At 72.3% G+C, this 56,718-nt stretch carries 50 protein-coding genes and 2 tRNA genes (1 of these 52 only partly in view); 22 read left to right on the forward strand and 30 right to left on the reverse strand.

Translation table 11 applies throughout. The annotated features are described in order from the left end of the window. Positions 1–65 precede the first annotated feature (65 nt). From rsrA to I2501_RS05940, 3 genes are all read right to left on the reverse strand, one after another. Positions 66–368, reverse strand: coding sequence for a mycothiol system anti-sigma-R factor (rsrA, locus tag I2501_RS05930; RefSeq protein ID WP_196192742.1), 303 nt, complete (start codon positions 366–368; stop codon positions 66–68). Then, complete coding sequence (locus tag I2501_RS05935; protein ID WP_236045885.1) at positions 365–1,138, reverse strand: sigma-70 family RNA polymerase sigma factor; 774 nt, start codon at positions 1,136–1,138, stop codon at positions 365–367. The genes rsrA and I2501_RS05935 overlap by 4 nt, the downstream gene beginning before the upstream one ends. A gap of 78 nt (positions 1,139–1,216) precedes the next feature. Beyond that, entirely contained in the window at positions 1,217–1,981 is a 765-nt protein-coding gene (locus tag I2501_RS05940; protein WP_196192743.1) for an SOS response-associated peptidase, read from the reverse strand. 227 nt (positions 1,982–2,208) lie between these two features. Here I2501_RS05940 and I2501_RS05945 point away from each other — a divergent pair, with 227 nt between their 5' ends. From I2501_RS05945 to I2501_RS05975, 7 genes are all read left to right on the forward strand, one after another. Beyond that, the gene (locus tag I2501_RS05945; protein WP_196192744.1) at positions 2,209–2,925 is read left to right on the forward strand and encodes a M50 family metallopeptidase; all 717 of its coding nucleotides are present in this window, start codon (positions 2,209–2,211) and stop codon (positions 2,923–2,925) included. An 84-nt stretch (positions 2,926–3,009) separates the two neighbouring features. Further along, positions 3,010–4,329: a 3-phosphoshikimate 1-carboxyvinyltransferase gene (gene aroA / locus I2501_RS05950; RefSeq protein ID WP_196192745.1), complete on the forward strand. Its 1,320-nt coding sequence runs from the start codon at positions 3,010–3,012 to the stop codon at positions 4,327–4,329. Positions 4,330–4,339: 10 nt separating this feature from the next. Next, positions 4,340–5,371, forward strand: a complete 1,032-nt coding sequence (rsgA, locus tag I2501_RS05955; RefSeq protein ID WP_196192746.1) for a ribosome small subunit-dependent GTPase A — start codon at positions 4,340–4,342, stop codon at positions 5,369–5,371. Positions 5,372–5,493: 122 nt separating this feature from the next. Beyond that, positions 5,494–5,817 carry a DMT family transporter gene (locus I2501_RS05960; RefSeq protein WP_196192747.1) on the forward strand — a complete coding sequence of 108 codons (324 nt, stop codon included), beginning with the start codon at positions 5,494–5,496 and terminating at the stop codon, positions 5,815–5,817. A 65-nt stretch (positions 5,818–5,882) separates the two neighbouring features. After that, positions 5,883–6,677: a histidinol-phosphatase gene (hisN, locus tag I2501_RS05965; RefSeq protein ID WP_196192748.1), complete on the forward strand. Its 795-nt coding sequence runs from the start codon at positions 5,883–5,885 to the stop codon at positions 6,675–6,677. 112 nt (positions 6,678–6,789) lie between these two features. Further along, entirely contained in the window at positions 6,790–7,470 is a 681-nt protein-coding gene (locus I2501_RS05970) for a DedA family protein (RefSeq protein WP_215909289.1), read from the forward strand. 138 nt (positions 7,471–7,608) lie between these two features. Further along, the gene (locus tag I2501_RS05975) at positions 7,609–8,028 is read left to right on the forward strand and encodes a Fur family transcriptional regulator (protein WP_196192749.1); all 420 of its coding nucleotides are present in this window, start codon (positions 7,609–7,611) and stop codon (positions 8,026–8,028) included. 58 nt (positions 8,029–8,086) lie between these two features. Here the strand turns inward: I2501_RS05975 and I2501_RS05980 are convergent, their stop codons facing one another. The 4 genes from I2501_RS05980 to I2501_RS05995 form a co-directional block, all read right to left on the reverse strand. Then, positions 8,087–9,838 carry a tetratricopeptide repeat protein gene (locus I2501_RS05980; protein ID WP_236045988.1) on the reverse strand — a complete coding sequence of 584 codons (1,752 nt, stop codon included), beginning with the start codon at positions 9,836–9,838 and terminating at the stop codon, positions 8,087–8,089. 653 nt (positions 9,839–10,491) lie between these two features. After that, positions 10,492–10,568: transfer RNA gene (locus tag I2501_RS05985), tRNA-Met, on the reverse strand. Between the two features lie 153 nt (positions 10,569–10,721). After that, a tRNA-Met gene (locus I2501_RS05990) sits at positions 10,722–10,798 on the reverse strand. A gap of 51 nt (positions 10,799–10,849) precedes the next feature. Continuing rightward, positions 10,850–11,713, reverse strand: coding sequence for a UPF0182 family protein (locus I2501_RS05995; RefSeq protein WP_196192751.1), 864 nt, complete (start codon positions 11,711–11,713; stop codon positions 10,850–10,852). A gap of 113 nt (positions 11,714–11,826) precedes the next feature. Between I2501_RS05995 and I2501_RS06000 the strand changes: the two genes are divergently transcribed. Then, positions 11,827–12,366, forward strand: a complete 540-nt coding sequence (locus I2501_RS06000; RefSeq protein ID WP_196192752.1) for a PPA1309 family protein — start codon at positions 11,827–11,829, stop codon at positions 12,364–12,366. Positions 12,367–12,450: 84 nt separating this feature from the next. Here I2501_RS06000 and I2501_RS06005 read toward each other — a convergent pair whose 3' ends face one another. The 4 genes from I2501_RS06005 to I2501_RS06020 form a co-directional block, all read right to left on the reverse strand. Continuing rightward, on the reverse strand, positions 12,451–13,542 hold the full coding sequence (locus I2501_RS06005) for a YlbL family protein (protein ID WP_196192753.1): 1,092 nt from the start codon (positions 13,540–13,542) through the stop codon (positions 12,451–12,453). A gap of 42 nt (positions 13,543–13,584) precedes the next feature. After that, positions 13,585–13,752, reverse strand: coding sequence for a hypothetical protein (locus tag I2501_RS06010; RefSeq protein ID WP_196192754.1), 168 nt, complete (start codon positions 13,750–13,752; stop codon positions 13,585–13,587). Between the two features lie 168 nt (positions 13,753–13,920). Further along, complete coding sequence (locus I2501_RS06015; protein WP_236045886.1) at positions 13,921–14,355, reverse strand: molybdenum cofactor biosynthesis protein MoaE; 435 nt, start codon at positions 14,353–14,355, stop codon at positions 13,921–13,923. 100 nt (positions 14,356–14,455) lie between these two features. Further along, entirely contained in the window at positions 14,456–15,655 is a 1,200-nt protein-coding gene (locus tag I2501_RS06020; RefSeq protein ID WP_196192756.1) for an NAD-dependent epimerase/dehydratase family protein, read from the reverse strand. 194 nt (positions 15,656–15,849) lie between these two features. Between I2501_RS06020 and I2501_RS06025 the strand changes: the two genes are divergently transcribed. Further along, on the forward strand, positions 15,850–17,454 hold the full coding sequence (locus tag I2501_RS06025; RefSeq protein WP_196192757.1) for a zinc-dependent metalloprotease: 1,605 nt from the start codon (positions 15,850–15,852) through the stop codon (positions 17,452–17,454). After that, complete coding sequence (locus I2501_RS06030) at positions 17,451–18,038, forward strand: NUDIX hydrolase (RefSeq protein WP_328806229.1); 588 nt, start codon at positions 17,451–17,453, stop codon at positions 18,036–18,038. The genes I2501_RS06025 and I2501_RS06030 overlap by 4 nt, the downstream gene beginning before the upstream one ends. A 14-nt stretch (positions 18,039–18,052) precedes the next feature. Here the strand turns inward: I2501_RS06030 and I2501_RS06035 are convergent, their stop codons facing one another. Beyond that, positions 18,053–18,619, reverse strand: a complete 567-nt coding sequence (locus I2501_RS06035) for a M48 metallopeptidase family protein (protein ID WP_328806253.1) — start codon at positions 18,617–18,619, stop codon at positions 18,053–18,055. A gap of 220 nt (positions 18,620–18,839) precedes the next feature. On the opposite strand from I2501_RS06035, the gene I2501_RS06040 reads away from it, so the two are divergent. Beyond that, entirely contained in the window at positions 18,840–19,985 is a 1,146-nt protein-coding gene (locus I2501_RS06040; RefSeq protein WP_236045887.1) for a ThiF family adenylyltransferase, read from the forward strand. 61 nt (positions 19,986–20,046) lie between these two features. After that, the gene (locus I2501_RS06045; RefSeq protein WP_196192759.1) at positions 20,047–21,390 is read left to right on the forward strand and encodes an ABC1 kinase family protein; all 1,344 of its coding nucleotides are present in this window, start codon (positions 20,047–20,049) and stop codon (positions 21,388–21,390) included. A 113-nt stretch (positions 21,391–21,503) separates the two neighbouring features. On the opposite strand, the gene I2501_RS06050 is transcribed toward I2501_RS06045, so the two are convergent. The 4 genes from I2501_RS06050 to I2501_RS06065 all read right to left on the reverse strand — a co-directional run bounded on the left by I2501_RS06050 (position 21,504) and on the right by I2501_RS06065 (position 25,265). After that, positions 21,504–21,836, reverse strand: a complete 333-nt coding sequence (locus tag I2501_RS06050; protein ID WP_328806230.1) for a hypothetical protein — start codon at positions 21,834–21,836, stop codon at positions 21,504–21,506. After that, positions 21,833–22,183 (reverse strand): WhiB family transcriptional regulator, encoded by a 351-nt coding sequence (locus I2501_RS06055; RefSeq protein WP_370061066.1) that lies wholly within the window; start codon positions 22,181–22,183, stop codon positions 21,833–21,835. The genes I2501_RS06050 and I2501_RS06055 overlap by 4 nt, the downstream gene beginning before the upstream one ends. A 148-nt stretch (positions 22,184–22,331) precedes the next feature. Then, positions 22,332–22,763 (reverse strand): hypothetical protein, encoded by a 432-nt coding sequence (locus I2501_RS06060; protein WP_196192761.1) that lies wholly within the window; start codon positions 22,761–22,763, stop codon positions 22,332–22,334. Positions 22,764–22,973: 210 nt separating this feature from the next. Next, positions 22,974–25,265, reverse strand: a complete 2,292-nt coding sequence (locus I2501_RS06065; protein ID WP_196192762.1) for an ATP-dependent DNA helicase UvrD2 — start codon at positions 25,263–25,265, stop codon at positions 22,974–22,976. A gap of 137 nt (positions 25,266–25,402) precedes the next feature. On the opposite strand from I2501_RS06065, the gene I2501_RS06070 reads away from it, so the two are divergent. Continuing rightward, a complete protein-coding gene (locus I2501_RS06070; RefSeq protein ID WP_196192763.1) occupies positions 25,403–25,654 on the forward strand; it encodes a mycoredoxin in 252 nt (83 codons plus the stop codon). A gap of 70 nt (positions 25,655–25,724) precedes the next feature. Here the strand turns inward: I2501_RS06070 and I2501_RS06075 are convergent, their stop codons facing one another. After that, a complete protein-coding gene (locus tag I2501_RS06075; RefSeq protein WP_196192764.1) occupies positions 25,725–26,588 on the reverse strand; it encodes a GntR family transcriptional regulator in 864 nt (287 codons plus the stop codon). A 127-nt stretch (positions 26,589–26,715) separates the two neighbouring features. Between I2501_RS06075 and I2501_RS06080 the strand changes: the two genes are divergently transcribed. Further along, positions 26,716–27,177: an ATP-binding protein gene (locus tag I2501_RS06080; protein ID WP_196192765.1), complete on the forward strand. Its 462-nt coding sequence runs from the start codon at positions 26,716–26,718 to the stop codon at positions 27,175–27,177. Between the two features lie 89 nt (positions 27,178–27,266). Here the strand turns inward: I2501_RS06080 and nudC are convergent, their stop codons facing one another. Further along, positions 27,267–28,262 (reverse strand): NAD(+) diphosphatase, encoded by a 996-nt coding sequence (gene nudC / locus I2501_RS06085; protein WP_196192766.1) that lies wholly within the window; start codon positions 28,260–28,262, stop codon positions 27,267–27,269. A gap of 16 nt (positions 28,263–28,278) precedes the next feature. Further along, entirely contained in the window at positions 28,279–29,703 is a 1,425-nt protein-coding gene (locus tag I2501_RS06090) for a dipeptidase (RefSeq protein ID WP_196192767.1), read from the reverse strand. Between the two features lie 184 nt (positions 29,704–29,887). Here I2501_RS06090 and I2501_RS06095 point away from each other — a divergent pair, with 184 nt between their 5' ends. Next, the gene (locus I2501_RS06095; RefSeq protein ID WP_328806231.1) at positions 29,888–30,889 is read left to right on the forward strand and encodes an endonuclease/exonuclease/phosphatase family protein; all 1,002 of its coding nucleotides are present in this window, start codon (positions 29,888–29,890) and stop codon (positions 30,887–30,889) included. Here the strand turns inward: I2501_RS06095 and I2501_RS06100 are convergent. The 5 genes from I2501_RS06100 to I2501_RS39050 all read right to left on the reverse strand — a co-directional run bounded on the left by I2501_RS06100 (position 30,861) and on the right by I2501_RS39050 (position 40,241). After that, entirely contained in the window at positions 30,861–32,048 is a 1,188-nt protein-coding gene (locus I2501_RS06100) for a PP2C family protein-serine/threonine phosphatase (protein WP_196192768.1), read from the reverse strand. The genes I2501_RS06095 and I2501_RS06100 overlap by 29 nt on opposite strands. Before the next feature lie 163 nt (positions 32,049–32,211). After that, positions 32,212–35,586: an ATP-dependent helicase gene (locus tag I2501_RS06105; RefSeq protein ID WP_196192769.1), complete on the reverse strand. Its 3,375-nt coding sequence runs from the start codon at positions 35,584–35,586 to the stop codon at positions 32,212–32,214. A 110-nt stretch (positions 35,587–35,696) separates the two neighbouring features. After that, a complete protein-coding gene (locus I2501_RS06110) occupies positions 35,697–39,155 on the reverse strand; it encodes an ATP-dependent helicase (RefSeq protein ID WP_196192770.1) in 3,459 nt (1,152 codons plus the stop codon). 228 nt (positions 39,156–39,383) lie between these two features. Beyond that, positions 39,384–39,722 (reverse strand): MGMT family protein, encoded by a 339-nt coding sequence (locus I2501_RS06115; RefSeq protein ID WP_408022706.1) that lies wholly within the window; start codon positions 39,720–39,722, stop codon positions 39,384–39,386. Between the two features lie 297 nt (positions 39,723–40,019). After that, complete coding sequence (locus tag I2501_RS39050; protein ID WP_236046014.1) at positions 40,020–40,241, reverse strand: hypothetical protein; 222 nt, start codon at positions 40,239–40,241, stop codon at positions 40,020–40,022. Between the two features lie 61 nt (positions 40,242–40,302). Between I2501_RS39050 and I2501_RS06120 the strand changes: the two genes are divergently transcribed. Next, the gene (locus I2501_RS06120; RefSeq protein ID WP_328806232.1) at positions 40,303–42,801 is read left to right on the forward strand and encodes a lysylphosphatidylglycerol synthase transmembrane domain-containing protein; all 2,499 of its coding nucleotides are present in this window, start codon (positions 40,303–40,305) and stop codon (positions 42,799–42,801) included. A gap of 151 nt (positions 42,802–42,952) precedes the next feature. Here the strand turns inward: I2501_RS06120 and moeZ are convergent, their stop codons facing one another. The 5 genes from moeZ to I2501_RS06145 all read right to left on the reverse strand — a co-directional run bounded on the left by moeZ (position 42,953) and on the right by I2501_RS06145 (position 49,384). Next, positions 42,953–44,131, reverse strand: a complete 1,179-nt coding sequence (gene moeZ, locus I2501_RS06125; RefSeq protein WP_196192773.1) for an adenylyltransferase/sulfurtransferase MoeZ — start codon at positions 44,129–44,131, stop codon at positions 42,953–42,955. A gap of 120 nt (positions 44,132–44,251) precedes the next feature. Continuing rightward, on the reverse strand, positions 44,252–45,163 hold the full coding sequence (locus tag I2501_RS06130) for an NAD-dependent epimerase/dehydratase family protein (protein WP_196192774.1): 912 nt from the start codon (positions 45,161–45,163) through the stop codon (positions 44,252–44,254). A 178-nt stretch (positions 45,164–45,341) separates the two neighbouring features. Then, positions 45,342–46,328: a hypothetical protein gene (locus I2501_RS06135; protein ID WP_196192775.1), complete on the reverse strand. Its 987-nt coding sequence runs from the start codon at positions 46,326–46,328 to the stop codon at positions 45,342–45,344. 317 nt (positions 46,329–46,645) lie between these two features. Beyond that, positions 46,646–48,145 carry a glycosyltransferase gene (locus I2501_RS06140; protein WP_196192776.1) on the reverse strand — a complete coding sequence of 500 codons (1,500 nt, stop codon included), beginning with the start codon at positions 48,143–48,145 and terminating at the stop codon, positions 46,646–46,648. A gap of 276 nt (positions 48,146–48,421) precedes the next feature. Then, entirely contained in the window at positions 48,422–49,384 is a 963-nt protein-coding gene (locus tag I2501_RS06145; protein WP_196192777.1) for an alpha/beta fold hydrolase, read from the reverse strand. Positions 49,385–49,444: 60 nt separating this feature from the next. Here I2501_RS06145 and I2501_RS06150 point away from each other — a divergent pair, with 60 nt between their 5' ends. From I2501_RS06150 to I2501_RS06165, 4 genes are all read left to right on the forward strand, one after another. After that, the gene (locus tag I2501_RS06150) at positions 49,445–49,657 is read left to right on the forward strand and encodes a hypothetical protein (RefSeq protein WP_196192778.1); all 213 of its coding nucleotides are present in this window, start codon (positions 49,445–49,447) and stop codon (positions 49,655–49,657) included. 155 nt (positions 49,658–49,812) lie between these two features. Continuing rightward, on the forward strand, positions 49,813–50,454 hold the full coding sequence (locus tag I2501_RS06155; protein ID WP_196192779.1) for a TetR/AcrR family transcriptional regulator: 642 nt from the start codon (positions 49,813–49,815) through the stop codon (positions 50,452–50,454). Positions 50,455–50,607: 153 nt separating this feature from the next. Next, a complete protein-coding gene (locus I2501_RS06160; RefSeq protein ID WP_196192780.1) occupies positions 50,608–50,835 on the forward strand; it encodes a DUF3107 domain-containing protein in 228 nt (75 codons plus the stop codon). Between the two features lie 149 nt (positions 50,836–50,984). After that, the gene (locus tag I2501_RS06165; protein WP_196192781.1) at positions 50,985–51,257 is read left to right on the forward strand and encodes a hypothetical protein; all 273 of its coding nucleotides are present in this window, start codon (positions 50,985–50,987) and stop codon (positions 51,255–51,257) included. A gap of 169 nt (positions 51,258–51,426) precedes the next feature. Here I2501_RS06165 and I2501_RS06170 read toward each other — a convergent pair whose 3' ends face one another. Further along, complete coding sequence (locus I2501_RS06170; RefSeq protein WP_196192782.1) at positions 51,427–52,197, reverse strand: ferritin-like fold-containing protein; 771 nt, start codon at positions 52,195–52,197, stop codon at positions 51,427–51,429. Positions 52,198–52,719: 522 nt separating this feature from the next. Here I2501_RS06170 and I2501_RS06175 point away from each other — a divergent pair. Together I2501_RS06175 and I2501_RS06180 are read left to right on the forward strand one after the other, a co-directional pair. Continuing rightward, positions 52,720–55,818 carry a DEAD/DEAH box helicase gene (locus I2501_RS06175; RefSeq protein ID WP_196192783.1) on the forward strand — a complete coding sequence of 1,033 codons (3,099 nt, stop codon included), beginning with the start codon at positions 52,720–52,722 and terminating at the stop codon, positions 55,816–55,818. A 219-nt stretch (positions 55,819–56,037) separates the two neighbouring features. After that, positions 56,038–56,718, forward strand: the 5' portion of a protein-coding gene (locus I2501_RS06180; RefSeq protein ID WP_196192784.1) for an alpha/beta fold hydrolase. It continues 204 nt past the right edge of the window; 681 of the gene's 885 nt are visible here — the first part of the coding sequence; it begins with the start codon at positions 56,038–56,040; its stop codon lies off the right edge, out of view.

Raw genomic sequence — 56,718 nt, forward strand, 5'->3', positions numbered from 1 at the left:
TTGTCCAACCCGCCGCGCGGGGGCCCCCCCCCGGCGCCCCCCCCCCCCGCCCCTAGGTGTTGCACCTACTCCTGAACGGTCGGGCGGGCGAGGAGCTCGCCCTCCACCGGAAGGCCCGCGCGGATGCGTTCGATCCGGGCCAGGACCTTGCCCCGCAGGTCCGCCGGCGCGGTGTCGCAACCGCAGGACCGCTTCACCAGGGCCTTGATCGCCTGCTCCAGGCCGTACTTGTCGAGGCAGGGCGAGCACTCGTCCAGATGCTCGCGCAGCCTCGCACAGTCCCCCTCGCCCATCTCGTTGTCGAGGTACTCGTAGAGGTGGTCGAGCACGTCGTCACACGAAGTGTCGTGGTGGTTGCCGCAGCTCATGAGTCCGCGCCTTTCCGGTCATCCCCCGCACCGCTTCCGGCCGGGACCAACCCGCGGTCACGGGCGTAGTCCTCCAGCAGCGACCGCAGTTGGCGGCGTCCGCGGTGGAGGCGGGACATCACCGTACCGATGGGTGTCCCCATGATGTCGGCAATCTCCTTGTACGCGAAGCCCTCGACGTCCGCGAGATACACCGCGATCCGGAACTCCTCCGGGATCGCCTGGAGGGCTTCCTTCACGTCGCTGTCCGGGAGGTGGTCCAGCGCCTGCGTCTCCGCCGATCGCAGACCGGTCGACATGTGCGACTCGGCCCGTGCCAGCTGCCAGTCCTCGATCTCGTCCGCACCGGTGCGCTGCGGCTCGCGCTGCTTCTTCCGGTAGGAGTTGATGAACGTGTTGGTCAGGATGCGGTACAGCCAGGCCTTGAGGTTGGTTCCCTCACGGAACTGGTGGAACGAGGCGAACGCCTTCGCGAACGTCTCCTGCAGCAGGTCCTCCGCGTCCGCGGGGTTGCGGGTCATCCGCAACGCAGCGGAGTACAGCTGGTCCAGGTAGGCCAAGGCGTCCCGTTCGAAGCGCTGCACGCGCTCCGACTCGGTCTCCTCGGTGTCCTTCGCGGCGACCGGACCCACCTCCTCGGCACTGAATGGCTTGCTCGCCAAGGAGACTATCGGGCTCGGAGAGGAATCGCCCGCGACGGGCCACTCAGCCCAGCCCAGGAACGACTCCGTCGCGTCCTCCGGGCGGGCCGGGCATGCGGCTGCAACCATGAGCTGCCTTCCACTGACGTGTTCGATCCTGACAGTGGCCACAACCAGGGAGCACAGCGGTTCATTCCCGTCACGCCCTCAGAAGAGCATCCCGGCGTCCTCCGGCTCGGGTTCGACCCGGTCCAGCAGCTCCGGTGCGTTGTTGCGGAAGTTGCCGACCGCCGGGCCGATCGGACGGAGCTCCATCAGCCCGGGAGCCGGCGGCGCCAGCAGCGCGGTGAGTTCGTCCTCCTCGGTGAGCGAACGGTCCAGCCAGTCGTCCCACCGGTCGCGCGGCAGGATCAGCGGCATCCGCGGATGGACGTGCGCCAGCTCCTCCTCCGCGGCGAGGGTGATGATCGTGCAGGTGGTGATCCAGGCCGCGGGGTCGTCCTCGGGGATGTTCCGGTCCCGCCAGAACTCGTACAGCCCGGCGAAGGCGGCCTGCGAGCCGTCCTTCGGTGTCACGAAGTACGGCTGCTTCTTCGGCGCCTTCTCCCCCGGGCGCTTCTCGGGGGTGTGCCACTCGAAGTAACCGTCGGCGGGGATCAGGCAGCGACGGGTGCTGAAGGCGCGGCGGTAGGCGGGCTTCTCGTGGACGGTCTCGCTGCGCGCGTTGAACATCTTCACGCCGACGCTCGGGTCCTTGGCCCAGGACGGCACCAGACCCCAGCGCAGCACCCGCAACTGCCGGACCGGGTCCGGCCCCTGCTCGCGTATCGGCCGCTCCAGGACCGCGAAGACGTCCTTGGTCGGCGCGACGTTGTAGTCCGCCGCGAGGGTCTCCTTCGGGTCCCACGAGGCGACGTCGAAGAGCTCGACCAGGTCCTCGGGCTTACGACTCGACGCGTACCGTCCGCACATGTGTCCCACCTTGCCAGGTCGGCACTACCCGTCGGCACTACGCGTCGGCACTTCCGGTCGGCACCGGGCCCGGCCACCGGACTGCCACAAGCCGGACACCTCACCGCAGCCGCCCGAAACCGGGAACTGGTCGCGCGGCGTCCCCGTGTGCGAGGCTGCACGCTTCGCACGGAGCTGCGAAGCCCGCCCCGCCGCCCCCGTTCCCGTGTCCCCGGAGTGCAGTCCGCATGCAGCCCCACAGCATCAGCCAGGTCTGGGACCAGCTGACCGGCACCCAGGCCATGCCCAACTCCACTGTGATCTGGGCCACGGCCGTCCTCGCCCTGCTCGCCGTCGGGTGGCGGACGGTGTGGCAGCTGACCCGCAACGTGGTCACCATCGCCCACGAGGGCGGCCACGCCCTGGTCGCGCTGCTGATGCGGCGTCGCCTGCACGGCATCCGGCTGCACTCCGACACCAGCGGTCTGACCGTCTCCTCCGGCAAGCCGCACGGTCCGGGCATGGTGCTGACCGCCGCCGCCGGATACGTCGCGCCCTCGCTGCTGGGCCTGGGCGGGGCGTGGATGCTCGCGGCGGGACACACCACGGGCCTGCTCTGGGCGGTCGTGGCGCTGCTGCTCTGCGTGCTGATCGAGGTGCGCAACGCCTACGGCGTCCTGACGGTGCTGCTGACCGGCGGGCTCTGCTTCGCCGTCTCCTGGTTCGGCAACGCGCAGCTGCAAGGCGCGTTCGCCTACCTCTGCGTCTGGTTCCTGCTGCTGGCGGGCGTGCGGCCGGTGCTGGAGCTGCAGACCAAACGCGCCCGCGGCCAGGCCCGTGACTCCGACGCGGACCAGCTGGCACGGCTCACCCGGCTGCCGGGCCTGTTCTGGGTCGGCGTCTTCCTCGTCGTCTCCCTCGGCTCGCTGCTCGTCGGCGCCCGCTGGCTGATCCCCTGGACCTGAACGGGCCGCCGAACCCCGCCGATCGGTCCAGCCCGCCGTTCCGAATCCGAACCGAACACTGACCGGCCCGTAAGCTTTGTGACCATGACCGAGCTGCACTGGCCCGCCCCGACCGCGACCGATCCCGTGGACGCGGTGGTGACCGTGCCCGGGTCCAAGTCCGCGACCAACCGTGCGCTGGTGCTCGCCGCCCTCGCCGCCCAGCCCGGCTACGTGCGGCGTCCGCTGCGCAGCCGCGACAGCCTGCTGATGGCCGACGGCCTGCGCGCCCTCGGCGTCGGCGTCGAGGACACGCTCAACTCCTCAAGCGGCGTCAGCGGCGGCGGCGACGCCTGGCGGGTGCTGCCCGGGCCGCTCGGCGGCCCGGCCCGGATCGACGTCGGCAACGCCGGCACGGTGATGCGCTTCCTGCCCCCGGTCGCCGCCCTCGCCGACGGCGACATCGCCTTCGACGGCGACCCGCGCTCGCACGAGCGCCCGCTCGGCGGCGTGATCGACGCACTGCGCGCCCTCGGCGCCCGCATCGAGGACGGCGGACGCGGCGCGCTGCCGCTGACCGTCCACGGCACCGGCGGCCTGGTCGGCGGCACGGTCACCGTGGACGCGTCCAGCTCCTCGCAGTTCGTCAGCGCGCTGCTGCTGTCCGGCCCCCGGTTCCAGCACGGCGTCGAGGTCCGCCACGTCGGCCAGCCGGTGCCGTCGCTGCCGCACATCCGGATGACGGTCGAGATGCTGCGCGCCGCCGGCGCCCAGGTCGACGCCCCCGAGGACGGCGGCGAGCCGGACGTCTGGCGGGTCACCCCGGGCGCGCTGCTCGGCCGGGACGTGGTCGTCGAGCCCGACCTCTCCAACGCCGCGCCGTTCCTGGCCGCCGCCCTGATCACCGGCGGCACCGTCACCGTCCGCGACTGGCCCGAGCGGACCAGCCAGCCGGGTGACCAGCTCCGTGACCTCTTCACCCGCATGGGCGGCTCCTGCGAGCTGACCGAGGAGGGCCTGCGCTTCACCGGCACCGGCCGCGTCCACGGCATCGACGCCGACCTGCACGCGGTCGGCGAGCTCACCCCGGTCGTCGCGGCCGTCGCCGCGCTGGCCGACTCGCCGTCCACCCTGAGCGGCATCGCCCACCTGCGGATGCACGAGACCGACCGCCTGGCCGCCCTGGCCCGCGAGCTGAACGCGCTCGGCGGCGACGTCACCGAGACCGAGGACGGCCTGCGAATCCGGCCCCGCCCGCTGCACGGCGGCGTCTTCCACACCTACGAGGACCACCGCCTGGCCACGGCCGCAGCCGTGCTCGGCCTGGTCGTGCCGGGCGTGGAGGTCGAGAACGTGGCGACGACGGCGAAGACCCTCCCCGACTTCCCCGATCTCTGGGCAGGCCTGCTCGGAGCGAAGGGCTAGGGGCCCCGCCATGCGCCGCTACGGCAAGGACGCCGACGAGGACGACATCCGCAACCGCCCCTCCCGGCGCGGCTCCCGTCCCCGCACCCGGATCCGCCCGACCCACGAGGACGCCGCCGAGGGCATGGTCCTCACCGTCGACCGGGGCCGGTTCTCCTGCCTCATCGACCAGGGCACCAAGCGTGAACGCGAGATCACCGCGATGAAGGCCCGCGAACTGGGCCGCAAGGGCGTCGTCGTGGGCGACCAGGTCGCCCTCGTCGGCGACCTCTCCGGCGAGGCGGGCGCGCTGGCCCGGATCGTCCGCGTCGAGGAACGCACCTCCGTGCTGCGCCGCACTGCGGACGACGACGACCCGTACGAGCGGATCGTCGTCGCCAACGCGAACCAGCTGGCCATCGTCACCGCCCTCGCCGACCCGGAACCGCGCCCACGCCTGATCGACCGCTGCCTGGTCGCCGCCTACGACGCGGGCATGGAACCGCTGCTGGTACTGACCAAGGCGGACCTGGCCTCGGCGGAACCCCTGCTGGAGACATATGCCCCGCTGGGTGTCCGCCACGTGGTGACCAGCCGGGACGAGCTCGCCGGGGAGGGTGCGGAGGCCGTCCGCGAGCTGCTGCGCGGGCTGGTCACCGTCTTCATCGGCCACAGCGGCGTCGGCAAGACGACCCTGGTCAACGCGCTGGTCCCGGACCACCAGCGCAGCACCGGCCACGTCAACGCGGTCACCGGCCGCGGCCGGCACACCACCACGTCGGCGCTGGCGCTGCGGCTGCCCGCGAAGAAGGGCGAGGAGACGGGGTGGGTCGTCGACACCCCCGGCTTCCGCAGCTTCGGTCTCTCCCACATCGAGCCGTCCCGCGTGATCCACGCCTTCCCGGACCTCGAACCGGGCACCGAGGGCTGCCCGCGTGCGTGCTCGCACGACGAACCCGACTGCGCGCTCGACGCGTGGGTCGCCGAAGGCCACGCCGACCCGGCCCGTCTCTACTCCCTCCGCCGCTTGCTCTCCTCCCGCGACGCCCACGAAGGCGACTAGCTCAGCTTTTGACTGCCGCAGGTAGTTGCACCTCCGGGGGCGCAACCGCCCCGGATGCCAAATGTGCCGCTCGCACTGATCATGGAATGGCAGTGATCGTTCCGTCAGGAAGGGCACACCGCGTGGCCTGGCTGTTCGTCGTCATCGCCGGGATCCTGGAGACCGGTTTCGCCGTCTGCCTCAAGCTCAGTGACGGGTTCTCCAAGGTCTGGCCCACCCTCGGCTTCGCCTGCTTCGCACTCGGCAGCTTCGGTCTGCTGACCCTCTCGCTGAAGACCCTCGACGTCGGTCCCGCCTACGCCGTCTGGACGGGGATCGGCGCCGCCGGGACCGCCGTCGTCGGAATGATCTGGCTCGGTGACCTGGTCTCCGCGCTCAAGCTGGTGTCCATCGCGCTCGTCCTGATCGGCGTCGTCGGACTCCAACTCAGCGGCTCCGGCCACTGACCGAGCCGTGGACGCGCGGTGGCGGCGCTGGCCCCGCACCCCTGACGATCGTTACTGTTCGGGGCATGGCCGACTACTCCGACGATCTGCGCCTCGCCCACGTCCTGGCTGACCACGCCGACTCGGTGACCCTCGAGCGCTTCCGTGCGCTCGACCTCACCGTGGAGACCAAGCCGGACCTCACCCCGGTGAGCGACGCGGACAAGGCGGTCGAAGACCTCATCCGCGGCGACCTGCACCGGGCCCGTCCACGCGACTCGGTCCTCGGCGAGGAGTACGGCACCACCACCGGCCAGGGCCCGCGTCGTTGGGTGATCGACCCGATCGACGGGACCAAGAACTTCATCCGCGGCGTCCCCGTCTGGGCCACCCTGATCTCGCTGATGGAGCTGGGCCCCGGGGGCGAGCAGCCCGTCGTCGGCCTGGTGTCGGCGCCCGCGCTGAGTCGCCGTTGGTGGGCCGCGCGCGGGACCGGCGCGTTCACCGGACGGAGCATCACCCGGGCGACCAGGATCCGCGTCTCCGAGGTGTCCCGTCTGGAGGACGCCTCCTTCTCCTACTCCTCGCTCAGCGGCTGGGAGGAGCGCGGCAAGCTCGACGACTTCCTCGACCTGACCCGTGCCTGCTGGCGCACCCGCGCCTACGGCGACTTCTGGTCCTACATGATGGTCGCCGAGGGCGCGGTCGACATCGCCGCCGAGCCCGAGCTCAGCCTCTGGGACATGGCCGCCAACTGCGTCATCGTCGAGGAGGCGGGCGGCCGCTTCACCGGCCTGGACGGGATTCCGGGCGTCCGCAGCGGCAACGCCGTCGCGACCAACGGCCTGCTCCACGGCGAGGCACTGAGCCGCCTGGGCTGACACACCGTCGGTTCCGGTGCGGGACAGCTGACGAGACAGCTGATCCGCCCTTTATCCACTGGGACGGTACGGTACGAACGTCCGTTCCCGCCCTCCTTCCTGAGGACTGCCTGTGTCCTGGATCAGCGACCACCTGATGGGGCTCAACGCCACGCTGGTGCTGATCGCCGTGTTCCTGCTGCCCGCGCTGGAGTCGAGCGTCTTCCTCGGCTTCGTCATCCCGGGTGAGACCGCCGTCGTGATCGGCGGCGTGACCGCCTTCAACGGCCGGACAGCGCTGTGGGAGGTGCTGGTCGCGGCGATCCTCGGCGCGGTGATCGGCGACAGCATCGGCTACGCCGTCGGCAAGCGCTGGGGCGACACCCTGCTGGGACGCCTGCCCGCCAAGGTGATCAAGCCGTCCAGCGTCCGGCAGAGCAAGGAGCTGATCCAGCGTCTGGGCGGCAAGGCCGTCTTCGCCGGTCGGTTCGCCGCGGCGCTGCGGGCCCTGGTCCCGGGGCTGTGCGGGGTGTCCGAGATGCCGTACCGGACGTTCCTCACCTGGAACATGCTCGGCGGCGCGTTCTGGGCGACCGGCTTCACGCTGCTCGGCTACTTCGCGGGCGCGGGCTGGCACCAGGTGGAGCACTACGCCTCGGTGGCGAGCTGGATCTTCGTCGGCGTGATCGCCGTCGCCCTGGCCGGGCTGATCCTGCTCAAGCGCCGCGCGGAGAAAAAGGCGGAGGAGTGGCTGGACACGCCGAAGTCCGCCCCGTCGGCGGCACGCGAGGCGTCCGAGGAGTCCGCGGTCTGAGCGTCCGAGCGGACGGGACGAGCCGCCGGACGGCAGCCTGAGCGGCTCAGCGGGCCGCTCCGACCCGGCCTGGACCTGGTCCATTTCACGATTCGAGCCACATCCGTACAGCTTCCGGCCACTTGATACCCTCATCGCATGAGTGACCTGCTGGAACGTCTTCGTACCCGCGGCTGGCGCCTGACCGCGCAGCGGCGGGTCGTCGCGCAGGTCCTGGACGGCGACCACGTCCACTTCACCGCCGACGAGGTGCACGCGCGCGCCGTCGAGCTGCTGCCGGAGATCAGCCGGGCCACGGTCTACAACACGCTGGGCGAGATGGTCGGCCTCGGCGAGATCCTCGAAGTCAGCACGGACGGCCGAGCCAAGCGCTACGACCCGAACGCGCACCACGCCCACCAGCACCTGGTCTGCCAGTCCTGCGGCCTCATCCGTGACGTCCACCCCTCGGACGACCCGCTCGGCGCGCTGCCGGCGAACGAGCGCTTCGGCTTCGCGATCTCCGGCGTCGAGGTCACCTACCGCGGCCTCTGCCCGGACTGCGCCGCCAAGGCCTGAGACACGGGCCCCAGGCACAGGCTCCAGGCGCGAGGTGACAGGCGTGACGCGCGGCGGGTTATGCCGACAGCTCCGCGCGGAGCGCCTCCAACAGCCGCTCGGCGCGCTCCGTCACCGCCTCCGGGCCCAGCTCCGCCGCGCGCACGCACCAGCCGCGTGCCTCCCGCAGCTCGCCCCGGCGTGCCGCGATCAGCGCCAGCCGGAGCGCCGCACGCCCGTGTCCGGCCTCGGCGGCCGCCGCGTACCAGCGCATGGCCTCGGACTCGCCGCCCTCGCGGGCCAGCAGCAGGCCGAGATTGAACGCACCGCTGCGGCTGCCGCCCTCGGCCGCCCGCCGGTACCAGTGCTCGGCCTCGCGGACCTCGCCGCGCTCCGCCGCGCGCACGCCGATCCGGACGGCCGCCCGGCCGTGACCCGCCTCCGCCGCGCGCCGGTACCACTGCTCGACGTCCTCGCCGCGCAGCCCGGTCTCGTCCTCACGTCGCTCCAGCAGCACCGCCAGCCGGAACGCGCCCTCCGGCGACCCTCCGTCAGCAGCCTGCCGGTAGCGGACGATCGCGGTGCCGAAGTCGCCACGCCGCTCCTTGGCGACGCCCAGTTGCAGCGCCGCCGCCGCATGCCCCTCGCCCGCAGCGCGGGCGTACCACGCCTGGGCCGAGTGCAGCTCGCCGCGCTCCGAGTGGAGGATGCCGAGGTTGTAGGCCGCGTCGACCGATCCCGCCTCGGCGGCCTTGGAGAACCACGGCTCGGCGCCCGGGGTGTCGCCGCGCTGGAGCAGCATCACCGCCAGCGCGTTGCTGGCCTCCCGGTGCCCGGCGTAGGCGGCCCGGCGGTACCACTGCTCGGCGGTGGCCTCCTTGCCCTGCGCGGCGGCCATCAGTCCGAGGTTGAACGCGCCGTTGTGGTCCCCGGCCTCCAGCGCGGAGCGGTACCACTGCTCGGCCATCTCGGTCTCGCCCCACTCGTCGTGGAGCGCGCCCAGCGCGTTGGCGGCGTTGCCGTCACCCGCCTCCGCGGCCTCGCGCCACCAGTCGGCAGCGCCGACGGCATCGCCCTGGTCCCGGAGCAGGAAGCCCATGGCGCAGGCTGCCCGGGTCTCCCCCGCCTGCGCGGCCTGGCGGTACCAACGGGCGGCCTCGTCCCGATCGCCACGCGCCTCCAGCACACTGCCCAGGCGCAGCGCGGCCGCGGCATGGCTGCGAGCCGCCGCCTGCCGGTACCAGGGCTCCGCCCCTGCGGGGTCCTTCGCCGTCTCGCGCAGTCGGCCCAGCCGGTAGGCCGCCTCACGGTGGCCGACCTCGGCCGCCACGCGGAACCACTTCTCGGCCCGAAGCGAGTCGCGGCGGTGTTCGAGCAGGTCACCCAGGGCGTAGGCACCGCCGGTGTGGCCCTGCTCGGCGGCCTGGAGCAGCCAGTACTCCGCGCCGGGCTCGTCACCGTGGTCGCGCAGGTGCAGGCCGAGCGCATGCGCTGCCGGAGCACTCCCGGCGACCGCGGCGGCGCGCCACCACTGCCCGGCCTCCTCGCGGTGGCCGCGCTGGTGCAGCAGCACCCCGAGGTTGTTGGCGCCCGCCCTCAGCCCGGCCGCCGCCGCACGACGGAGATAGGCCTCGGCAGCGTCCAGATCCCCGCGGCGCAGCAGCAGCGCGCCCAGCAGGCTGGCGGCAGCGGCGTCACCCGCGTCGGCGGCCTCGCGGTAGCGGGCCTCCAGCGCGTTCTCCTCCTGCGCGGCGAGGACGGACTCGAAGCTGCCCACGGCCGTCGGCGGCTCACACGCGGGCTGGTCGTCGTACCGGCCGGCCGCGTGCATCGGGTCGAGCGCCGGGGCGGAGGCGTCAGTGACGTCGGCGACCTCGGTGGGCTCGGATGGAGCGGCGAGGTCGGCGGGATCGGCGGAGTCCGCCGCCCGGGCTGGGCCGGAAGGGTCGGTCAGTGCGGAGAGACGAAGCCTCACGGAGGACCACACGGAGGACGTCGACTGCGCGACGACGGGCGCGGCGAGGTCGGCGACCGACGGCTCGTCCTTGTCCGGCTGGGCTTCGTCCGCTCGCTGCGACGGCAGCTGCCCCGCCTGCTCGGCCCCTGCCGGGCCTCCCGCCTTTACCGACATGTCGACTCCCGCGTCCGCCGGGGCTGCGGGCGCCCCCGGTACGCAATCTCCCCCATCGAGCTCATCGTGGCACCATCCGCAACCCGCGTACACCCTGGTATACCGCAGCTTGTGAGGGTACTTCAGCGCTTTGTCGATTTCGCGACACGTCTACTGTGAAACATTCGCGCGAGCCCCTGACACACTCGGCCCCATGACGTCCCACGATGCCCGGTGAGCCCCCACCTTCCCCGCCCCGGAGGGCATAAGACTGTGCGTCAGATTCCGTACCCGTTCGGACGAGCAGACCGGTCCGGCCTCGCCCGGACGGGCGCACGACGAAGGCCCGGTGCCGAGGCACCGGGCCTTCTCTTTGGTAGCGGGGACAGGATTTGAACCTGCGACCTCTGGGTTATGAGCCCAGCGAGCTACCGAGCTGCTCCACCCCGCGTCGTTGTGTCTTAAGCGTACGTCATCCAGGGTGATCAGAGCAAATCGATATAACCCGCAGGTGAACAGCCGGATCCACGCGAGCCGGACCGTCGCGCGCGCGGCACGGCCGCATGCGAAAAGACCCGGTGCCATGGGCACCGGGTCTTTTCTTTGGTAGCGGGGACAGGATTTGAACCTGCGACCTCTGGGTTATGAGCCCAGCGAGCTACCGAGCTGCTCCACCCCGCGTCGTTGTGTCTCAACCATAGCATGGGCGCTGAGGCACCCCTGACCAGCCCTTCACCCGAGATAGCCGACCAGCAGCGGATACAGCCCGTCGACCAGCACCTCGCACAGCCCCAGCAGCAACAACCCGGTCACCGCCGGCAGCCAGCGTCGACGCACCGGCACGGCCAGGAACAGCGCCGCGCAGATCAGCGCCACGACGCAGAGCAGCGACTTGGCCTGCAGCCAGGCGGTCAGCTCACGCGGACCGAGCTCCGCGGCACGCCCGACCACGTCGAAGCGGTCCAGCCAGTACGCGGCGGCCTTCAGTGCGAGCAGCATCGCCAGCAGGACCGACATCTGCACACGCGCCGCGTCCGTACTCCGTCTTCGCCGGTCCTGGAGCTGCAACCCGCCGTAGAGGTAGTGCACCGCGCCCGACGCCACCAACGAGGCGAAGGCCGCGGCGAAGCCGAAGTCCACCAGGAACCGGTACCAAGGAACGGTCGTCAGGTAGAAGCTGTAGTCCAGGTGGAACTGCGGATCCCGCGCCCCCCAAGGGACCTGGTGCACCGTCTCCTGCCACAACTCCGCGTGCGTCGCCGCCGCCGCGCCCGCCAGCACGCCGGGCACCCCGGCGACCGTGGCCAGCAGCAACGGCTTGCGCCCGGCGACGAGCTGCCGGCACGGGTCCAGGCTCACCTGCTCGGGCGACATCACACTGAGCGGCTGCCGCAGCCGGTGCGCCAGCCAGCAGTTCACCCCGACCATCAGCGCCATCACCGCACCGAAGACCAGGAACAGGAACAGCTGTCCCCAGGTCGGGGCCAGCAGCACGACCAGCGCCGCAAGCATCACGCCGCCCGAGATCGCCGAAGCCAGCGGCAGCACCCGGGGTCGACGCCGGGTCGGGCCTGGCGTCGGCATCTGGAAAACCACGGCGGATCCTCGGGCTCGTCGTCGTTCGGTGCGGGCGGAGTGGTAGGGCGGTCGGTATGTCCAACTCCGGCGACGATTATTTGAGTTCCCGGCGACGTGTGAGGATAGGTTCCATGTCCGACGCCACTCCCCCCGCCGCCCGCCCGCTGACCCGCGCCGCGCTCGAGATCGACGAGTACGTCGCAGGCCTGGGCTGGGACCAGCCCGCCCGCCTCTTCGCGCTGGTGGACACCTCCGACCTGCTGGCCAACGAGCCGGCCCTGGCCCGCCAGCTCGGCCTGGAGCCGGGGGCGGAGGGCGAACTCACTCCGATCGAGCAGGACGAGCTGCCGCGCGGCGCGAAGCTGGACGAGTTCCTCGGCACGATCGCCTGGCCGGACGCGGTCGCGGGCTGCGCGCTGGTCGTCGAGCGCCTGATCCTGCCGCCGTCGGCGGAGACGAGCATGCCCAAGGGCAAGAGCGAGAAGGAGCTGGCGGCGTTCGTCGCCCAGCACCCGGAGCGGCAGGAGGTCCGCATGACCGTCGCGGTCCTCCGCGACGGCAGCCGCGAGACGGCACTCCGCCTCCGCGAGAAGGACTCCCCCCGCGAGGTCCTCACCGGCCCCGCCCTCGTCCCCGGCCTCGCCGACGCCCTGCTGACAACGTTCAGCTAGCCCTCGGCAGACGAGGTAGTTGCACTCACCTCAGGGGCGCGGGGCTCTGCTGACATGCGGCTCCGCCGCGCCCCTGAAGTGCAACTACTTGCTGGTGCAACTCGGCAGCGCCGAGACGTCCCCGGAGCGGATGTCCGCGAGCGCGGCGAGCGCGCCGTTGAGGTTCGTCTCCTTGACGAGCGTCAGGCCCGACGGTGTCGCCGACGCCGCCTCCGCGCAGTTGTCCGCCGGAGTCATGAAGTACTGCGCACCGGCGTTGCGCGCAGCGATCATCTTCATGCTGATGCCGCCGATCGGCCCGACATTGCCCTGGTCGTCGATCGTCCCGGTCCCGGCGACGAACTTCCCGCCGGTGAGGTTGGTCGGCTGGAGCTTGTCGATGATGCCCAGGGCGAACATGAGCCCGGCGCTCGGGCCGCCGACGTCGCCCAGGTTGATCTGCACGTCGAACGGGAAGGTGTGCTCGACGTCCGGCTGGATGCCGACCATGGCCTTCTTCGTGCTCGTGTTCTCCACCGTGGTGACGGTGACCTTCTGCTCCGCCGCCGCACGCTGCGCCGCCGTCAGGGTGACGTCCGAGCTCTTCTGCGCCGGGATCACCGTGAAGACCACGTTCTGCCCGGGCTGGTGCTTGGTGACCAGCGCGCCGACCTGGTTCGGGTCGGTGACCGGTGTGCCGTCCACCGCGACGATCACGTCACCCGCGTGCAGCTTGCCGACGGAGGGGCTGCCCTCGACCACGGCCGCGACCACGACCTCCGCCTCGACCTTGTAGCCGAGCTGGGTCAGCGCAGCGGTCCGCGCGCTGTCCTGCGAGGAGGAGAACTCCTCGGCGTTCTGCTGCTGGGCCTGCTGCTCGGTCTGGCCCTGGGGGTAGAGGGTGTCGTGCGGGACTATCGCCATGCTGCTGTCGAACCAGCCGGCCAGCGCCGAGATCAGGTTCGGCTGGTAGTCCGCGCTGCTGACCTCGACCGTGGTCATGTTGAGGTTGCCCGTCGTCGGATAGGTCTTCTGACCGTTGATCACGATGACCGCCTTGCCGTTCTGGTCGCCGAGCGTGTTGTACGTCGGCCCAGGACTCATCTCCGCGTACGGCGCGGGAACCAGCAGGGCGACGCAGAACAGCGCTATCAGCAGCAGCGTGGAGGCGAGCATCGTCGCGGAACGGCGTGGCATGGCACGACAGTACGGGAAGCGATCGTCGTCGCGCCCGCCGGACTACGCTTCCGGCCCGTCCGCCTTGCGTTCCATCGCCTCGCGGAAGCGCTCGTAGCCTTGCAGCGAGTCGTAGTCGCCCGTGGTGCGGGTCCGGGACGACCAGGTCACCCAGAGCGCGGCCAGGACCCCGCCCACCAACGGAATGATCCACCAGGCGAGCACACTCATGTCGTTCTCCCAGCTCATCGTGGTATCAGCAGACTAGCCGTTGATACGCACAACGATCGGCGAACCGCCCCGGTCACGCACGACGACTTCGTCCGACCCGGCACGTTCGCGTCGCGTTCTCACCCGGCTCGGCCCACATGATCGCGCCTGCGGGCACCGCCCCGCGAATCAGCAGGCCGCGACCCACTCGTCGGTGCCGTCCGCGAAGCGCTGGTGCTTCCAGATCGGCACCTCGTGCTTGAGGGTGTCGATCAGCTTGCGGCAGGCCTCGAAGGCCTCACCCCGATGGGCGCAGGAGACGGCGACGATCACGGCGACGTCGTTGATCTCCAGCAGTCCGACCCGGTGCACGGCGGCGAGCGCGAGCACGTCGTGGTCGGCGCAGATCTTCTCGGCGATCCGGCGCAGCTCGTCCGCCGCGGTGGGGTGAGCGCTGTACTCCAGGGCGGTGACGCCCTTGCCCCCGTCGTGGTCGCGCACGGTGCCGACGAAGATGTCGGTGCCACCCGCCGCGTCGTGCTCGACCGCCGCGTAGACCTCGTCGAGCGAGAGCGGGGTGTCGCGCAGCGCGAGCAGACGGATCGGGTCGTCGTGGGTGCTCATGTCGTCCATGATGGCGGATCGGCTGTCGGGTTCAACCCTTGATTCCGCATCGTGACACTGGGCTTCCGAAACTGGTCAGAGGCCGCGGCTGGGGACACGGTCAGCCGCGCCGCCGCTTCCGGGCCCGACGGACCAGCGCCGCCGTGCCGACCAGCGCCACCGTCGCGCCCGCCGCGCCCAGGCTGGTCGCCGCGTCCTTGCCACTGAGCCGGCGCCCGGCCACCGCATGGTTGCCGGAGACCTGGGTGAGCAGCTCGGCCAGCACCTGGTCGTTGCCGTAGCGCGGACGCCAGCCCGCCTCGTGCAGCCGACTGCCGGAGACCACCCACGGGTACATCGTGTAGGCCAGGTCCCCGGCGGGGGCCGGAGTCAGACCGAGGCGGTGCAGCCGGGCGGCCGTGCCGAGGGCGAGAGTGGCGGGCAGCTCCATCCGTCGGATGCCGGTGATCTGCTCCACCTCCTCCTGCTCCAGCCAGCCGTCGCAGCCGACCGTGACCTCGCCCTCCACCAGGCCGAGCACCGCGTACTCCAGCGCCGCGGTGAGGTCGTCGACATGGCAGAACTGCCAGCACGGCCGCGATCCCGCCACCACCAGCAGCCGAGGCGCCTCGAAGTGCCGGGTCAGCACGGTGTCCACGCCGGGACCGACCACCACGGCCGGACGCAGCACGGTGACCGAGAGGCCGGGGTGGACGTGGGGTGCGCGGGCGGCCAGTCGCTCGATCTCCAGCAGATCCCCGACCAGCGTGGCCTCCTCGGTGGCGCGCAACGGCGCGTCCTCCGCGAGCGGGACCTCGTTGTCGGCGAGCGCGCCGTAGACCATCGCCGAGGTGCAGAGCACCACCCGGTGCACGCCCGCCGCAGCGGCGGCGGTGATCACCGTCTGGGTGCCGCGCACGTTGTAGGCCGACCGGGCCTTAGGGTCCGACTCCATGCCGAGATCCAGGGCAAGGTGGACCACCACGTCGACGCCCGCCAGCCGCTCGGCCACGGCCGGGTCGCGCACGTCGAGCACCCGCCACTGGACGCCCTTGGTCTCACCGCGGCGCTCGTCGATCGCCAGCACCCGACGGACACCCTGTGACTCGGCCAGGCGACGGACCAGGCGCTCGCCCATGCCCGAGGCCGCGCCGGTCACGGCGACGACCAAGGGGGGACCGTCGTAGGCAGGGCTCTCGATCTCCGGCTCGGGACGCGGGGCCACCACGACGGCCGACGCGCCCGCGAGCGGGGCGGAGACAGCGTCCTCGGCACCCTCCTGCTCGGCGTCCCCCGCGTCCTGCGGAGGGTCCTCCACCATGTCCGGGCCGCCCCGGTCGCCGGTCAGCCCAGAGCGAAAGTGCGAAGCTGGGGAACTCACCGGCTATCCTCCACGGTTAGTTTTGATGCGTACGTAAGTGTCACGTACCGGTCCATCCTGCCCGAGCCCAGGGCATGGCGGTGCACCAGGCACCCGCTGTGTTTCCGGCGCGGCCTATCAGATCGAGGCGACTCGTGAGCGACATCCCCTTCGGCTTCGGCCTTCCCCCCGAGGAGCCCGAGGAGGGCAAGGAGGGGAAGCAGGGCGGCTCCGGCGGCTCTGGCGACACTGGTGGCTCCCAGGAGTCCGGCAAGGGCGACAAGCCCGGCGACGACACCCCCGGCGGCAACGGTCCCGGCGGTGACAACCCGTTCGGCTTCGGCTTTCCCGGGTTCCCGGGCATGCCCGGCCTGCCCGGTGGTCCCGGCGGCGCGGGCGGATCCGGCGACAATCCCTTCGCGGCGCTGTTCGGTGGCATGAACCCCGGCGACATCGGCGCTGCCTTCCAGCAGCTCGGCCAGATGCTCTCCTTCGACGGCGGCCCCGTCAACTGGGAGCTGGCCAAGAACATCGCCCGCCAGGCGGTCGTCCAGGGCACCGGCGAGGAGGGGTCCAAGGACCGCTCCGTCTCGCAGTCCGAGCAGACCGCCGTCGCCGAGGCGATGCGTCTCGCCGAGCTGTGGCTCGACTCCGCCACGGCGTTCCCGACCGGCGCCACCTCTGCCGCGGCCTGGAGCCGCGCCGAGTGGATCGAGGCCACCCAGCCCGTCTGGCAGGAGCTGGTCGACCCCGTCGCCGAGCGCGTCGGCGCGGCCATGGGCGGCGTCGTGCCCGAGGAGATGCAGGCCATGGCCGGCCCGCTGCTCGGCGTGATGCGTTCCATGGGCGGCGCCATGTTCGGCACCCAGATCGGCCAGGCGCTCGGTGCGCTCGCCGCCGAGGTGCTGAGCTCCACCGACATCGGCCTGCCGCTGGCCCCGGTCGGCAAGGCGGCGCTGCTGCCGCAGAACATCGAGACCTTCGGCGACGGCCTCTCCGTCCCGGCCGACGAGGTGCGGCTGTACCTGGCCCTGCGCGAGGCCGCGCACCAGCGCCTCTTCACGCACGTGCCGTGGCTGCGCCAGCACCTGTTCGGCGCGGTCGAGGCGTACGCGCGCGGCATCAAGGTCGACACCTCCCGCCTTGAGGACCTGGTCGGCCAGATCGACCCGACGAACCCCGAGGCACTGCAGGAGGCCATGAGCGGCGGCCTCTTCCAGCCCGAGGACACCCCCGAGCAGAAGGCCGCGCTGGCCCGCCTGGAGACGGCGCTGGCGCTGGTCGAGGGCTGGGTCGACGCGGTCGTCCACGCCGCCGCCTCGCCGCACCTGCCGCACGCCGCCGCGCTGCGCGAGACGCTGCGCCGTCGTCGCGCCACCGGTGGCCCGGCGGAGCAGACCTTCGCCACACTGGTCGGCCTGGAGCTGCGTCCGCGCCGGCTCCGCGACGCCTCCCGCCTCTGGGCCTCGCTGGCCGACGCCCGCGGTACGGACGGTCGCGACGGTCTCTGGGAGCACCCGGACATGCTGCCGACCGCTGCCGACCTGGACGACCCGGACGGCTTCGTGCACAGCGGCGACGCCCCGGAGCTGACCGAGGGCGGCATCGACTTCACCAAGCTGGACGAGCTGCTGAACGAGGCCGCGGGCGGCCGTCCGAAGCAGCAGCCGGAGGACGCCGGCGACGGCGAAGCCGGCAAGGACAGCAAGACGGACGACGTGGACGGCGACGACGACAAGAAGTCGGACGGGGACAAGTGAGTTCCTCCCTTCACGTGGCGCTCGGCGACTCGACTCTTCACACGGACGCGGTGCGCGTCCTGACCGAATGGGACGCGCCCGACGCGGAGCAGGACCTGCTCCGCCACGACTACCTGGACCACCTGGCCGCCCGGGCGGACGGCGTCTGGCGCAGCTGCCGACCGGCTCACATCACGGCCAGCGCGCTGGTCGTCGACGCCGACCGCGGCCGGGCCCTGCTCACCCTGCACCCCAAGGTCGGCCGCTGGCTCCAACTCGGGGGCCACTGCGAGCCGGAGGACGACACCCTCGCGGAGGCGGCGCTCCGCGAGGCCCGCGAGGAGTCGGGCATCGACACCGGCCTGACCCTCCTCGGCGACGGTCCGGTCAAGCTCGACCGGCACGCGGTGCGGTGTGCGGGCAAGGACGCCCCGGAGAACACCCACCTCGACGTCCAGTACCTGGTCCTGGCCCCGGCGGGAGCCGTCGCCGAGATCAGCGACGAATCCCTGGACCTGCGCTGGTTCGACCTCTCCGCGCTCCCGGACCCGACGGACGACTCGGTACGCGAGCTCGCCCGCAGGGCCCAGCTGGCCCTGGCCTGAACCCACCCAGGGGCTTAGTGGTCGCAGCCTTCCCGCGGAGCGGGGAGGCGGGCGGCGACGACACCCTCGAGGTACCCGCGGGCCCGTTCGGTCCGCGGGTAGGCGTCCAGCAGGGCCCAGAAGCGGCGCCCGTGGTCGGGCACCAGCAGGTGGGCCAGCTCGTGCAGCAGCACGTAGTCGACGACGTACTCCGGCATCCCCTGCAGGCGGTGCGAGAGTCGTATCGTGCCGTCGGAGGGGGTGCAGGAACCCCAGCGCGTGTTCTGGTTCGTCACCCAGCGGACGCTGCGCGGTCTGGCGCGGCCACCGAGGTACTTCTGGGACAGCTCACCGGCGCGCTCGGCCAGCTCGTCGTCACCGCGCAGCTGCTGCTTGCTCTCTCTGGCGTCCAGGCGGTCCAGCATCTGGGCCACCCAACGCTTCTCCTCCGCCTCCGACATCCGTGCCGGGATGAGGATGACGGTGCGTCCGTCCTCGCGGTAGGCGGACACCGTACGGCTTCGTCGGGTGCTCCTGCGCACCTCGACGGCCTGCGCCGCGGACCGGCTCTTGGCTGCTGCCAGAACAGACCTGCGCGGCACAGCAGGACGTTCTTCCGAACCCGCAGCCACGTCGGAGACGCTACCTGCCGACGCTGACAAATGTCCCGACCTGCTGGCCGAAAATCTCCTATCGGGTGGTCATCACCACATCGGGAATATGCCCAACTCCGAGCAAAACCGGACCAAGTGGCGCGGTGCAACGCCCCATGATCGTCGATCATCGGACAATACCCACAGCCCTGTGGATAACTTTTCGCGCTTGTCCTGGCCCCGCGCGACGATGCTGCTCCCACCTCCCGGCGGCCCTGCGCCGGAGACCTCACGCGAGGGAACGGAGCCGACGATGCGCCCCTGCCTCAAGCCCGCCCTGCGCCGAGCCTGGCGCGACCGCGAGACGCTTCAGTTCGGCGTCGGCCCGGGGCACGGCGGCGTGCTCGCCGCCTGTCCCGAGGAGGCCGAGTTCCTCGACCTCCTCGACGGCACCCGCGAGTTCCCCGCGCTCGCGGCCGAGGCGGCGCGGATCGGGATCAGCCCGGAGCGGGTGGACGAACTGCTGACCGGGCTTCGCGCGTGCGACGCCCTGGACGACAGCACGGCGCACCGACCACTGCTCGCGCTGCCGCCCGGCGAGCGGGCCAGGCTCGCACCGGATCTGGCCGCCCTGTCGCTCGCCAGACCGGGCCCCGGCGCGGCCCCTGCGGCGCTGCTGGCGCGACGACGGGCGCGGGTCGAGGTCCGCGGTGCCGGCCGCGTCGGAGCGGCCGTGGCCTCGCTGCTCGCGGCGGCCGGGGTGGGCCGGGTCCGGGTCAGGGACAGCGGCCGGGCGCTGCCGGAGGACGCCTCCCCCGCCGGGCTGCGTCCCGACGACGCCGGGCGGCTCCGCATCGACGCGGCCCGGGCCGCCGTGCGCCGGGCCGCGCCCGGCCAGCCCGACGAGACGGCCGGAGCCCAGCGCGCGCCGGACCTGGTCGTGGTCGCGCCCCGGGGCCTGCCCGATCCCGAGCTCGGCCAGGCCCTGCAGCAGGCTGCGCTGCCGCACCTCTACGCCGGTGTGGTGGAGACGGTCGGTTCGGTGGGCCCGCTGGTGCTCCCCGGGGTGACGCCCTGCGGGCGGTGCCGGTCCTGCCACCGCTCGGACGCCGATCCGAGCTGGCCGCTGCTGCTGGCCCAGCACTGCAGCAGTCGCAACGGGCTGGGCAGCAGTCCGGGTGCCGCCTGCGACGCCACCCTGGCCGCCACGGTCGCGGCCACCGCCGCCCTGCACGCGCTGATCTTCCTGGACGGTGGCACACCGCCTAGCCTTGGCGGGTGGGTCGACATCTCGATGGTCGACGGATCAATGCGCCGTCGCCCGCTCGACCCCCACCCCGATTGCGGCTGTTGTTGGCAGGCGGGGGCAGAATGACGAGGACCAGGCGTGGCGCCCGCAGGGCGTCGGCAACCGCCCTTGAGGCTGGGAGGCATCCGTGAGCGATCTTCCGCGGAAGGCAGTGACCCGCACGGCCAAGCTCGCTGCCCTGCCGCTGGGGATAGCCGGACGCGCAACGCTCGGGCTCGGCAAGCGGATCGGCGGGCGTCCCGCCGACGTCGTCGCCGCCGAGCTCCAACAGCGCACCGCCGACCAGCTGTTCAAGGTCCTGGGCGAGCTGAAGGGCGGGGCCATGAAGTTCGGTCAGGCCCTGTCCGTCTTCGAGGCCGCCCTCCCGGAGGAGGTCGCCAGCCCCTACCGGGCCGCCCTGACGAAGCTTCAGGAGGCCGCTCCACCGATGCCCGCTGCCTCCGTGCACGCCGCCCTGGCCGAGCGGATAGGGCCCGACTGGCGGGAGTTGTTCTCCTCGTTCGAGGACAAGCCCGCCGCCGCGGCTTCCATCGGCCAGGTGCACCGGGCCGTCTGGCACGACGGCCGCGAGGTCGCGGTCAAGGTGCAGTACCCGGGCGCGGGCGAGGCGCTCCTCTCCGACCTGACCCAACTCGGCCGGGTCGCGCGGCTGATCGGTCCGCTGATCCCCGGTCTGGACGTCAAGCCGCTGATCGCCGAGCTGCGCAACCGGATCACCGAGGAGCTGGACTACGCCCTGGAGGCCGAGTCCCAGCAGGTCCACGCCGAGGAGTTCGCCGACGACCCTGAGATCCGGGTCCCGGCGGTGGTCCACCATGCCGACCAGGTGCTCGTCACCGAGTGGCTCGAAGGCATCCCGCTGTCGGAGATCATCGCCTCCGGCACCCAGGAGCAGCGCGACCGCGCGGGCCAGCTGCTGGCCCGGTTCCTCTTCGCCGGTCCGGCGCGCACCGGACTGCTGCACGCCGACCCGCACCCGGGGAACTTCCGGTTGGTCGTCGACGACGGCCCGGCCGAGGGCTGGCAGCTCGGCGTCCTCGACTTCGGCACGGTCGACCGGCTGCCGGAGGGCCTGCCGGTGCCGATAGGGACCGCGTTGCGGCTGGCGCTGGCCGGCGACGCCGCCGGCGTCCTGGAGATGCTCCGCCAGGAGGGCTTCGTCAAGCCCACCATCGACCTGGACCCGGACGCCGTGCTCGACTACGTACTGCCGATCATCGAGCCGGCCGCGGTGCCGGAGTTCCGCTTCACCCGAAGCTGGATGCGCGCCCAAGCCGCCCGGGTCGGCGATCCGCGCTCGCCTGCCTACGCGCTGGGTCGGCAGCTCAACCTGCCGCCGTCCTACCTGCTCATCCACCGGGTCACCCTCAGCACCATCGGCGTGCTGTGCCAGCTGGACGCGACGGCGCCGTTCCGCGACGAGCTCCTCGACTGGCTGCCCGGCTTCGCCGGTGATCCGGACATCGACTGAGACCGGCTCTGGCTCTGGGAAGCCCTCGGGCCCGCCCCCCGTGAGGAGGAGCGGGCCCGATCAGTGTCTTCGGTTGTCTTCAGTCGTCTTGTGTTGCGTTACTGAGCCTGGGCTCAGAGAAGTGCGCCGGCCAGAGCGCGCCGCGCACGGAGCGTGGCGCGCTCGGCCCTTCGCTTGAGTCGGAGCGCGCGGACCATTCGTTCCCGGTCCGCGACCTCCAGGCGTTCTTGGTGTTGGACTCGCGCCAGGGCTTCGGGCATGAGTTGCATTGCGAGGGTCCTGTTCTGGGTGTTCTGGGCGTGGCTGGTGCGGCGGGGGCGCTGATCGGCGGGACGGTTCATCGGAGGGACCTGCTTGTCGATGGTCGGGACGGGGTGGTTGCGAAGATCTCCGGACGGATCGGCGATCTCGCGGATGGAGTCGCGCAGCGCGCTTGCCGCGGTCACACCAGGGCCTCGTTCTTGCGCGGACGGCCACGCGGCCGCTTCCGGGCCACCACCACACCCTGGACGAAGAGCTCCCCGCCCCAGACGCCCCACGGCTCACGCCGCTCGAGGGCACCGGCGAGGCACGCAGCCTTCACCGGGCAGGCGCCGCAGAGGGTCTTGGCGTACTCGACGTCGGCCGGGGTCTCGGCGAAGAAGACCTCGGGGTCGAGGGTCCGGCAGGGGATCGGAACGCCGAGGGTCTCGGCCTCCTCGAAAGCGGTGAGCTGCATCAGGGATACCTCCGGGGGGTGGGAGTCGTCGAAGTGGTCGGCAGGAGCTGCGGACGGGGCGTGTGGGCTGGTCACCGTTGACACGTTCGCGTCGTCTTCCTCGTGTGAGTCGTTGTGCTCTGACTGGCTGTTGCGTTCGGACTGGTCTGCCCGGAGCAAACAGAAGGGCCGCGGATCCCGATTCGGGATTCCGCGGCCCTGGAAGTGCCGACCTGATGCAGGTTCAGGTTCGCTCTATCCAGGGACGTGGGCCGCGGAAGGCCCGCATCGTGATCGCCTGTGCGGCGATCTGCTGCTGCAGGTGCTGCGTGTGCTTCTGGCTGGCAAAGGAGTGCTGGTGCTTGATCGAGCCGGCTCCGGCACCCGCGACGTCGCCATAACCGCCGGGGAAGGCGGTCAGGAGTGCTACGGGTGCCTCGGTCGGTCGCTCGTCACGGCGCGCATTCCAGGCTCCGGAGCCATTGCCGACAAGGGCGGCAGCGGCCAGGCGCACACGGGTGGCGTCGACACCGGCACCGACGGAGGACAGACCCAGGCCCGCAAGGCCGAGGGCCTTGGAACCACGAGCATCGACAGCGGTGGCGTCGAAGCAGGGCATGCCGAGGGCTTCGGCGGCCAAGGTCCGTCCAGTCAGTTTGGTGATCATGGTCTTCACAATGTCCGCCTCCCTTCGGCGTGCTCGGGGTCTGCTGGCGTCGCAGACCCGCTGGTGGTCAACTTCCTTCGTCCTGCTGTGCGCAGTCAGTCGTGCTGCCACGACTGCTGGTGCAGCAGAGATGCCCGCTACAGGTGGGACCTGAGTGGGCCAGGTCTCGTTTCCTCGACCTTGCTGGCACGCTAGTAGCCTCCGCACTGCGCGCGCAAACTATTTTTCGGGCGAGTCTTCAGGTGATCCCTCAGAGGCGCCGTTCTCGTCCCACAGGTCCGAGATGTCCCCCTGTTCGGGCCGCTCGGACGGTGTGGCCGTCGGGCCGACTCCCCCGCACAACGACAGCACGGCGTCGCCGTACTTGTCCAGCTTCGCGCGACCGACTCCGGAGATCTGACCGAGCTCCGCGGCCGAGCCGGGCGGCTGCTCGGCGATCGCGATCAGCGTGGCGTCGGTGAAGACGCAGTACGCGGGCAGGCCCTGATCGCGCGCCTCGCGGCTGCGCCAGTCGCGCAAGCGCTCGTAGAGGCCCTCGTCCAGGCTCGACGGGCATTCCTCACAGCGCCTCAGCTTTCGCTCGACCGCCTCGGTCAGCACCCGTCCGCAGACCCGGCACTTGATCGGCGACCTGGACCGGGACGCACGCCCCTCGCGTCCGGCCCCCGCGGCGCCTGCCGCACCCGCACGGCCCGCGCCCCGAGCGCCGCCGCGCGCGGCCGAGCCCGGACGCAGGCCGTCCAGGAACCGGGACGGATTGCGCGAGGCGCGCCCGCCGGGTGAACGGGCCAGTGCCCAGGAGAGCCCGAGGTGCTCCCGGGCCCGGGTGACGCCGACGTAGAGGAGCCGACGCTCCTCCTCGACCTGCTCGTCGGTCTTGGCGTAGGTGATGGGCATCATGCCCTCGGTCAGACCGACCAGGAAGACCGCGTCCCACTCCAGGCCCTTGGCCGAGTGCAGCGAGGCGAGGGTGACGCCCTCCACCGCCGGGGCGTGCTGGGCCGCCGCACGGGCGTCCAGCTCGGCGACGTACTCGGCGAGGTTGGCCGGCTGCTCCGCCGCGTGGCGGGCGGTCTCGAAGTCCTCGGCCAGCCGGACCAGTGCGGCAAGCGACTCCCAGCGCTCGCGCACCGCACCCGACCCCGACGGCGGCTGCGGGCTGAAGCCGCGGGTGGAGAGCACGGCGCGCACCTGGTCGGCCAGCCGCTCCGGCGCCTCGTCCAGCAGCGGGTCGACCGCTCCGCCCCCGGCCCGGGCCGCGCCGCGCAGCAGCATGCCCGCCTCGCGCACCTCGGGCCGTTCGAAGAACCGCTCGGCGCCGCGCAGTTGGTAGGCGATGCCCTGGTCGGCCAGCGCCTGCTCGTAGACCTCGGACTGGGCGTTGACCCGGAACAGCACCGCGACCTCGCTCGCCCGCACGCCCGAATCCAACAGGGCGCGGATGCGCTTGGCCGTGCCCTCGGCCTCGGCGGGCTCGTCCGGGTACTCGACGTAGGCCGGCTCGGGCCCGGGGTCGCGCTGGGAGACCAGCTCCAGCCGGTGCTGGGCGGCCTGGCCGCGCGCCTGGGAGAGCAGCCCGTTGGCGAGATTCACCACCTGGGGGCTGGACCGGTAGTCACGGACCAGCTTGATGACCTCGGCGTCGGGATGCCGGGACCGGAAGCCCAGCAGGTAGTCCGGGGTGGCGCCGGTGAAGGAGTAGATCGTCTGGCTGGCGTCGCCGACGACGCACACGCTGGAGCGCGAACCGAGCCAGAGGTCGAGCAGCCGCTGCTGGAGCGGCGAGACGTCCTGGTACTCGTCCACGACGAAGTGCTGGTACTGCGACCGGACCTGCTCGGCGACCTCCGGCCGCTCGTCCAGCACGCCCACCGCGAGCAGCAGCACGTCCTCGAAGTCGATCACCCCGCGGTCGCGCTTGAGCTCCTCGTAGACCTTGTAGACCTGCCGGATCTCGGCCGGGTCGCGCGGGGTCTCCCGACCGGCCTTCACCGCGGCGGCCGGGTAGTCCTCCGGAACCGTCTGGGTGACCTTGGCCCACTCGATCTCGCCGGTGAGGTCGCGCAGCTCGGTGCGCTCCAGCCGGAGCCGGCAGCGCCCGGCGGCCTCGGCGACCAACTGGACCTTGCGTTCGATCAGCCGGGGCACGTCGCCGCCGATCACGCGGGGCCAGAAGTACTGGAGCTGGCGCAGGGCGGCGGCGTGGAAGGTACGCGCCTGGACGCCCTCGACGCCGAGCTGCCGGAGCCGCCCGCGCATCTCCCCCGCCGCACGGGCGGTGAAGGTGACCGCGAGCACCCGCTGCGGCTGCATCACCCCGCTGCGGACGCCGTAGGCGATCCGGTGGGTGATGGCCCGGGTCTTGCCCGTGCCCGCGCCCGCGAGCACACAGACGGGCCCCTGGAGCGCCGTGGCGACGGCCCGCTGCTCGGGATCGAGGCCGTCGAGGACGGCCTCGGCGTCGCGCGGCGCGGTGGGGAAGGGCGATGCACCCGGGAGCTCTACCTGCATGCCGCCCATCCTCTCAAGCCGCAGCGACAAACCGGGCCACGTTGTCCACAGGCCCGGTGTGCTGATACGACCGGGAATCCGGAGCGGTCGCACGACGTTGGATCCTGCGGCAGCCACAAACCGAAGGAGCGAAAGCGATGTCCGCGACAGTCACCATGTACAGCACCACCTGGTGCGGCTACTGCCAGCGTCTCAAGTCGCAGCTGAACCGCGAGGGCATCACCTTCAACGAGATCAACATCGAGCAGGACCCGGAGTCCGCGGCCTTCGTCGAGAAGGTCAACAACGGCAACCAGACGGTCCCGACCGTGCTGGCGATCTCCTCCACGGGCGAGCAGACGGTGATGACCAACCCGTCCCTCGCGCAGGTCAAGGCCGCCCTGGCCTGAGGCCGTCCCGGCACGCGCAGAGCACTGCCGAAGGGCCCTCGGTCGCGCACACCGCGCGCCCGAGGGCCCTTCAGATTTCCGCGGGCGCGCCCAGGTCCCCGATCTCGCTGAACACTTCCGCCGACCGGACCGAGGGCGCATCCAGGCCGCCGAGCGAGCCGAGCGAATAGATCAGCCGGTTGCGGTCCGCCGAGTAGCGCGTCTCGGTCACCCGGACCGGGCCGGACTCGGTGTAGCCGGTGCGGAGTTGGACCAGCAGCGGCACGCCAGGGCCGGCCTGGAACCACTGCGCCTCCTCCGGATTGGGCATCCGCGCGCACAACTCGTCGACGCAGCCGGTCTCCAGGTACCCCGCGTCCGCGAGCGCCATCTCGTCGCCGCCGACCACCGGGTCGGGTGCCATCAGCGCCGTGCTGGCGGCGAGTCCGACCGGATAGTGACTCTCCTCGACGGACCACGGCTCGCCGTCCATGTAGCGCAGCATCCGACGCAGCACCACGGCCTCGCCCGGTTCGATCCGTAGGCGATCGGTGATGTCAGTGGTAGCACGTACGATCAGCATCTGAAAGTCGGAGGTCAATTTCCGACCGGCTGCGGCGGCTTCTTCGGCATAGGCTGCAAAGGCGGACCGAAGGGAGGTTCCAGGGCTTCCGAGTTCGGGATCGCTCGGTGCACGATAGGCATGATGATCCAGCACAGGGTGGTCCTTGAGATAGGTGCCTTTTCCCTGCACCCGAACCAGCAGGCCCTCATTGACCAGAACATCAACAGCAAGTCGGACAGTATTACGAGCAACCCCGTACTGGTTCTCCAACTCGCTTTCCACCGGGAGCGGCGTGCCGCCCTGCCACTCCCCACCCATGATCCGCCGCCGCAGATCGGCGGCGAGTCGCTGATATTTGGGGGCCTGCCCTGGCCCTCGGGAAATGTTCACCCCGAGAATGTAGCCATTCCCCTTGCGCGGTCTCGGGGAAACGAGCCAACATCGGTCAAGGCTGGCTCGATCCGGATAATCCCAACTACTTGCGCCGCGCCACGATCCTGCCCCGGAGGCACGAACGATGAACGACCGGAGAGCCTGGGCGGCTATCGCCTCCTTCCCACCGCACCCGCGGAACGTGCGGCACGCCCGCCGGATCACCAGAACGGCATTGGCGGCCTGGGGCGCGAGCGAACTGGTCGACAGCGCCGAGATGGTGGTCTCCGAGCTGGTCACCAACGCCCTGCGGTACGGCAGCGGCCCGGTCGATCTGACGCTCGCCCTGACGGAGGCGGGCCTCCGGATCTCCGTCACCGACGAGGGCACGTCGCTTCCCGCGACCCGCGACGCCGATCCGGACGCGCAGGGCGGGCGCGGCCTGCAGATCGTCGAACTGCTGGCGAAGAGCTGGGAGGTGATCGTCCGTCTGACCGGCAAGACGGTCACCTGTGTGCTGGAGCTCGACCAGTGCGACCCGCACCAGCGTGTGGCGCGGGCGGAACCCGTGACGGCTTTCCACCCTTCGAGTGAAGCCAGCGCGTGAAGCGAAGCGGGGGCGCGGGGGCGGAAGTTGCACTGCCCAGGGGCGCGAGGTGCAACTTCCCTTCGTCTTGAGGTGCTCGGCCGATGGCCCTACCAGCTCACGTCCGGGAGCTGGTCGCCGTACCAGAGTTCGACCAGGCGGCGGGCGATGGAGATGCCCGAGGGCGGGAACGTCGTCCCGTTCAGCATGCCGGTGCGGAGCTCCTCGCGGGTGAACCAGCGGGCCTCGTCCAACTCCTCGCCGTCGACGCGGATGTCCGCGCCGCCGTCGCGCATGTCCGCGCGGGCCATGAAGCCGAGCATCAAGCTGGACGGAAAGGGCCAGGGCTGCGAGGCCACGTACTCGACGGAGTCGAGGTCCACGCGGACGCCCGCCTCCTCGGCGACCTCGCGGGCCACCGCCTGCTCCAGGGACTCACCCGGCTCCACGAACCCGGCCAGGGTCGAGTACCGGCCCTCGGGCCAGAGCGCCTGACGTCCCAGCAGCGCGCGGTCCTGGTCGTCGGTGACCAGCATGATCACCGCCGGGTCGGTGCGCGGGTAGTGCTCACGGGCGCAGGACGTGCAGCGGCGCACGTGGCCCGCCGCGGCGACGTCTGTCGCGTGCCCGCACCGCGCGCAGAAGCGGTTGGCCTGGTGCCAGTGCTCCAACGCCACCGCGTGCACCAGCAAGCCGGAGTCGCGGTCGCCGAGCACGCCGCCTACCTCGCGCAGGCCGGCCGGGCGCGCGGGCCCGTCCAGGCGGCCGGGCAACTGAGCGCAGGCGACGGCGAAGTACGCCGCGCCGTCGTCGTCACAGCCCAGGAAGTAGCGGTCGCCCTCGTCCGGTGCGTCGAAGGTCGACAGCAGCACCAGCTCGGTGCCCAGCTCCGTGTCGACGACGAACGCCTTGCCCTCGCTTATCGCCAGCACGCGCGTGCTGGGGTGGCTCCAGGCGGCGGCGAGCCACGGCTCGTCGAGCCGGTGCTCGCCGGCACGGTCCACGCCGGCGTGCGAGAGCGGGAGCGGGCGGTCGAGGTGAGGCTGCTGGTGCGGGTCCTGCTGCGGTGACTTCTCCTGCTGCGACTTCTGCTGCTGAACCGTCACGGTTCGTCCCCCCTGGTCAGTTGGCGGCGTTGCTGGTGTTCCAGTGCGCGGCGAGGTCGGCCCACAGATAGGCGGCGGCCTCCACGCCCTTGTCGAGCAGGGCGAGTTCGACCTTCTCGTTGATGGAGTGCCATCCGTCGGACGGGATGGAGATGCCCAGGAAGAGCACCGGCGCACCGAGCACGTCCTGCAGCTCGGCCGCAGGTCCGGATCCACCCTCACGGGTGAAGCCGATCTTCTGCTCGAATGCGCGACCCATCGAACGGGCCAGCGACTGCAGGGCGGGGTGGTCCAGCGGCGTCAGGCACGGGCGAGTGCTGCCGCGGAACTCGATCTCGTGCCGGATGCCCGGTGTGACCTGCGTGGCGACCCAGTCGGCGACCGCCTGACGGACTTTGTCCGCGTCCTGGCCGGCGACCATCCGGAAGGAGAGCTTGAGGTGGGCCTCGGCGGGGACGATGGTCTTGCCGCCGGGGCCGGTGTAGCCGCCCCAGATGCCGTTGACCTCGGCGGTCGGGCGGGCCCAGATCCGCTCCAGCGTGGAGAAGCCCGCCTCCCCCTGGGTGGCACGGGACTTGGCGACGCCGAGCCAGGTGTCCTCGTCAAAGGGCAGCTCGGCGAAGAGCTCCCGCTCGCGCTCGGTCAGCTCGATCACGCCGTCGTAGAAGCCGGGGATGGCGACCCTGCGGTCCGCGTCGTGCAGCGCGGCCACCAGGCGCGCGGCCTCGTCGGCGGGGTTGGGCACCGCGCCCCCGAAGGAGCCGGAGTGGATGTCGGTGTCCGGGCCGTAGAAGCTGATCTCCGCGTCGGCGAGGCCGCGCATGCCGGTGCAGACGGTCGGGGTGTCGGCGGCCCACATCCCGGTGTCCGAGATCACGACGACGTCCGCTGCCAGGCGGTCCGCGTGACGGCGGATCAGGTCGCTGAAGTTGGGCGAGCCCGACTCCTCCTCGCCCTCGATCAGCAGCTTGAGGTTGACGGCGGGGGCGGTCCGGCCGGTCGCGGCCAGATGGGCCCGGACGCCGAGGGTGTGGAAGAAGACCTGGCCCTTGTCGTCCGCCGCGCCGCGCGCGTACATCCGGCCGTCGACGACGGTCGGCTCGAACGGGTCGGTGTCCCAGCCGTCCTCACGGGCGGCGGGCTGGACGTCGTGGTGGCCGTAGACGAGCACGGTCGGCGCGCCCGCGTCCCCGGACGGCCACTCCGCGAAGACGGCGGGGAGGCCGCCGTCGGCCGTCTCCCACACCTCGGCGACCGGGAAGCCGGTCTCCTTGAGCTTGGCCGTGAGCCAGTCCGCCGAGCGACGCACCTCGCCCTCGCGGTCGGGGTCGGCCGAGACCGAGGGGATGCGCAGCCAGTCCGCGAGATTGTCGAGGAAGGCGGCGCGGTGCTGGGCGATGTACGCGCGGACGACGCTGTCCGGTGTTTCGGTGGTGCTCATGGCCCCCACCCTAGTTCGAAGCCCGCACCCTCCGGGAACCGCCCGAAGGCTGAGACCTGCCCGTCCACCGGTCCGTCCATCGCTCCGCCCGACCGTCCGAGCGGGCCCGCAGCGGCTCGGGCGGACCCGGACCGGCTCGACGAGGTGAGCGCGGCGCGGTGCCCCGCTGGCGTAGGTTCGTGCCGTGAGCCAGTTGCGCGTCGCGACCTTCAATCTGCTGCACGGCCAAGCCATGACCCCGGACGGCAGGCCGCTCCCCGACCTCGACTCCGGGGCCGACCCCGGCGCCCCGCTCGCGGAGGCCGTCGCGGGGCTCGACGCGGACGTGCTCGCACTGCAGGAGGTCGACCGCTACCAGCCCCGCTCGGGCCTGGTGGACCAGGCCGCCGTCGCGGCGAAGGCGATGGCCGCGTCGGACTACCGCTTCGCCGCAGCGGTGGTGGGCCGTCCGGCACCGGTCGCCGGCTGGGTCCACGCCCCGGGCGGGACATCGCTGCGCGTCTACGGCCCCGACGACACCGCGCGGGACAGCGACCAGCCCACCTACGGCACCGCGCTGGTGACCCGGCTCCCGGTGCTGCACTGGCGTGCCCGGCGGTTTCCGGCCGCGCCCTTCGGGCTGCCGCTGCGGGTGGCCGGGCGACGCGGGCTGACACCTGTCCCGGACGAGCCACGTGCCGCGCTGGCGGCGGTGCTGGACGGGCCGAACGGGCCGTTCACCGTGCTGGCGGCGCACCTGTCCTTCGTGCCCGGCTGGAACATGGGCCAGCTGGCAGGCATGCGGCGCTGGATCTCCGACCTGCCCGCGCCCTACCTGCTGCTCGGCGACTTCAACCTGATCGGACCGGTGCCGCGCACGGTGCTGGGCGGCGCGTCGGTGGTCGACGGCAGCCGACTCCGAGTGCGGCGGCGGACTCCCCGAGCGACGAGCAGCCCGCGCCGCAGGCTCCAGGGCTGGCGTGATCTGGCCCGGACGCCCACCTACCCGGCTCACCGACCAGCGGTGCAGTTCGACCATGTGCTCGCGGTGGGCGTGCCGCGCAGTGCGGTGGCGTCGGTGTCGACCCCGGCGACCGGGGTGTCGGACCACCGGCCGCTGGTGGTGGACCTCCAGCTCGGCGGTCTCGCCGGCTCCCCGGACCCCACCTCGCGGGGCTTCACCCCTGCGGCGTCGCCTGGTCGTTGACCACGCGCGGGTGAACCACCGAGCGGGACGCGACCGGGGCGCCAGCCATGGGGACGGGCGCGTACTGGAGCAGCAGCATCGCCGCGTCGTCGCCGAGTTGGTGGCCGACGTGCCTGCGGACGTCCTCGTGGATACGGTCCAGCACCTCGGACGGAACGTCCGAACTGGCGCAGTCCGGAACCCGCTCCGCCAGCGGGTAGAAGACGCCCCAGCTGTTGCGCGCCTCGATCACACCGTCGGTGTAGAGCAGCAGCCGGTCCTCGGCCTGCAACGGAAGCTGAAGGATCGGCGGGGCGACGTCCTCGGGCTCCAGGACGCCCAGTGGCGGGACGTTGGCGGGCGGGTCGAGGAAGCGCACCGGGGCGCCCCGGCGGAGCAGCAGCGGCGCGGGGTGGCCGCAGTTGACGATCTCCACCACCGAGTCGGCGCGGACGCCGATCAGCACCAGGGTGACGAACTCCTCCTCGCTGCCCTCGTGTTCGTCGCCGTTCTCGTGCAGCGCGCGACCGAGGCTGTCGGCGAGCCAGGAGGCGACCCGGTCCAAGGCCTGCTCCTGGTGCGCGGCTTCGCGGAACGCGCCCAGGATGGCCGCCGCCGTCTCCACCGCCGCCAGACCCTTGCCGCGGACGTCACCGATGACCGCGCGTACCCCGTAGCGGGTCTGCACCACCTCGTAGAGGTCCCCGCCGATCCGGGCGTGGGCGGCGGCCGCGGCGTAGTGGACCGCGGCACGGACCGGGCCGATCCGCTCGGGGATGGAACGGAGCAGGATCCGCTGGGCGACCTCGGAGACCAGCCGGGCGTCGGCGAGGGCGCGCTCCTGGCGGTTCCGCAGCAGCACGCTGGTCGCGCCGATCGCGCTGATCAGGATGATCGCCAGCACGGACGCGGTGTGGACCGACTGCGACAGCGTCCGGTCCTCCGCGGCGATGCCGAAGGCCTCGCCCACCGTGACCGCGCCGACGGCCAGCGGGAACCAGAGGCTGTTGCTGACCACGGCCGCGAGCGCCGGGCCTGCGGTGAGCGCGGGCTCGAAGGTGACGTCGGGGTTGTTGCTGGCGCGGTCGAGGATGAAGACCAGGATCACCCCGACGAACGGCAGCAGCAGAATCGCGCGACCCCAGCGGCTGTGGAGGCGGAACCTTCCGGCGACAGTCAACGTCGTCTCTCCTGCGGGCGCTGTGCAACGAAGGATGGGTGTCGAGTCGGGCAGCCCGAGGACGGGTGCCCCCTCCCGCGGCCGAATTAGTTCAAAGTTGGATCGAAGTTGACTGGTTAATGACCCCACATTAGGCGCGAATTGGACAGACTGCACTGTCCTTTCATGAATCCTTGGTGAGGTCTTCAGCGGCTCCGTCCCCGGTCGGGGCGACGCCGCCGATCAACGCGGCCAAGGCCTCGCGGTCCGGAAACGAATCAGGACGCACCACAGTGCCGCTTCGAACATACAGAAACGCGGCGCCGACACGATCAAGAGGCACGCCCTGCTGCTCGGCCCAGGCCAGCCGGTAGACGGCGAGCTGGAGCGGATCGGCCGTCTCGCGCTGGTTGGTCTTCCAGTCGACCACCTCGAAACCACCGTCGTCAGTCGCGTAGACCGCATCGATACGTCCACGGATCACCCGCCCCGCCAGCATCAACTGGAACGGCGCCTCGACCGTGACCGGGGTGCGCGAGGCGTACTCGCTGCGCAGGAACGCGTCCTTGAGTCGGGCGAGATCGCGTTCGTCGGCGATCTCCGCGTCGTCCGCGCCCGGCAGTTCGTCCTCGCCCAGGAGCAGCAGCGGCTCGACCGCGAGCCGGGCCTCCACCCAGGCGTGGAACCGCGTGCCGCGCCGCGCGGCGGGCTGCGGCGGACGCGGCACCGGGCGGGCCAGCTCGCGCGCGAAACCCGCCGGGTCGGCGGCGACGCGCAGCAGCTGGGAGGCGGACAGCGAGCGCGGCAGCGGCACATCGCGCACCCGGCCGCGGGAGCGGCGCAGCTCACCGGCGAGCAACTCCAGGTCCCGGTCCCAGGAGGCGACGAGACGTCGCTCCTCCGGGGTCTCCAGCGGGGGCTCCGGCGGCAGTTCGCTCACCGGTCCGGCCTGGGCCTCGACGTCGGGCTCGGACTCGGACCCTGCCCCTGCCTTGGCCTCGGCCTCGGCGGCAGCCACCGTGCCGGTTGGCGACCACGCCCACCGCGGCCCCGCCAGCACCCGCTCCCCCGCCGCGCGGCGGGCCCGCTGGGCCGGGATGTCCAGTGGCAGCGGCCAGGCGTGCTCGACGTCCGTGTCCAGCGCGGGGTTGGCCACGCCGGGAGCAGGTGCCTCGGCCCAGGCCTCGATCTCGACGCCGGACCCGGGACGCTCCTCGCCGAACTCGCGCAGCGCGGTCAGGAACGGGGACGGGCCGCGCTGGCGCTTCTGTGTCGGGCCCCACCAGTGACCGGAGGCGTAGAGCTGGGCACGCGGCCGGGTGAAGGCGACATACCCGAGGCGCAGCTCCTCCGTGGCGGCGTGGCTTTTCATCTCAGCGTCGAACGCGGTCAGTCCCTTGCCCGTCCACGGCGGATCGGCAGCCAGCGAGGCCGCGTCGCCGCGCAGGGCGTGCGGCAGCACCTCGGGGCGCGAAGTCCACTTCTCCCGACCGGTATTGCTCGGGAAGGCGCCCTTGACCAGGCCGGGGACGAACACGACGTCCCACTCCAGGCCCTTGGACTTGTGCGCGGTCAGCACCTTCACGGTGTCCTCGCCACCAGGCAAGGTGTTGTCGAGGCCCCGGTCGTACTCCTGAGCCGTGCGCAGAAAGCCGAGGAAGGCGCCGAGCGACGGGTCGCCGTCCAGGTCGGCGAAGCCGGCGGCGATGTCGAGGAAGGCCGAGAGCGTCTCGCGGCGGCGGGCGGCCAGCGCGTGCGGGGAGGCGGAGAGCTCGACCTCCAGACCGGTGACGGCGAGCACCCGGTGCAGCACGTCCATCAGCGGCTCGGCCAGCGCCCGACGCAGCTCGCGGATCTCCGCCGCGAGCCGTTCGAAGCGCAGCGCGGCCTGCTCGGAGAAGGGCAGCTCCGGCTCCCCGGCCTGGCCCGGGTAGAGGAAGGACTCCAGTGCGTCGGCCAGCGAGACGATCTCCGTCGGGTCCGCCTCGGCCACGGCCTCGCTGAGCTTGTCCCGCTCCCCCGGCCCGGCGGAGGCGACGCGGACCAAGTCCCGCGCACGACGGCCGAGCAGGGCCAGGTCGCGCGGGCCGATCCGCCAACGCGGACCGATCAGCAACCGCACCAGCGCCGCGTTGGCCGTCGGGTCCTGGAGCACCTCGCAGGTGGCGACCAGGTCGGCGACCTCCGGCAGGTGGAGCAGCCCGGACAGGCCGACCACCTCGACCGGCACGTCGCGCTCCACCAACGCGGCATGCACATCGGGGAAGAGCTCCCGGCCGCCACGGCAGAGCACGGCGATCCGGCCCGGCGACGTGCCCGTTCGGACCAGGTGCGCGACGGAGTCGGCGAGCCAGGCGACCTCCGCCTGGTGCGACTCCAGCAGCGCGCACCGCAGCCCCCCGGCCTGCTCCTCGCCGGGAGCGGGACGCAGCGCCTCGACGCCCTCGTGCATGGCCCGGAGCGGAGCGGCGAGCTCGTTGGCGAAGGCCAGCAGCCGCCCGCCCGAGCGGCGGTTCTCGCTGAGTGCGTAGCGCGCGGCGGAGGTGTCGTCGGCATGGCGGAAGTGGCGCGGGAACTCGTCCAGGTTGGCGACGGACGCACCGCGCCAGCCGTAGATGGCCTGGCACGGGTCGCCCACGGCGGTGACGGGGTGTCCGGTGCCGTCGCCGAAGAGGCCGGAGAGCAGCAACCGCTGGGCGACGGAGGTGTCCTGGTACTCGTCGAGCAGGACGACCCGGTACTGCTCACGCAGCAGCGCGCCGACCTCGGGGCGGGTCTGCGCGAGCCGGGCACAGGCGGCGATCTGGTCGCCGAAGTCCATCAGCCGGGCTTCGCGCTTGCGGGCGCGGTAGCGGGTGACCAGCTCGGTCAGCTCGCGTCGGGCCATGGCCGCTGCGGGGACCTTGCGCAGTTCCTCGTTGCTGAGCCTCACCGTGGCGAGCTCGTCGAGCAGCGCCGTGTCGAAACCCACCAGCCGCTCCGGCTCGACCAGATGCTCGGCGAGCTCGCCGTCGAGCTTGACCAGCTTGGCCACCAGCGAGGAGACGCCGTCGGTCAGCGCCGGGAACGGGCCCGGCGCCTGGCGCAGCACCCGTGCGGCGAGCTGGAACCTCGTCGCGTCGGCGAGCAGCCGGACGTCGGGCTCCAGGCCGATGCGCAGGCCGTGGTCGGTGAGCAGCCGCCCGGCGAAGGCGTGGTAGGTCGAGATCTCGGGCTCGCCCGGATCGTCGACGTCGGGGCCGCCCGGCCCGTACGGAGGCTCGGTCGGCTCGGCGGAGGGGCCGATCCCGGCCTGGGCCAGCGCCTTGCGGACACGCTCGGACAGCTCGGCGGCGGCCTTGTTGGTGAAGGTCAGCCCGAGCACCTGGTCCGGCCTGACCTGCCCCGTGCCGACCAGCCAGACGACGCGCGCCGCCATCACCGTCGTCTTGCCCGACCCCGCGCCCGCGACGATCACCGCCGGAGCGAGCGGCGCGGTGATCGCGCGCAGCTGCTCGGCGGTGAAAGGGATCCCGAGCAGCTCCTTGAGCTCCTCGGGACCGGAGAGGGGTCCAGACATGCGCTCCACGCTAGCGGGGACGACTGACACATTCCGACGAAACGGAAGGGAACTCCCTCACATCCCGCTCGCATCCGTCGCAGCCCGTTCGCATCGCGCCAGGACGCCGGTCACTCCACGACCTGGCGGCCCTCCGGCCGGGCCGAGCAGCTGCCGTGGAAGGAGCAGTGGCCGCACTGGTCGCCGGTCGTCGGCACGAAGCGCTCGTTGACGATCCGGTCAGCCGCCTCGACCAGCAGGCCCTCGATCCACTCGCCGCCCTCGGTCAGCGAGGCCTGACTCTGCACCTTGGGCGCGTCCGGAGCGGTACGGGACGCCTGCTGGCGCAGCTGGACCAGCTCCGCGCCGCCGGGCTCCGGTCGCCCACCGTCGCCGCCGCCGCTGCCGTCGCCGCCGTCCCCGCCGTGGTCGAAGACGTCGTCCACCGCGCCCTCACGGACCGCGAGTTGATAGACGCCCAGCTGCGGGTGGGCCTCCACCTGCGCCCCGGTCACCGTCCTGCGGCCGGTCTTGAAGTCGACCACGTACGCCGCACCGGTCGACGTCTCCTGCTCGACCCGGTCCATGGTGCCGCGGATGCGGACCGCGTACGGGCCGGCCTTGAGCTCGACGTCGAAGGGCTGCTCGGTGGCCACCGGGACCCGGCCGCGCTCGGCGACGTGCCAGGTCAGGAACCGTTCCAGCGCGGCGCGCGCCTCGCCCTTCTCCTGCTCGGACTTCCACGGTGCGTCGAAGGCGAGCGCGTCCCAGACCCGGTCCAGCCGGGCCATCAGCACGTCCAGGTCGGCCGGGGTGCGGCCCGCGCCGACCTCCTCGGCGAGGACGTGGACGACGTTGCCGAAGCCCTGCGCCCCGCTCGACGCCTCCTGCGCCCGGACCTCACGGCCCAGGAACCACTGGAGCGCGCACGCGTCGACGGACTCCAGTGCGCTGCCGGACAGCTCCACCGGGCGCTCGGGATCACGGACCGGCACGTCGTTCTCGGTCGGGTCGGCCATGCCCCACCAGCGGTGCGGGTCCGCGGCCGGGACCAGCGGCAACCCGTCGTCGTCCGTCAGCGAGGCCAGCCGGGCCAGCCGCTCGGCTGCGGCCTCGCGCAGCCTCGGCGAGGCATCCGCGTCGACGGTGGTGGCGCGCAGCTCGGCGACCAGCGCGGCGACGGCCAGCGGGCGGCGCGGCCGGTGGCCGATGTCGTCGACCCGGACCTCCGGGTACCGGCTGCCGTCCGGACGCTGCCGGTACAACTCGCCCAGGAAGCGGGACGGCTCGTCACCGTCCTCGGCCGCGGCCTGCACCGCGGTGACCACCAGCCGCTCCTTGGCGCGGGTGACGGCGACATAGAAGAGGCGTCTCTCCTCGGCGAGAAGCGCCGTGGACGGCATCGGGTCGGCCAGTCCGTCCGGCCCGATCCGGTCGGCCTCCAGCAGCGAGCCACGACGCCGCAGGTCCGGCCAGAGGCCCTGCTGCACCCCGGCGACGACGACCAGCGGCCACTCCAGACCCTTGGAGCGGTGCGCGGTCATCAGTCGCACCGCGTCCGGGCGGACCAGGCGGCCGGAGAGCGTGTCCGCGGCGATGTCCTGCTGCTCCAGCTCGGCAAGGAAGTTCAACGCGCCGCGCGGGCCCTCGGCGTGGGACTCGGCACGGGCGGCCGTCTCGAACAGGGCGCAGAGGGCGTCCAGGTCCCGGTCGGCGTTGCGTCCGGCCGCGCCGCCGCGCAGCGCCCCGCGTTCCAGGCGCTCGCGCCAGGAGGAACTCGCCTCCCAGAGCGCCCAGAGCGCCTCCTCGGCGCTCGCTCCGCCGAGGAGCAGTTCGCGCACCTTGCGCAGCAGCAGGCCCAGCTCGCGCGCACGGCGGGCGGGTTGACCGGCGAGCAGCACCAGCCGCTCGGGCTCGGCCAGCGCCTCGCGGATCAGCAGCTCCGCGCCACGGACGGCGCGTTGGCGCTCCGGCGGGAGCGCGCGCAGCTCGGCGCGCTCCTCCTCGCGCAGCAGTCGGCCGAGCCGCCGCAGATCCGCACCGTCCAGCCCGCCGAGCGGGCCGGTGAGCAGGTTCCGGGCGACCTCCGCGGTCAACGGGTCGTCGTCGACCGGCACCGGCCGCGCCGGAGCTTCCGCACCTGCGTCCTCAGGCTCGGCGTCCTCAGCCGGCGCGTCCCCCTCAGGCGCATCCTCCGGCAGCGGCAGCCCCGCCGCGCGGCGGCGGGCACGCACCGCGCCGACCGCGCAGACACGCAGCGCGGCGAGCAGCGGGGCCACGGCGGGCTCGGCGTGCAGCGGCAGGTCGTCGCCGTCGATGTCGACCGGGACACCGGCCGAGGTCAGCGCCCGGCGCAGCGACGGAAGCGAGCGACCGCCCGCGCGGACCAGCACCGCCATGTCGCTCCACGGCATGCCCTGCTCCAGGTGCGCGCGACGGAGTAGGTCGGCGATGTTGTCCAGTTCGGCGCCAGGAGTGGGAAAGGTGAGAATCTCGACCGTCCCGCCCTCCCGGGAGGGCAGCAGCCCCCGGTGCTCCGCCAGCGCGGCGGCGGGCAGACGGCCCGTCGGCAGCCGCTCCGCCAGCATCCGGCTCGACGCGAGCAGCCGCGAGCCCGCGCGCCGCGAGACGCGCAGCACCTGAACCGGCGCCGGCGAGCCGTCGGCCTGCGGGAACGCGTGCGGGAAGTCGAGGATGCCGTTGACGTCCGCGCCGCGGAAGCCGTAGATCGACTGGTCCGGGTCGCCGACCGCGACCAGCTCCCGCCCGTCGCCCGCGAGCGCCCGCAGCAACCGCACCTGCGACGGGTCGGTGTCCTGGTACTCGTCGACGAAGACCACCCGGAAGGTTCGCCGCAACTCCTCGCCCACCCGCTGTTCCTCGGCCAGCAGCACGGCGCGGTGGACCAGCTCGGCGTAGTCGAGCACGCCCTGATTGTCGAGGACGTCCAGGTACTCGCCGAGGAACGAGGCCGCCGCGCGCCAGTCCGGACGGCCGACCTGGGCCGCGAAGCGCTCCAGCGTCGTGTCGTTGAGGCCCAGCTCGCGGGCGCGGGCCAGCACCGCACGGACCTCGTCGGCGAAGCCGCGCGTGGTCAGCGCGGCGCGCAGCTCCGCGGGCCAGGCGGGACCGCCCGCGCGTCCGCTGCGGGCGTCCTCCGCGCCACCGGCCAGCAGCTCGCGCACCATGACGTCCTGCTCCGGGCCGGAGAGCAGCCGCAGCGGCTCCGCGTAGAGGTCGGGCTCCTGGTGCGCGCGGAGCAGGGCGTAGCAGAAGGAGTGGAAGGTCGTCGCCTGCGCGGCGACCGCGCCGCCGACCCGCGCGGTGATCCGGTCCCGCAGCTCGACCGCGGCCTTGCGGCTGAAGGTCAGGACCAGGATCTCCTCGGCCGGGACGCCCTCGGCGATCCGGGCCGCGACCGCCTCCACCAACGTCGTCGTCTTGCCCGTGCCCGGACCGGCCAGCACCAGCAGCGGACCGCCCCGGTGGTCCACCACGGCCTGTTGGTACCGGTCCAGGACAGGCGGTACCACGGGCGCGACGGGCTCGCGCACCAGGCGGTATGCGCCTGCGGGGACAGAGGTGGTCATGAGCGTGGTCCAGGAGAGAACAGCGGGCGGTGCGACGGAACGGCGTGCAGACGGAACGGCGTGCGACAGGACGGCGCACGACTTAACGGCGCGCGCCTCACGCACTCCGTCCAGTAGCGAGCCTACGATCCTGCCCCGACAACCCCGCCCTTGTCCCCCGGTTCGCCGGATCGATCAGCGTCACCGGCACCACCCCGGCTCCGCGGGCGACGCCGTGCCCCGGCCGCCTCAGCCGGAACGGCCGTCCCAGCGGGCCTGCCGCAGATCGACGCGCGGCATGTGGTCCGCGCCGGCGTGACGCAGCGGCGTGCCCTCCACTCTGTACTGCTCCAGCGCGCGCAGCTCGTGGCCCGGCAGCAGCCGCCCGTCCGCGCGGATCACCCGCCACCACGGCACCGCTCCGCCGTAGAGCGCCATGACCCGTCCCACCTGGCGCGGACCGCCCTCGCCGACGAACTCGGCCACGTCGCCGTAGGTCATCACCCGTCCGGCCGGAATGAGCTCCGCCGCCTCCAGCACGCGCTCCGCGTACGGCGGGATCTCTGCCCCGGGCTCCTCTTCGTTCACACCCGGCATTCTGTCGCATGCCTCTGACAGGACCCGCCGAAGGGAACGTGAGAACGGAACGTGGGAACACGGTGGGAACGGCGACACTGACGAGGGACGACGCAGGGGAACGTCCTCGCTCACCCGGCCGGGGGAATGTAGCATCCGGCTGGGGTCGGCACGGGGACACCTCACCGCCGCGCGCTCGATCCGACCATGCCACCCTTGAATGACCTGAGGGGACCCTGAGGGGACGATGGCGGGCGGACGGACAGAAGGCATACAGGTAGAGATGACCGGATCGAGCGCGAGCGCGGATCAAGGCGCGGGCGCGACCAGCGGCACGCCCGAATTCGGGGTGCCGCCGACCGAGCCGGTCACACCTGTCGCACCCACGAAGGCCGCGGCGCCCACCACGCCCGCTGCCGAACCGACCACTGCGGAGCCGACCACTCCAGCGTCGGCCGGAGCTGCGTCGACCGGTGCGACGTCGACCAGTGCCGCGTCGGCCGGTGTCGACCTGGTGAAGCGTTCCGCCACCGCAGCAAGGGTCAGGCCGCGAGTCACCCCGAGCGCGCGCGGCAAGGGCGGGCACCACCTCGTGCACCGAGGCTCCCGGCACGAGGCCCCCGAGGGATTGGACCAGGGCAGCGTCGCCGTCGACGAGCCGCTGCTCTCGGCTCGCGCGCACCGGCCCTCGGACCTGATCCGGTTCCTGCTCGGGCTGCTGGGCATCATCGCCGTGCTGATTCTGACCAGCGTCGCGAAGTCCACCACGAACGGTCTGACCAGCGACATCACCTCGGGCGCGACGAAGCTCCCGAGCGTTCTGGTCACGCTCACCAGCTTCTTCTCCACCGCGGCCGTGCTGGTCGTGCCGGTCGCCTTCGCGGTCGAACGGCTGATCAAACGGGACGGCCTGCGCGTCGCCGACGGCGTGCTCGCCGCCGTGCTGGCCCACGGGCTCTCGCTCGGCATGGACGTCTGGGTGATGCACGCGGCGCCCGCGCAGATCCGCGACGCGCTGACCATCAACAACCAGACCGACGCCGTCCACGGCTATCTGACCCCGGTCATCGCCTACATGACCGCGGTCGGCATGGCCAGCCGTCCCCGATGGCGGGTCGCGCTGTGGACGGTCGTGCTGCTGGACAGCGTCTCCCAACTGGTCGGCGGGTCCACCACCCCACTCTCCATCGCGATCACCATCCTGCTCGGCCTGACCGTCGCCTACGGCACGCTCTACGCCGTCGGCAGCCCCAACGTCCGGCCGACCGGCGAGCACCTGCTGGCCGGTCTGCGCAAGGTCGGCTTCGACCCGATCAGCGCCCACCGCTCCCCCGACGGCCCCGAGGGCACCCGCCGCTACCTGGTGGTCCAGCAGGTCGGCCCGCCGCTGGACGTCCACGTCATCGACCGGGAGCAGCAGGCGTCCGGCTTCTTCTACCGGATGTGGCGTCGGCTGCGGTTGCGCGCCGTGGCCACCCGGTCCAGCCCGCAGTCGCTGCGCCAGGCGCTGGAGCAGGAGGCGCTGATCGCCTACGCGGCCAACGCCGCGGGCGCCCACTCCCCGCACCTGATCGCCACCTCGGAGCTGGGCCCGGACGCGATGATCCTGGTCTACGAGCGAATCGAGGGCCGCGCGTTCGCGGACATCCCCGACGACGAGATCACCGACAAGATCCTGCGCGACACCTGGACCTCCGTCCGCACCCTGCACGACCGACGGATCGCCCACCGCCAGCTGACCTCCAAGGCGCTGCTGGTCACCGAGGACGGCAGCACCTGCCTGGTCAACCTAGCCGGAGGCGACATCGCGGCCGGTGACCTGGCGCTGCGCATGGACGTCGCCCAGCTGCTGACCACCTTCGCGCTGCGCGTCGGCGCCGAACGCGCGGTCACCTCGGCGACCGAGGTGCTGGGCACCAGCCGGACCGCCGCGGCGCTGCCGATGCTCCAGCCGGTCGGCCTGAGCCGGTCGACCCGGCAGGACCTCGGCGTCTACCACCGCCAGCGCAAGGCGGAGGTCCAGGCCGCTCGGGACGCGCACATCACGTCCGGCGCGAAGCTGGAGGAGGCGCTGGAGGCCCACCCGGACCCCACCGACCTGCTCTCCCAGATCCGCGAGGAGATCCTCCAGCTGGTGCCGCAGGCCCCGGTCGAGCCGGCCAAGCTGGAGCGGCTGCGGCCGAAGACGCTGATCAGTTTGATCGCGGGCGCGTTCGCCGCCTACCTGCTGGTCGGCCAGCTGACCAACAACCCGCTGGCCAAGGTCGCCCACGCGCAGTGGGGCTGGATCGCGGTGGCCATCGGCGCCTCCGTGGCGAGCTACGTCGGCGCGACGATGAGCCTGGCCGGGTTCGTCCCCGAGCGACTGCCGTTCTGGCGCACCTTCGCGGCCCAGGTGGCCGGCTCGTTCGTCAAGCTGGTGGCCCCGGCGGCGGTCGGCGGCGTGGCGCTCAACGCCCGGTTCCTGCAGCGGGAGGGCGTCCGCCCGGGCCAGGCCGTAGCCTCCGTCGGCGCCTCGCAGCTGGTCGGCCTGGGCATGCACATCCTGCTGCTGCTGGGCTTCGGCTTCATCGCGGGCACGGCCAACAGCTCGGACGTGCCGTCGGCGCGCACGGTGATCACGGTGCTGCTGATCGCTGCCGTGGTGGTGCTGATCGTCGCCGCGATCCCGCGACTGCGGCGCTGGGTCGTGCTGCAGCTGCGCACGCTCTTCGTGGGCGTCATCCCGCGCATGCTGGACCTGCTGCGCACGCCGTCCAAGCTGGCGACGGGCTTCGGCGGGATCATCCTGGTGTCGATCGCCTTCATCGCCTGCCTGGACGCCTGCGTCATGGCGTTCGGCGGCTCGGCGGGCTTCGCCGCGATCGCGGTCGTCTACCTCGCGGGCAACGCGGCGGGCTCGGCGGTGCCGGTGCCCGGCGGCATCGGAACCATCGACACCGCGCTGATCCTGCTGCTCACCAGCGCAGCGGGCGTCCCGGCGCTGATCGCCGGACCGGCGGTGCTGATGTTCCGCATCCTGACGTTCTGGTTCCCCGTCCTGCCAGGGTGGCTCTCCTTCGGCTACCTCCAGCGCAAGGGTTCCCTGTAAGGGGAACCCAAAAGGGGCGCGGGGAACTGCGCGAGCAACCACCCCGTCGGGATGGCCCTGCTCGTCCAGCGACGCACCACACACCGGGGGGTGTCGCGCAGTTCCCCCCCCCCCCGTAAAGTGCAACCAGGCCTTGGCGAAAAGGTCCGGCCTAGTAGACCGGCTTCTCCGGCTCGATCTGGTTGACCCAGCCGATGACGCCGCCGCCGACGTGGACCGCGTCCGCGAAGCCGGCAGCGTGCAGGACGGCGAGGACCTCGGCCGAGCGGACGCCGGTCTTGCAGTGCAGGACGATCTTCTTGTCCTGCGGCATCTTCTCCAGCGCGTTCCCCATCAGGAACTCGTTCTTCGGGATCAGCGTCGCGCCCGGGATGCTGACGATCTCGTACTCGGCCGGCTCGCGCACGTCCACGACGAAGACGTCCTCGCCGGAGTCCTGCCACTCCTTCAGCTGCTTCGGCGTGATGGTGTTACCCGCCGCCGCCTCCTGCGCCTCCTCCGAGACGACGCCGCAGAAGGCGTCGTAGTCGATGAGGTCGGTGACCGTCGGGTTCTCGCCGCAGAGTGCGCAGTTCGGGTCCTTGCGGACCTTGACCGTGCGGTACTGCATCTCCAGGGCGTCGTAGATCATCAGGCGGCCGACCAGCGGCTCGCCGATGCCCGCGAGGAGCTTGATGGCCTCGGTGACCTGGATCGAGCCGATCGAGGCGCACAGCACACCCAGAACGCCGCCCTCCGCGCAGGAGGGGACCATGCCGGGCGGCGGGGCCTCCGGGTACAGGCAGCGGTAGCACGGGCCGTGCTCGGCCCAGAACACTGACGCCTGACCGTCGAAGCGGTAGATCGAGCCCCACACGTAGGGCTTGCCCAGCAGCACGGCCGCGTCGTTGACCAGGTAACGGGTCGCGAAGTTGTCCGTGCCGTCCACGATCAGGTCGTACTGGGCGAAGATTTCCTTGACGTTGTCGACGTCCAGGCGCTCCTCATGGAGGATCACGTCCACGTAGGGGTTGATCTCCTTGACCGAGTCCCGGGCGGACTCGGCCTTGGAGCGGCCCACGTCGGACTGGCCGTGGATGATCTGGCGCTGCAGGTTCGACTCGTCGACGGTGTCGAACTCCACAATGCCCAGCGTGCCGACACCGGCGGCGGCCAGGTACATGAGAGCGGGCGAGCCCAGACCGCCGGCGCCCACACAGAGCACCTTGCTGTTCTTCAACCGCTTCTGCCCGTCCATCCCGACATCCGGGATGATCAGGTGGCGGGAGTACCTGCGGACCTCGTCCACGCTGAGCTCAGCAGCGGGCTCAACCAGGGGTGGCAGCGACACGGGGGACTCCGGTGGTGGTCGGACGGTGTGGTCTCTCGCCCAACAGTGCCACGCGCGGGCGTATTCCAGAGCCCCTGGTCCATGGGGCGAGACACTGCGTGAGACGGATCACCCGCACCGTCAGACCCGACAGGCGGTCTCCATCCAGATGTCCGCCAGCGACTCCTCCAGGGGAACCCGCGGACGCCAGCCCAGGCGTTCCCGAGCGGTACGGATGTCGGCCTGGCGCCACAGGACTTCGAGCGGGCGGTCTGCCGCGTCCGCACCGGGGATCGGGCCGCGGCTCTCCTCCATCAGGCGCCCCTCGAACCCGGAGGCCCGGACCAGCAGCGCGGCCGCGTCGCGCATCCGTACGCCCGAGCCGCCGCCGATGTTGATCACGCCCGTCGCCGCCGAGACCGCTGCCGACTGGACCGCCCGCGCCACGTCCCTGACGTCGACGAAATCTCGGAATGCGGACAGATCCGCGGTACGGATGTGCGGCTCACCGCGTTCGAGCGCCCGGCGCAGCCCCTCGGACAGACGGCCGAAGAGGGAGCCCGCGGGGACGCCCGGGCCGACCACGTCGAAGATCCGCAGCACCACGGCGTCCAGGCCGGAGGAGAGCGCCAGCTCGGTGCCCGCGAGTTTGGTGACGCCGTAGGGGCCGATCGGCCGCGGCTCGGCGGTCTCGGCTGTCGCCGTGCCGATCGGGACCGGTCCGTACTCGGCCGCCGAACCGACGTGGACCAGCCGCGCCGGATCGTGGCTGCGCCGAATCGCCTCGCAGACGGTGGCGACCGCCTGGGTGTTGGCCCGGACCAGATCGCGCGGGGAGCCGTAGGTGGCTCCGGCGCAGTTGACCACCACACGCGGCATCACCGCGTCGAGGAACCGGGCCAGTGCGCCGGGGCTCCCGGCGGCCAGGTCGAAGCGGATGTCCGCGGAGTCACGCCGACCGAGGACGGTGACCTGAAGCTCCGGGTCGGCGAAGAGTCGGTCGGCGACGCGGCGGCCGATGAAGCCGTCGGCGCCCAGCAGCAGCACCCTCATCAGGTGGTCCTTCCGTTGTGCAGGTTGATGCTCGGTGGTTGGGATCGGATCCGCCCAGCAGGGGCGCGTCCGGAGAAGGAGGCCGGCGCGGGCACGCGGACGGCTCGCGCCGCCCGAATCGGGCCCCACCGGTCGGTGAGTCAGTCGGTGAGTCGGTCGGTGGTTCGGTGACAGCCGTTCAGGCCCGATGCGCAGCGCGGTGCTCGCGCAGCGCACGGTGTGAGGCCGGGCTGAGCAGGGCGGTCCAGGCCCAGGCGCCGACCACTGCGAGGAGAAACCCGCAGCCGCAGGCGACCAGGCCGGCGTGACCCGGTATCGCCCGGGCCGCCACTGCCCCGAGGCAGGCCAGGACCAGGACGCCGAGGCCGGAAGCACCCCGGCCGCAACGTCGGAGCAGAAAGGCGAGGAGCAGCGCCACCCCGGCCAGCCCCTGGGCCGCCCACGACGCGGGCGTGAGCCCCGACACCCCGGCCTCGACCAGCGTTGCCGCCTGATCGGAACCTCCGTGGCCGCCGTAGGCGGACGTCAGCGTCGAAGCGACGGCGGTGAGACCGGCCAGCAAGCCGAGGAAGCAGAGCACGGTGACCGGCAGCACCGGACGCATCCGGGACCGGAACTCACGTGTGGAGCGGGCCTGGAGGTGGCTTCGGCCGATATGGCGGAACCAGGTGGCGCACCCCTCCGCCATGCCGACGCCGAGGGCCAACGCGATCTGGGCCGGACCGACTGGCTGAGCCAGGGCGAGCAGCGCACCGACGCCCAGCGCGAGGGTGCCACGCGCAGCCCAGGAACCACGGCGAGCTGGGCCCCCGAACGAAGGCACGAGCGCGGCGGCTGCCCCATGGACGAACGCGTAGACCGCCAGCGGCACGACGAGCGGCAGCGTCAGGCCGACCACGGGAACGGCACGGAGCAACAGTGCGGCGAGCAGGTAGAGCAAGCCGACCGCAGCGGCGGGCACCAGGCCGCGTCGCGCGGGCGTCTCGTCCTCCTCCGGCTCCAGCGCGTGGCGCGGCACCCGGGCGTACAACTCCTCGGCGAGCGAGAAGACGTCGGAGTGACGGTACCGCCCGGCCGTGCTGGGCCCGACGCCGTCGCGCTCCAGCTGCACGGCGATGTCCAGCGCATCCACTGCGTCGGCGTAGAAGGAGCGGTGACGGTCCATCAGCGCATGCACCGGATCGGCCGCCCCACGTGGACGCGGCGGCGAAGCCGGGCGCGGGGCCGGACGCGGGGCCGGACGCGGCGCTCCGGCATGACGCGCCTGGCCCGGGCGGGCGGTGGAGCCGCCAGGAGAGGGCGCAGCCGACCGGCCCGCTGAGCCACTCCCCGTGGCACCGGACGCCGCGCGCCGGGCCGCATGACCACCCTGAGCGCCGTGCGAGGCACCGTTGGCACCGCGCGCCTGCGCGCCGCGTCCCTGGGCGCCGCGACCGCGCCCGCCCGGGCTCTGGCCACCACCGTGGGCGGCATGACGATGCGTCACTGTGCGGGCACCCCCTTCGGGATGGCGCCGATCCAGTACTCGGCGGGGCGGCTGAACGGTTGGGCGACCGGCTCGGGTGCGTCCTGCGGGACCTCGGCGGCCAGCTCCAGGTAGAGCGTGCGGAAGGCGTCTATGGCCGGCTCGACGGCGTAGAGCTCCTGGGCGCGCAGCCGACCGGCAGTGCCGAGCCGAGCGCGACGCTCCTCGTCGCCGAGCAGTGCGGAGCAGGCGACCGCGAGCGGGACGGGGTCTCCCGGTGGGACCAACAGCCCCGTCGGGCCGAGCAGTTCACGGGCCGCGCCGACGTCGGTGGCGATCACGGGACGCCCGCTGAGCTGCGTCTCGGCGAGCAACTGCGGACGGACGCCCTTGGTGCCCGTGAAGACCAGGACCGTCGCGTCCTCGTGGACGGTGCGCAGACGCGGCGGCGGACCGTCGAAGGAGACCGCCTCGGTGACGGCGTCGCCGAACAGCTCGCGGGCCAGTTCACGGCAGTGCGCCTCGTATCCGACGGCACCGGCCCGCGACTGGCCGTAGACCCAGCCGTACACCCGGAGCTCGGCATCGGGCTGCTCCTCGCGCACCAGCGCGAAGGCACGGAGCATCGGCTCCAACCCGCCCCACGGCTCCATCGGCCCCAGCCAGGCGAGGGTGGGGCGCTCCGGCTCGGCGCCGACGGGCGGCCGGTCGGCCAGCGGCGTCGCCTCGTGGACGACCCGGATGCGCTCCCGCTGGGCACCGCAGTACTCCTGCCAGCGTTGGTCGAAGGCGCTGCCCGGGGTGATCACCCCGGCCTGGGCGTAGGCCTCGCCCGCGAGAAGGCGATGGAAGGCGAGCATCAGCGCCCGCACCGGGTGGCGGTAACGCGAGGCGCGGTAACCGCGATAGCGCTCGCGCAGATGCAGGCTGTGCTCGGTCAGGAGGAACGGCAGGCCGAGCTGACGCTTCGCCACCAGGGCGGGCAGTGCCGCGGCCGACCCGCCCACGACATGGCAGACGTCCACCCCGGCCAGCGCGGCCTTTCCGGACCGCCCCTGGTACCAGGGCAGGGAGAGCGGACGCAGCGCCCGTTCGAGCAGGTCGGCGGCGACCAGGACGTCCTGGAGCAGCGGGACGCCTGCGTCACCGGCACCGGCCGCTATCACCGCGCCCGACCCCAGCCAGGCGTGCTCCAGCGACCGGACCGCGGCGCCGGAGCGCAGCAGGGCGGCGAGCCCGCCCCCGCGCCCGGCCTCCGCGAGGGCGTACAGCGCGGGCCCGAATCCGGCGGCGGCGCGGGCGGGGTTGGTGTCGACCAGCGTGCGGACCAGCTCGCCGTAGGCGGCGAGGGCACGGCGTCTCCGGCCGCCCCAGGGAGGCGTGGCCCGCCTCCCCTCCCCCGCGCGGGCGGCGTCGGCCGTCGAGAGCCGGAGGAACTCGTGCTCCGCGAGGGAGCCGACCAGGCGCTGGCCCCATGCATCCGTGGCGGCACTCTCCGTGACCAGTGCGATGCGCATGGGACCTCCGGCCCGAAAGGATGGACGACGTCAGCGTGTGGGAAAGAGCAGACGAAGAGGCCTCACCCGGTCGACCGGCCGACCACAGACTCCCCCACCACGCGTGCGGCCACCGCGCAGAACCCCTGCTCGGGGGACGCGTGTTCGGCCAACGCCACGAAACTACGTCCCGCCGCTGACAGAGCGTCGGCCTTCCCGGGCGCTACCACCCGAAGGAGTGAAGACCGACCACACTCCGTCCCGAACCGCCGTCAACCCCCCTCCCGGAAAGGGGTCTCAGCCGCCGACGCGCACCGAGTCACGCACCGCGCGCGCCGTGTCGACCTCGGTCAGGAACTGGGCGAAACGGTCGGCGACCAGCTCCGGGTACTCCATCATCGCGACGTGCCCGGCCTGCGGGAGCACCAGCAGCCGGGAGTCGCCGAAGGCGAGCGAGGCGCGCCGCGCCATCCGGTAGCCGACCAGCTTGTCCCGCAGCCCGTAGACCAGCAGCGTGGGCGCGGTCACCCGCTCCGCCTGCCGCCACAGCCCCTGCTCCCCGCGCTCGGTGTACGCGCGGACGATGCCGCGGGCGCTGCGCGAGAGCACGTCCAGCGCGTACGGAAGCTGTGCGCGGCGCCGGTACTCGGTGACCATCAACGCCCGGCGCTCCGGCGGGATCCGCCCCGGGTCGCCGTAGCAGAGCTCAAGCAGCGCCTGGGTCTGGTGCTCGACCACCCGACCGCGCGAGGCCCGGCGGATCAGGCCCGCGGCGCCGGGCATCGCCAGCAGGGCGGTGGGCAGAGCGGTCTTCTGCGGCGGCAACTCCGGCAGGGCGGGCGAGATCAGCGTCAGCGTCCGGACCAGGTCGGGCCGGAGCGCGGCCAGGCGCGTCGTCACCGCACCGCCGAGCGAGTTGCCGAACAGGTGCACCGGGCCGCGCCCGGTGAGCTCGATGAAGTCGACCACCGCGCGCATGTGCGCGTCGAGAGAGAGGTCGCCGTCGTCCGGCGGCGGGGACTGGCCGAAACCGGGCAGGTCGACCGCGTGGCCGTCGACCACGTCGGCGAGCCCGGCCATCAGCGGTTCCCAGTTGCGGGTCGAGCCGCCCAGGCCGTGCACGAAGAGCGCGGGAGGCAGCTCTGTTCGGCGCGGCGGCTGCGCCTCGGCGAAGAGCGGACTCCCGGCCACCCTCAGCTCGTGCAGCCCGCTGCTGCCTGCGGCGGTCTCGGCCTCGAACGTCTCGCGCAGTCCGCTCATGAGGACGATGCTAGGAGGGCAGCGCCGTTACAGCATCGAGACCCACGCCGGGGAGGCAGCATGTCCGAAGTCAACGAGGCCGCGCTCGACTCCCTCGCCGTGATCGAAGCGGACGATTCCGAGGGGCTCACACCTGTGGAAGAGAACGAGACCGAGCCGAGCGCGAGCTTCGAGGAGGACGATCTCGCCCTCGAGTCGCCCGAGGCCGACTCCGTGGAACAGAAGGTCGGCGTGCCGATCGGGGACGACGAATACCCGGACGAGTTCCGGTGACCCCACCTCTTGTGGAATCCTCACAAGCCGGAGACCGTACTTTCTGGTCGCGACCTGCGGCGCTGGGGATTACCCACAAGTAGGATGACGATCAGAGAGTTCCCGTACGGCCCGGGGTCCGCCCCGGCGCCACGTATCGCCCAGTGAGGAGCACCGTGACGGCCATCCAGGACACGGCTGAGCGCCCCCGAGGCACTCGCCTGCCGCGCAGTGCCCGCCGCAACCAGCTGCTGGGCGCCGCCCAGGAGGTCTTCGTCGCCCAGGGGTACCACGCGGCGGCGATGGACGACATCGCGGAGCGCGCCGGCGTCAGCAAGCCCGTGCTCTACCAGCACTTCCCCGGAAAGCTGGAGCTCTACCTGGCGCTGCTGGACAAGCACTGCGACGCCTTGGTCGACGCGATCCGCGACGCGCTGGAGTCGACCACCGTCAACAAGAACCGCGTCCTGGCCACGACGGAGGCGTACTTCGCCTACGTCGCCTCCGAGTCGGGCGCGTTCCGGCTGGTCTTCGAGTCCGACCTGACCAACGAGGAAGCGGTGCGCGAGCGCGTCGAGCGCGTCACGCGCGACACCGCGACGCTGGTCAGCAAGGTGATCGCGGAGGACACCGACCTCCCCGAGGAGGAGGCCATGCTGCTCGCCGTCGGCGTCTGCGGCCTGTGCCAGATCACCGCCCGGTTCTGGCTCGCGCAGGACGGCACCATCCCGCAGGACGAGGCGGTCCGCCTGGTCTCCAGCCTGTCCTGGCGCGGCCTCAAGGGCTTCCCGATGCACGGTGGCGACAGCGCGCACTGAGCGCGAGCCACGCGGGCCGGCCGGGAGCTGCGAGGTAGCGCCCTCGGAATGATCGCGCAAGCCGTATCGTTGGCCCGGTAACGGCACGCGGCCGGGTTGTCCGACCGCGTGTGAACGACGAACGCCTGTAGATGGGGCCGGAGGGACGAAGCCGTGGAGGTCAAGATCGGCGTGCAGAACGCGGCTCGGGAGATCGTTCTCGAGAGCGCGCAGTCTGCCGACGAGGTCGAGAGCGCGGTCGCCGCGGCGCTGAGTGGCTCCGAGAAGCTGCTGAAGCTGTCCGACGAGCACGGCCGCAAGGTCCTGATCCCGGCCGAGCGCCTGGCGTACGTCGAGATCGGCGAGCAGGCGCCGCGGAAGGTCGGCTTCGGCACGCTCTGACCCGCCGTCGGGATGACGTGAACGCCCCGGTCTCCTCCTTGAGGAGGAGACCGGGGCGTTCTGCGTATCAGGGCAGGTTGGGGGCATGGCGCGGAGGGGTTCTGGGTAGTGCTTCAGCAGCGGCAGTGCGTTTGCTGAGGAGGCTCCGGATGGTCGTCGAGTTGATCGCCTTCACCCTGGTCGGCCTTGCGATCGGCGTGGGGGCGGCGGTGCTGCTCGCGGATCTCTTCCCGGCGCCGAAGATCGTGACGGTGCTGACCGGGCTGTGCTCGGCCCTGCTGCTGGGCGGCATCGCCCACACCGCGTTCGGGGCGGGCCACCCCGTCGAGACGGTCGCCTGCGCGGCGATCGGCTCCGGCCTCCTCGTCTCCGTCCTCGCCCGCCCCGACAAGCGCTCAGCGCACCACCCGCGGCACGCGTGAAGTTGCACTACCTCAGCACAGGGACGCGGGGAAGTTGCACTATCCAGGGGCGCGGGGAACTGCGCTACAAGCCACCCACGCAGGTAGAGCACCGAACGCGCAGGGCCATCCGCACAGGGTGGTTGATCGCGCAGTTCCTCGCGCCCCTGATGGCTTCCGTGCCGCAGAACTACGACGCCAGGCCCAGCGCAGCCATGCGGCGGGTGTGGGCTTCGGTGATGCGGTTGAACATCTTGCCGACCTCCACGAGGTCGAACCCGCGGACCTCGACCCCGCCGATCAGCAGATTGCTGAGCGCGTCCCGCTCCGCGACGACCCGCTGGGCCTGGCTGAGGGCCTCGCCCATCAGGCGGCGGCCCCAGAGGGCCAGGCGGCCACCGATCCGCGGCTCCGCCGCGATCGCCTCGCGGACCTTCTCCACCGCGAACTCCGCGTGGCCCGTGTCGGCCATCACGCCGAGGACCAGCTCGCGGGTGTCGTCGTCCAGGCGGACGGCCACCTCGCGGTAGAAGTCGGCCGCGATCGCGTCGCCGACGTACGCCTTGACGAGGCCCTCCGCCCAGTCCGCCGGAGCGGTCATCCGGTGGAAGGAGTCCAGCGGCTCGGCGAACGGCGTCATGGCCGCCGTCGGGTCCTCGCCGATCTCGGCGAGCCGGTCGCGCAGGCGGCGGTAGTGGCCGAACTCCGCGGCGGCCATGCCCGCCAGCGCGGCCTTGTCCTCCAGGCCGGGGGCCAGCTTCGCGTCCTCCGCAAGGCGTTCGAACGCGCTGAGCTCGCCGTAGGCCAGCGCGCCGAGCAGGTCGACCACGGCCGCGCGGTACTCCGGGTCGGCCGAGCAACTCGCCCAGTCGCCGATCGACGGATACGTCTCCGCGTGGGCGTCGGCGCTGCCGGCTCCGGTGTCGGTGGACTGGACCTTGGGGGCTTCGGGCGTCTCCATACGCCGCACCTTAGTGGCCACGGGCGACCGCAGAATGCACGGAACCGGGCAGGAAGACGTCCGATGTCGTCCGCGTCACATGTTCGATCTTCGCCTTGACGGTATGGTGGTAGTGAGGTTCGGCGTAATGCATCACCTGGATGCGCGCCGACCTCACGTACGCGGATGCCCGGTCGGTCGCACGATCGGCTCCGACCGACCCCGCAGTGGCCGAGCGAGGGCCGCCGCAGACCGCGCAGTCGCGGTCCCGCGCCGGGCCTCCATCAACGCCTTCCACTGTGCTCCGTCGCGTCCGCTCTCCCCAGGGGATGCAGCGACGCCGCAGCGCGTGGAAAAGCCATGAGGTAGCCGGTAGTGGTCAGCGCCCCCGTCCAGGACGGGTGCCCGGCCGCCCCCGCGATCGGCCGCACCACTTCCGGAAGAGGCACAGCCCTGACTACGTTCCGTGAACTCGGAATCCTTTCCGAGACCGCAGAGGCCCTCGAGGCCGTCGGTATCATCACTCCCTTCCCGATCCAGGAGATGACGCTCCCTGTGGCCATGACCGGCCACGACGTCATCGGCCAGGCCAAGACCGGCACCGGCAAGACCCTGGGCTTCGGGCTTCCCATCATCGACTCCGTCCGCGTCGCCGCCGACGTGGACGCCGGACGCATCACCGCCGCCGAGGTCCCGACCGCGCCGCAGGCGCTCGTCGTCGTCCCGACCCGCGAGCTGTGCACCCAGGTCACCAACGACCTGCTGGTCGCCGGCAAGGTGCGCAACGTGCGGGTCCTGTCCATCTACGGCGGACGCGGCTACGAGACCCAGATCGCGGCGCTCGAGCGCGGCATCGACGTGATCGTCGGCACGCCCGGCCGTCTGCTCGACCTGGCCCGTCAGCGCAAGCTGAACCTGTCGGCTGTCCGCACCCTGGTGCTGGACGAGGCCGACGAGATGCTCGACCTGGGCTTCCTGCCCGACGTCGAGAAGATCATCGACATGCTGCCGGCGCAGCGCCAGACGATGCTGTTCTCGGCGACCATGCCGGGCGCGGTCATCAGCCTGGCCCGCCGCTACATGAACCGCCCGACGCACATCCGCGCCACCGCGCCGGACGACCAGGGCGCGACCGTCGCGAACATCTCGCAGCACGTCTACCGCGCCCACTCGCTCGACAAGGTCGAGATGATCGCCCGCCTGCTGCAGGCCGAGGGCCGCAACCTGGCGATGGTCTTCTGCCGGACCAAGCGCACCACGGCCGACGTGGCCGAGCAGCTGACCAAGCGCGGCTTCGCGGCCGGCGCGGTCCACGGCGACCTGGGCCAGGGCGCGCGCGAGCAGGCGCTGCGCGCGTTCCGCAACGGCAAGGTCGACGTGCTGGTCTGCACCGACGTCGCCGCCCGTGGCATCGACGTCGAGGGCGTCACCCACGTCGTGAACTACCAGTGCCCCGAGGACGAGAAGACCTACCTGCACCGCATCGGCCGTACCGGCCGCGCGGGCGCGTCGGGCACCGCGGTCACGATGGTCGACTGGGACGACGTCCCGCGCTGGCAGCTGATCAACAAGGCGCTCGACCTGTCGTTCAACGACCCGGAGGAGACCTACTCGTCCTCCGCGCACTTCTACGAGCAGCTGCACATCCCCGCCGGGACCAAGGGCATCCTGCCGCGCTCCGAGCGCACCCGCGCCGGTCTGGACGCGGAGGAGATCGAGGACCTCGGCGAGCCGGGCGGCGGTCGTCGCCGTCCGGGCCGCGACACCGCCGGCACCAACGCCGGCGGACGCGGTCGTGACCGCGACCGGGACCGTGACCGGGCCGGCGAGAAGGACCGGGACGAGAACCGCCCGGCCGGTCGCCGCGAGCGGAGCCGTCGCCGCACCCGTGGCGGTACCGGCTCCGAGGCGGAGACGCAGACGCAGACCACCGCCGTCGAGCCCGCAGCCGTCGTCGAGGGCGGCGAGCACGGCGAGGCCATGGACACCGCGCCCAAGCGCCGTCGTCGCCGCACCCGCAACGGCTCGGACGGCCCGGCGGAGGCGGTCCAGGCTGCTGCCACCGCCACGGTCGAGGCACCGGTCGCCGTCGCGGAGACCGAGGCTGAGGTCAACGCCGAGGTCAAGGCCGAGGCTCCGGCCGTGGTCGAGGACGCCGTCGAGGCTCCGGCCCCGCGTCGCCGGACGCGTGCCAAGAAGGCCGCTGCGACCGAGGTCGCCGAGGCTGCCGAGGTCACTGCACCCGAGCTCACCGCGCCCGTGGCGGAGGAGGCCGTCGAGGCCCCCGCGCCGCGTCGTACCCGCGCCAAGAAGACCGCCGCCCCCGTGGCGGAGGTTGCCGAGCAGCCGGTCGTGACTGAGGAGGCCGCTGAGGCTCCGGCCCCGCGCCGCCGCACCCGCGCCACCAAGGCCGCTGTCGCCCCGGTCACGGAGACCGTGGCAGCAGAGACAGTGACCGTCGAGGCCGCTGCCCCCGTGGTCGAGGAGGCCGTCGAGGCCCCCGCGCCGCGCCGCACCCGCGCCAAGAAGGCTGCTGCCGACGTGGTCGAGGCGCCGGTGGAGGCCGAGGAGGCCGCCGAGCCGAGCCGTCGCACCCGCGCCAAGAAGACCGCTGCCGTGGCCGAGGCTCCGGTCGAGGCTGCCGCGGACGTGGTCGAGACGCCGCAGGCCGAGGCTGAGGCTCCGGCGTCGCGTCGCCGCACCCGCGCCAAGAAGGCCGCTGCGACCGAGGTCGCCGAGGCCGCCGAGGTCACTGCACCCGAGGTCACCGCGCCCGTGGTCGAGGAGGCCGTCGAGGCCCCCGCGCCGCGCCGCACCCGCGCCAAGAAGACCGTTGCGGCCGTCGACGAGGCGGAGCAGACCGAGACCGCACAGGTCGAGGAGGCTCCGGCCCCGCGCCGCCGCACCCGCGCCGCCAAGGCCGCTGCCGCCCCGGTCACGGAGACCGAGGCAGCAGAGACCGTGGTCGTCGAGGCCACCGCACCCGTGGCGGAGGAGGCCGCCGAGGCCCCCGCGCCGCGCCGCCGCACCCGGGCGAAGAAGGCTGCTGCCGTACCGGTCACGGACACCGTGACGGTCGAGGCCGCCGCTGCAACGCCCGAGCAGCCCGAGGTCGCGAAGGCGCAGACCGTGCAGGCTCAGGCCGTGCAGGCTCAGGCCGTGCAGGCTCAGGCCGTGCAGGCTGAGGCCGTGCAGGCTGAGGTCGCTAAGCCCGTCGCTGCCGCTCCGGCCGTCGCGCCGCGCAAGCGTCGCCGGGCGACCGCGACCGTGACGGACGCGGCGGCCAAGGCCGCAGGGCAGCTCGCCCCGCAGCCCGTCGCCGAGCCGGAGCCGGAGCCCGAGCCGGAGGCCGCCTCCGTGCCCGCGCCGCGCAAGCGCCGTCGCGCCACGTCCGGTGTGACGGACACGGCCGCAAAGGCGCGTCAGCTCGCCGTCGAGCCCGCGAACACCAAGGACGTGCCGTCGCAGCGCGCGTCCACACCGGCCAAGGCCAAGGCCGAGGCTGAGGCGGACTCCGCGGAGGAGGCGGAGCGGCCCAAGCGCAAGCGTCGCAGCGTCCGTCTCGCCGAGGCCGCCGCTGCCAGTGCCGCCGCCGAGGCGTCGGAGACGGGTCGCAGGGCGCGCGTGACGCCGCGTCAGTAGCCGACCCGGCGAACGTCAGGCGCGGCGGCGCGTCGCAGGCCCCAGGGCTTGCGGCGCGCCGCCGCGCTTTTCTGCTTGGTGTGGATTGCTCCTTCTTGCTCCCGCTTGCTCCTTGGCGCTGCCGGGACGCGCCCCGTGCGCCACGTCGTCGTCATCCGCGCTGGTTAGGCTCGGAGGGAGGGCAGCAACCGCACCCGCACCGCCAGGAGGACCTGACCGATGAGCACCCCGCCGTTCCTGACCCTGCCCGGCTGCGCACGCGCCGTCCGTCTGGAGACGGCCCGTGGCTCGTTCGCCGCGCTCCACGCGGTGCCCCAGGGACGTCCACGGGTGGCGACCGCGCTGCTGGTTCCCGGATTCACCGGCAGCAAGGAGGACTTCGTCGGGCTGCTCGAACCGCTCGCCGAGGAGGGCGTCGAGGTCCTGGCCGTCGACCAGCGCGGCCAGTACGAGACGGGCGGACCGGACGACGTCGACGCGTACGCGCTGGAGGAGCTCGCGCTGGACCTGCTGGCGGTGACCGCCGAGCTGCGGAGCGCGGCTCCGGCGCGTCCGCTGCACCTGCTCGGCCACTCCTTCGCCGGCTACGTCGTCCGCGACGCGGTCCTGCGGGCGACGGGATCCCCCCTGCCCTGGGCGTCGTTGACGTTGCTGAGCACCGGACCGGCGGCGCTGGACGACGCGGAGACCGAGCGGGCGAAGCTGCTGCTCGCGGCCCTTCCCACCATGTCGCTGGAGGAGATCTGGCGCGCGATGAAGGACATGGAGGAGGCCTCCGGTGCCACGCCCGAGCTCCTCGACCCGGAGGTCGCCGAGTTCCTGCACCGGCGTTGGGTGTCCAACGTCCCGGCCGCGATGACGGCGATGGCCCGGCAGTTGATCTCCGAACCGGACCGTGTG

Source organism: Streptacidiphilus fuscans, from assembly GCF_015690355.1.
Lineage (GTDB): Bacteria > Actinomycetota > Actinomycetes > Streptomycetales > Streptomycetaceae > Streptacidiphilus > Streptacidiphilus fuscans.

Coding starts and splice junctions, on each gene's coding strand:
- rsrA (WP_196192742.1), bottom strand. CDS start 368: ATGAGCTGCGGCAACCACCACGACACTTCGTGTGACGACGTGCTCGAC.
- I2501_RS05935 (WP_236045885.1), bottom strand. CDS start 1,138: ATGGTTGCAGCCGCATGCCCGGCCCGCCCGGAGGACGCGACGGAGTCG.
- I2501_RS05940 (WP_196192743.1), bottom strand. CDS start 1,981: ATGTGCGGACGGTACGCGTCGAGTCGTAAGCCCGAGGACCTGGTCGAG.
- I2501_RS05945 (WP_196192744.1), top strand. CDS start 2,209: ATGCAGCCCCACAGCATCAGCCAGGTCTGGGACCAGCTGACCGGCACC.
- aroA (WP_196192745.1), top strand. CDS start 3,010: ATGACCGAGCTGCACTGGCCCGCCCCGACCGCGACCGATCCCGTGGAC.
- rsgA (WP_196192746.1), top strand. CDS start 4,340: ATGCGCCGCTACGGCAAGGACGCCGACGAGGACGACATCCGCAACCGC.
- hisN (WP_196192748.1), top strand. CDS start 5,883: ATGGCCGACTACTCCGACGATCTGCGCCTCGCCCACGTCCTGGCTGAC.
- I2501_RS05975 (WP_196192749.1), top strand. CDS start 7,609: ATGAGTGACCTGCTGGAACGTCTTCGTACCCGCGGCTGGCGCCTGACC.
- I2501_RS05980 (WP_236045988.1), bottom strand. CDS start 9,838: ATGCACGCGGCCGGCCGGTACGACGACCAGCCCGCGTGTGAGCCGCCG.
- I2501_RS06000 (WP_196192752.1), top strand. CDS start 11,827: ATGTCCGACGCCACTCCCCCCGCCGCCCGCCCGCTGACCCGCGCCGCG.
- I2501_RS06005 (WP_196192753.1), bottom strand. CDS start 13,542: ATGCCACGCCGTTCCGCGACGATGCTCGCCTCCACGCTGCTGCTGATA.
- I2501_RS06010 (WP_196192754.1), bottom strand. CDS start 13,752: ATGAGTGTGCTCGCCTGGTGGATCATTCCGTTGGTGGGCGGGGTCCTG.
- I2501_RS06015 (WP_236045886.1), bottom strand. CDS start 14,355: ATGAGCACCCACGACGACCCGATCCGTCTGCTCGCGCTGCGCGACACC.
- I2501_RS06020 (WP_196192756.1), bottom strand. CDS start 15,655: ATGGTGGAGGACCCTCCGCAGGACGCGGGGGACGCCGAGCAGGAGGGT.
- I2501_RS06065 (WP_196192762.1), bottom strand. CDS start 25,265: ATGCAGGTAGAGCTCCCGGGTGCATCGCCCTTCCCCACCGCGCCGCGC.
- I2501_RS06070 (WP_196192763.1), top strand. CDS start 25,403: ATGTCCGCGACAGTCACCATGTACAGCACCACCTGGTGCGGCTACTGC.
- I2501_RS06080 (WP_196192765.1), top strand. CDS start 26,716: ATGAACGACCGGAGAGCCTGGGCGGCTATCGCCTCCTTCCCACCGCAC.
- I2501_RS06090 (WP_196192767.1), bottom strand. CDS start 29,703: ATGAGCACCACCGAAACACCGGACAGCGTCGTCCGCGCGTACATCGCC.
- I2501_RS06105 (WP_196192769.1), bottom strand. CDS start 35,586: ATGTCTGGACCCCTCTCCGGTCCCGAGGAGCTCAAGGAGCTGCTCGGG.
- I2501_RS06110 (WP_196192770.1), bottom strand. CDS start 39,155: ATGACCACCTCTGTCCCCGCAGGCGCATACCGCCTGGTGCGCGAGCCC.
- I2501_RS06130 (WP_196192774.1), bottom strand. CDS start 45,163: ATGAGGGTGCTGCTGCTGGGCGCCGACGGCTTCATCGGCCGCCGCGTC.
- I2501_RS06135 (WP_196192775.1), bottom strand. CDS start 46,328: ATGGACCGTCACCGCTCCTTCTACGCCGACGCAGTGGATGCGCTGGAC.
- I2501_RS06140 (WP_196192776.1), bottom strand. CDS start 48,145: ATGCGCATCGCACTGGTCACGGAGAGTGCCGCCACGGATGCATGGGGC.
- I2501_RS06145 (WP_196192777.1), bottom strand. CDS start 49,384: ATGAGCGGACTGCGCGAGACGTTCGAGGCCGAGACCGCCGCAGGCAGC.
- I2501_RS06150 (WP_196192778.1), top strand. CDS start 49,445: ATGTCCGAAGTCAACGAGGCCGCGCTCGACTCCCTCGCCGTGATCGAA.
- I2501_RS06165 (WP_196192781.1), top strand. CDS start 50,985: ATGGTCGTCGAGTTGATCGCCTTCACCCTGGTCGGCCTTGCGATCGGC.
- I2501_RS06170 (WP_196192782.1), bottom strand. CDS start 52,197: ATGGAGACGCCCGAAGCCCCCAAGGTCCAGTCCACCGACACCGGAGCC.
- I2501_RS06175 (WP_196192783.1), top strand. CDS start 52,720: ATGACGCTCCCTGTGGCCATGACCGGCCACGACGTCATCGGCCAGGCC.